The following is a 53563-nucleotide window of genomic DNA, read 5'->3' on the forward strand; positions in this document are numbered from 1 at the left end:
GTGTATAAGAGACAGGTGCCCGCCCGCACCGCGCCTCCCGTCCGTCGGGGGGTGTGCGTCAGCCGCTGACCACGGGCAGGTGCACGCCGACCGGGACGGTGCCGGCTGCGCCGGCCGTTCCCGAGCCGCCGGTCGTCCCCGAGCCGGCGGTCGAGCCGCCGGCGGCCGCGGTCACCGTGATGCCGAGCGGCGACACGAGCACCGAGGCGCCCGACGCGTCGACCAGGTCGAGCGTGTGCGATCCCGCTGCGGTCCCCGCGGGGATCGTCACGGAGCCGGTCGCGGTGCCGTCGGCGCCGACCGTGAGCGTGCCGACCGTCACCGGGTCGGAGTGCAGCACGACCTGCAGCGTGGCGCCGGCGGGCAGGCCGGTGCCGCGGAGGGCGATGGCGCTGCCGGCCTGGACGGTGGTGCCCTGCGGTGCGGTCAGCACGCCGGAGACGACGGTCGCCGTCCCACCGGTCGAGAGCACCTTCGCGCTGCCGTCGGCCTGGATCGCGACCGTGGCGCTCGTCGCCGCGGCGAGGTCGAGCCGCTCCCACGAGCCGTTCGCGGACCCCGTCTGGTCGAGCGGGTAGCCCGAGTCGATCTCGGTCTGCGCGAGCACCGCGGTGCGCTGCGCGTCGGTCAGGGTCGGGAACGCCGTGAGGAGCAGGTTCGACGCACCGGCCGGCACCGAGGGAGCCTGGCCTGCGACGCCCGTGCGGGCGAAGCCGTAGGTGAGGCGCTCGTGGTAGACCGACACGGCCGATGCACGGTCGGTGACGACCTGCGCGGTGCCACCGGGCATCGCCTGGCCGCCGTAGGGGTCGTCCGTGTAGGGCTTCTCGGCGGCGATGCAGGACGCGAGGGTCCCGCCGCACTGCGCCTCGAGGTACTGCACGAGCTCGGCACGGGCGGGCTCGAGGACCTGCGTGCGGTACTGCGTGTCCGACCAGCGGGTGGCGAGGGCGGCCTCGCCGTCGATGCGTCCGCCCATGATGTCGAGCGGGTAGTGCACGCCGAGGACGATGCGGTCGTTGCCGGCCTCCGAGGTGCGGGCGAGGATCTCCGGTGCGAGCTCGGGGACGAGCGTGGCGAGGGTGATGCCGGCCTGGTACGCCGTGGTGGTGTGCCCGGACGGGTACGAGCCGCCCGTGCAGATGCCCTTCTGGCCGTAGCCGGCGTCGAGCACGACGTCGTTCGGCGAGAACTCGTGCGTGGTGTCCGTCGTGGCGGGCACGCGCGTGATCGTGAGGTTGCCCTTCGCGTCCGCCCACGCCTTGCCGGTGCGGTTCGCGGCGAGCGACGACGCGTTCACGGTCGCCGGGTTGCAGTTCACCTGGTCGTCCCCGGCGGGCAGCGTCGCCGCGGGGTCGGACGGCAGGTAGGGCCGCGGGTAGCTGAAGTGCGCCTTGGCCGCTCCGGTGCCGACGTAGGCGCCGCTCGTGCCGTTCGAGGAGTTGATGAGGGCGTTCGTCAGCGGCAGCGAGCCGTCCAGGCGGCCCTTGACGAAGAGCTTGCCGAGCACGTCGCCGAGGCCCTGCGACACCGTGAACGACTGGTCGTACGCGGTGTTCGTCGCGTTGTTGTACTCGGCGTCCTGCAGCGCCGTGAACTGCTGCGCCTTCGTGGCGTGCTGGTTGATCCAGCTCGTCAGCTCGTCGTTCTTCGCGAGCGTCGCACCGTCGTCGACGGTGCCGTGCAGGTTGTTCGTCCCCGTCGAGGTCCAGTACTGGTCGTAGCCGTTGAGCAGGCTGATCAGGTTCGGCGGGGTGGAGTCGCTCGGGTACGTCGTCGCGGCCTGGGCGACGAGCGGTGACCCGATCACGAGGGCGGTCGCGACCGTCGCGACGGTCACCCCGCGGAGTGCGGTTCTGCGCATGTGTGGTGGTCGCCCGCGGGCGACGCCCCTTTCCTCGATGTACCGGTGTGGAAACACCGCGACGCTAAGGAGGGGTGGTTGCCGGTGGGGGAACGATCCCCCACCGGCGGGTGAACCGGACCGCAGGCTGTGGGCATTCGCAGCGCCGGGCGGCCGGCGCGCGGGCCGACCGGGCGGTCCGTCACGTGGCCCGTCGATCCGTCCGTCGGTGGATCAGACCCCGGCCTGGAGGCGCGGCTCGGCTCCCCACCCCGCGTCCACCCCGGCGGGTGGCACGTCCCGCCACCGGCGCCGCAGGCGGCGCGGCCGGTCGTCGCGCCACGCGACCAGCCCGCCGGCGACGAGCCCGAGGGCGAGCACGCCGAAGGACACGAGGCCGACGATCCCGACGGGCAGGAGTCGGCCGAGGTCCGTCGTGTCGACCGTGGCGGAGACCGCGATCGACCCGAAGTCCCAGAAGGCGTGGAGGAGCACGGGCAGGAGCAGGTTCCCCGTCAGCCGACGTGCCAGGTACAGCGTCGAGCCGAACGACGCCGCGAAGCCCACCTGCAGCAGGGTCGCGCCGACGGCTGCCCCGGCGAGGATGTTGAGCAGGTGCAGGAGCCCGAACAGCACGCACGAGGCGATCCACACACCGAACTCGGGCAGCCGGCGCCGGAGTCCGACGAGCAGGACCCCGCGGGTGAGCAGTTCCTCGAACACCCCGACGAACAGCACCCCGAGGGTGAGGAGCACGAAGTACCGGACCGGGAGCGCGGACCAGTCGACGAGCGGCAGCCGCGCGGCGCACACCACGGCGATCAGCACGATGGTCACCGAGGTCCACCGCAGCGGCGTCCGGTCGTGGTCGACAGCAGCGCCCGGCCACCAGCCGAGGGCGGTCACGTACACGCAGAGCACGAGCACCGCGATGCTCTCGGGCAGCACGAGGGCGTGCACGACGCTGTCGACCGTCTGGCCGAGCGTGGCGTAGTCGTCGCTCGGTCGGGACCGCCAGGCGCTGACCGCGGCGAACGCGACGAGCGGCAGCAGCCCGAGCAGGAGCGACGACGGGACCGGCCAGCGCGGACGGCGACGGCGCACGGGCTCGGTCGGGGTCACGTCCCGTTTGTACCATTGACGCATGCGGCTCCCCTCCCTCAGCACCATGGCCGAGGACTACGTGAAACTCGTGTGGAAGGCCGGGGAGCGCGGCGGGCAGGGGCTCGCGACCCGGGACATCGCCGCGTCGCTCGGGGTCTCGGCGTCCACGGTGTCGGGGAACCTCCGGAAGCTCGACCGCGACGGCCTGATCGAGCACACCCCGTACTACGGCGTCGTGCTCACGCCGCTCGGGCAGCAGGTCGCGGTGGCGATGGTCCGACGCCACCGGCTGATCGAGACGTTCCTGGTGCAGCGGCTCGGGTACTCGTGGGACGAGGTGCACACCGAGGCCGAGGCCCTGGAGCACGCGGTGTCGGAGACGTTCCTCGAGCGGGTCGACGCCGACCTCGGGCACCCGACGCACGACCCCCACGGCGACCCGATCCCCGCCGCGGACGGCACCGTCCCGGCGTCCCCGGGCACGCTGCTCGGGTCCGTGGAGCCCGGTTCGTGCGGGGTCGTCGACCGGGTGTCCGACGACGACCCGTCCCTGCTGCGGTACTTCGACGAGCTCGGGGTCGGGCTCGGGACGCACCTGCGCGTCGAGCGGGTCCGGGACTACGCGGGCGTGATCGCCGTCACCCGCCGGTCCCCCGACGGCGCGGAGTCCCTCGTCGACCTGCCGGCCGCCGCCGCGAGCGCCATCTGGCTGACGCCCGACCCGCACTGACCCGCGCGGGCGCCGCCCAGCCCCGCCGAGCGCCCCACATCTGTCACGCTCGGCGGCGCGACCCGACGGTTTTCGCACGCTCGACGGAACGCACGCGGCGTGTCCTGCCCGCTCGCGCGCCCGGGAAGCGCCGCACCCGCAGCCCCGAGCAACACCCGTCAGGCGCCGGCCGCAGCCCCCGCCCGCCGGAACGGCGCCGCGAGCGTCGGCAGGATCGACGACCGGTGCACCCAGAACACCACGACGGCCGCGACGAGGTGCACCACGCTCAACACCCACCGCCCGCTCGTGTCCGTGACGACGAACTGCACCGCGAACAGCGCCACGAGGGCGATCGCCGACCACCGGTGGAAGCGCAGCGCGATGATGATCGCGACCCCGAGCACGGTCTGCGACGCGGTGAGCATGAACTCCTCGACCTGCCGACCGTCGAGCGGCAGCCCACCCGTGGTCCCGCCGCCGAGCACGTGCGCGATCGGCAGCGACCCGACGAGCAGCGACCACTGGTTGACCTTCGACGCGATGAGCGTCCCGATCGCGGCGCCGCCCATGCCGCGCAGGGCGAAGAGCGCGGCGACGATGAACTCGGGCGCCTCGGTGGCGAGCGGCGCGAGCCACTGCACCAGGAAGTAGCTGTCGATGCCGAGCGCGCTGCCCGAGGCGACCAGGGCCTCGGCGAAGGGCTCCGCGGACGACAGGATGACCGCGGCGGCGACGACGAACAGCGCGACGATCGTCCAGCGACGGGCCCGCGTCGGCATCGAGGCGATGTTGCCGGCCATGCCGACCATCTCCTCGTCCTCGTCGTCCCCGTCGGACACCTTCGACGCGCGCCACAGGTAGGCGACGAACGCGGCGAGCAGCACGAACCCGAACCACATCGGGATGGAGCCCATCAGCGGGATGAGGAACGCGACGACCGCCAGGAGCGCCAGGAACCCGATGTCGAGCCGCGAGGACGTCTCGAGCTGCAGCACCTTCGTCGCCGAGGCGGGCAGCGACCCGGCCTTGACGTACCGACGGGCGACGAGCAGCGAGATGATCACGACGAGCGGCCAGCCGAACCCGAGCAGCAACCGGTTCGAGCCGGTCATGTTCGCGGCGGCGAACTGCTCGTAGGCGGGGTCGTACCCGGAGCGGAACGCGTAGTACAGGTCGACGGCGTACTCGGGCAGTACGGCGATGAGCGCCAGGATCGCGATGGCGAGCGCACCGGAGATGTCCTTCTGCGCGGCCTCGGCGGCCCAGGCGAGCAGGAACGAGGCGGCGACGACGGCCCCGCCGAAGACGAGCAGGTCGACGACGGCGTTCGGCGCGAAGCCGGTGATGCGGAAGACGACGGCGGGCAGGGCGAGCACGACGCAGATCGCGATGCGGCCCCAGGCGCTGCGGCCCATCCGGGGTGCATGCGTCCGCGCGGTGGCGGTGGGCGTGGAGGTGTCGATCACGGGGTGGTCCCTTGGTCGGGCCGCACCGGAGCACAGGGGTGGGAGCGCTTCGGCACGACAGAACGGCCGAAGGTCTCGCTCGCCCGCCGGGTGGGACCGGACGGGTGGTGCACCGGGCCGATCGTCGTGATGGCCAGTGTGTCGATGCACGCGCTGGGAGCTACTCCCCTTCGCCCATCACCCTGCACGCTCCGATCCGCACGTGCAAGCCGATCGGGCCTGTTCGGCGACCCGAATCCGGGAGTTCCCCGTCCCGCCCCGGAACCCCGGGAACGGCGGCGTCGGCAGGGAGTCACGACACGCGCGACCCGACACGGGGGACCCAGGGACGGACGGGAGGCCCGGGGCGGGCCCGCCACGTGCCTCCCGTCCGTCAGGTGGTCAGCCGGACGCGCGCTTGCCGCGTCCGAGCGCCATCTCGCGTCGTGCGCGCTCGACGGCGAGCGCCGACCCGGCGTCCGGGTCGGCGAGGAGGCGCTCGGTGTCCGCGACGTGCTCGCGGACGGCGTCACCGCGTCGCTCGGCGGCCTCGGTGAGGACGGGTCCGGCGACGTCCGCGCCGAGGGAGGCGAGCGCGCGGCTCAGCGCGAGCCGACGCTCGCGGTCGCCGGTGCCGAGCTCCCGGGCGAGCCGTCGCGCCAGGGCGGGGCGCTCGCGCTCCGGTGCGAGCAGGGCGGCAGCGCGCCAGGCGGTCCGGGCGACGCCGGGGTCCGGGTCGCCGAGGGCCTCGGCCACTGCGGGGTACACCGACGCGTCACGGATCTTCGACAGCGTGTGGATCGCCTGCGACCGGGCCTGCGCCTCGGGTCGGTGCAGCTGCTCGACGAGCCGCGGCACGGTCAGCTCGGCGGGCAGCCGGACGATCGACCACGTCAGCGCCTCGCGCACCTGCAGGTCCGGGTCGACCGCGCAGCGCTCGAGCAGCAGCTCGAGGTCGGCCGGGTCCGCCGCGGTCCCGAGGGCCATCACGGCGCGCAGGCGCACGGAGGAGCGGGGGTCGGTGAGGGCGTCGGCGGTGGTGGTCATCCCCTCATGGAACACCCTGCCACCGACGGAACAGCGCCCTGCCACCGACGGATCGGGAAGTCAGACGACGGGCATAGCGTGGGGCGGTCCGGGCACGCTCCGGACCCGTACGGGCGACCCGTACGACCGATCCGCACGACCAGGAAAGGACCTCCGCATGCCCCGCATCGGAACCAGCGACCTCCACGTGTTCCCCCTCGCCCTCGGCGGCAACGTCTTCGGCTGGACCGCCGACGAGCAGACCTCGCACCGGGTGCTCGACGCCTACACCGGTGCCGGCGGCGACTTCATCGACTCGGCGGACGTCTACTCCGCCTGGGGCGACGGCAACGAGGGCGGCGAGTCCGAGCGCGTCATCGGCTCGTGGCTCCGAGCCTCGGGCAAGCGCGACGACGTGGTGATCGCCACGAAGGTGTCGCAGCACCCGCAGTTCCCGGGGCTGTCGGCGTCGAACGTCGCCGCGGCCGCCCGCGCGAGCCTCGAGCGGCTCGGCACCGACCGGATCGACCTGTACTACGCGCACTTCGACGACCAGGACACCCCGCTCGAGGAGACCGTCCGCGCGTTCGACCAGCTCGTCCGCGAGGGCCTGGTGCGGTACACGGCGATCTCGAACTACTCCCGCGCACGTGCCGAGGAGTGGATCCGCATCGCGAAGGCCGAGGGCCTGGCGCTGCCGGTCGCGATCCAGCCGCACTACAACCTGGTCACCCGCGAGCCGTACGAGTCGGAGATCGCGCCGCTGGCCGCCGCCGAGGGCCTTGGAGTCGTGCCGTACTTCGCCCTGGCCGCCGGGTTCCTGACGGGCAAGTACCGGACGAAGGACGACTTCGCCGGGAAGGACCGCGAGGGGCAGGTGTCCGGGTACTTCTCGGACCAGGGACTCGCGGTCGTCGACGCCCTCGACACGATCGCGCAGGCGCACGGCGTCGAGATCGCCTCGGTGGCGCTCGCGTGGCTGCAGGGCCGCCCGGACGTCGTCGCGCCGATCGCCAGCGCCCGGAACACCGAGCAGCTGCCGGCGCTCCTGGCGTCCGCCGAGCTCGAGCTCACGGCGGACGAGGTCCGGACGCTCGACGACGCCTCGGCAGCGGTCCCGACCGAGGCCTGACCCGCGGACGCGGGCGCGCGGCGCTGAGCCGCGAGCGCTGGCGCCGGACTACTTCCCGTCCGGCGCCAGCGACCCGGTCAGCATCTGCCCCTGCGCACGGGTCGCGAAGCACGAGATGAACGTGTTGCCCTGGTCCCAGGTGGCCTGGTCAGGGGCGTAGGAGCCCTGCACCTGCACGTCGCCGACCTTCGCGGCCGCCGCGGTGTCGATCGCCTCGGAGCTCTGGCAGGTCTTCGCCGCCTGCTCCGCGAGGGCCTCGGGTCCGGGCCACTGGCTCGCGGACACCTGCACCCGGGCGGTGAGCTGCGCGGTGTGCGGCGAGGAGCAGTCGACCACCGTGTAGCTCTGGTCCCACGCGTTCGTGAACGGGGACAGGCACTCCCCGCCCGCCAGGTCCGTCCACGGGTGCACACCGGGGGCGGCCTGCGTCGTGGCGAACTGCAGGGTCGCGGCCGGCTGCTGCTGGGTGGACCCCTGCGCCGTGCCGGACTCGGGGGTGGCTTCGGGCGTCGCGGGGGCCGAGGCGGCCGCGGTCGAGCTCGGTGCCGGCGTGGACTCCTCGATCGACCCGCCGAGGATCCAGCGGGTCAGGGCGAACACGGCGACGAGCAGCACGACGATGAGCACGACGGCCCCGCCGATGAGCAGCTGCTTCCCGCGCTTGCCCTCGTTCTTCAGGCGCGAGACGCCCTCGTCGAGCAGGACCGCGGCGCGGTTCGGCTGCGCGGGTTCGGCCGTGGGGCGCGGTGCCCCTGCCCGGTCGGCCGAGGGGACCGCGGGCATCATCCGCGTGCCGGTCTCGTGCGGGTCGTACCCGGTGGCGCCGAGCTGCCCGACGGCGGCGGTGCCGAACAGGTCCTTGATGGCGCTCGTGTCGCTGGTCTCGCGGCCGTCCCACTCGGACTGGTCGATCTCGTCGGCGTCCGCGACCCCGGCGCCGGCGGCCGTGGGGGTCCCGGTCCGGCGGGGGCCCGGCTCGACGTCGTCGTCGTGGTCGGCTCCGTGGCCGACGTCCTGCCGGTCGTCGAGCGGGAACGGCAGTCGGGTCGTCGCGGCCTCGGACGCCGGACGCGGCGCCGGCTCGACCAGGGGCGGGACGGGTGCGGCGGCCGCGTCGGGTGCGGCCCACCACGGGGTGGCCCCGGTCGGCGGCTCGGAGGGCTCAGCAGCGGGCGCCGGCTCAGCCGCAGGCGCGGACGCCGGCGCAGGCACTGAGGAAGCGGGCACTGAGGAAGCGGGCGCAGCGGCGGGCGCCGGCGCGATCGGCAGTACCGTCGTCCCGTCCGCCGGGGTGTCGACCTCGCCCGAGACGACGTCGTCGTCCGCCTCGTCCGCGAGCGACCACGACCCGGCGCCGAACGCCGTCGTGTCGAACGAGTCGGTCGTCAGGGTCGTCGGGACCTCGCCGGTCTCGTCGTCCCGGATCGCCCAGTCGAACGGGCGCTCGGTCGCCCCGCGGTCGTCGTCCCCGACGCCCTGCAGCCGCAGGAGCTCGGTGAAGCTCGGCGGCTCCCCGGTCGAGGGCGCCGGCGTCGGCGGGAGCACCCCGTGCACGCCGAGCGGCTGCGCGACCGGGCCGGTGGGCGTCACCGGCGGCGGAGGCGTCTGCGCACCGGTCGCCCGACCGAGCCAGTCGACGTCGCTGCGCCCCTGGCCGAACGGGTCGGTGCGACGGCGTTCCTCGTCGACGGCACGGTTCTCGGCCGCGCGCTCGTCCCGGTGCGTGAGCGCCGTCGGAAGCGTGATGGAGGAGGGGTGCTGCGTCGTGCTCCTCGGCGGCACCGGGGCGGCCGGCGGGATGCGCTCCCCGAGCGTCTCCCGCTCGTGCTCGGCGCTCGCCTGCGGGTTGACCGAGGGTGCCTGCAGCTCGTCGTCCATCCGGATGGCCTGCGTGGCCCCGGCGTCCACCGGATCGGGCGCAGGCGTCACGGCCGGCGCAGCGGGCGTCACCGCCGGCGCAGCGGGCGTCACCGCCGGCGGCACCGGACGCTCGGCCAGCGGCGCGGGACGGCCGTCGACCGGCTCAGCCGACCCGGCAGGCTCGGCTGCCGAGGCAGGCGCGGTCGGCACGTCCGACGTGAACGGCTCCGGCAGCGGCGCACCCGTCTCCCGGGCGGCCCGCTCCGCCTCGCGGCGCTCGCGCCGCGAGGGCCACTCGTCCGCCGACCGTGGCGCACCGAAGATGTCCGCGGCGCTGCGGAGCCCGCGGAACGGAGCGTCCGAGGCGGACGCGCGCTGAGCCTCCAGGCCGTCGTCCCCGTCTGCCGGGCCGGCGGTGTCCTCGGGCTCGCGCGCGTCGTCCGGACGCTCCCCGCTCACGCGCTCAGCCCCAGGTCGGCCAGCCCGATCGCAGCGAAGTAGGGGTACCCGGCCGCCTCGATGCGCTCCTTCGCGCCGGTGTCGCGGTCGACGACGACGGCGACGGCCGCGACGATCGCGCCCTCGCGCTCGAGCGCCTCCGCTGCCTTGAGCGGCGACCCGCCGGTCGTGGAGGTGTCCTCGAGCACGACGACGCGCTTGCCGCGGACGTCGGGGCCCTCGACCTGCTTGCCGCGACCGTGGTCCTTCGGCTCCTTGCGCACGACGAACGCGTCGTAGGTCAGGCCGCGCGCGGCCGACTGGTGCAGCACGGCGCTCGCGATGGGGTCCGCACCCATGGTCAGGCCACCGACCGCGTCGACGTCCGGGACCTGCTGCAGCAGGTCCGTCATGACCTGTCCGATCAGGGGTGCGACGCGGTGGTCGAGACTCACCTTGCGCAGGTCGATGTAGTACGAGGCCTGCTTCCCGCTGGTCAGCGTGAAGTCGCCGTGGAACACGGCCTCGTCCGAGATGTGCTGGATCAGCTGTTCGCGCGCGTCGGTCACAGCGCACCAGGGTAGTCGGTCACCCCGGGATCGCACCCGTCGGCCGTTCCCCGCCACCCGCAGGCGGCGCTCCGGACGGCTCGGTACGCTCCGCCTCATGTCCCACGACGCACCGGAGCCGCGCGCCTCGGTCGCGTCCGGACCCGGTCCGGCGGCCCACCGCAGGTGGGTGGCGACGGTCGGCCGGGAGGCGCTGGGCGCGGTCGTCGCGCTGGCCCTGTCCGTCATCGCGTTGCGTCACGTCGTCGCGACCGAGCGGGTCGCCCTGCTCTGGTACGACGCGGACTCCGTGCTGCTGCCGCTCGTGGAGCGCTCGATCCGTTCCGGGCAGCCGTTCGAGTGGGCGATGTCCCCGGCGCTGTTCTTCTTCCCGGAGCTGCCGGTCTACCTGCTCTGCTCGCTCGTGACGGCGACGGCGCAGCAGGCCCTGGCGCTCAACGGGGTCCTGGTGCTGCTCGCCGTGTACGCCCTGGTGCGGGCGGCTGCGAACGAGCTCATGCCGTCCGCCCGGCGCTCGGCGCGGATCTCGACCGCGGCGGTGGCGCTCGGGTTCGTCACGCTGCTGGTGCTCACCGAGTCGTCGGCGACCGCCACGTCGCTCGAGCTCGCGTCGCTGCTCCTCACGACGACCTACTACTACGGCGCCCTGCTCGCGATGCTCGGCACCGCGGTGCTCGTGCTCCGCGCCGTCCGGACCGGTCGGGCGTCCGTGACCGTGCTCGTGGTCCTCGCGCTCGTCGCGGCGTGCACGACGGCGTCGAACCCGCTGTACGTGCCGTGGTCCGCGGCGCCGGTCGTGGTCACGCTCGTGCTGCTCGCCGCCGCACGACGGCTGCCGTGGCGCCCGGTCGCCCGGTTGTCCGGGGCGCTCGTCGCGGGGTCGGTGGTCGGGTACCTGCTGCGGATCCCGCTCCGGCCCTTCGTCTCCCTGGACCCGTCGACGTACGTGCACCCAGAGCACGCGGGCGAGACGCTGTCGTTCTTCGCCGCACTCACCGACGACCGAGCGGGGTCGGCCGCCGGGGACGCGGGTCTGTTGCTCCTGTTCGCGGGCGTCCTGCTCGCCGCCGGTGGGACGGTCTGGGCCTGGCGGGTCCGGACGTCGCGCACCGTGCTCGTCGCGACCGCGCTGCCGCTCGTCACGGTCGTGGCGGTGTCGGTCGGGGTCGTCGTCGCCGGGTCGGACACCCCGCGGTACCTCGAGCCGATCGTCACGGCCCCGCTCCTCGCGCTCGTGGCGGTCGCCGAGCTCACCCGCACCGCCGTCCGGACGACCCGCGTGCACCGGCCCCGCCGCGGGCTCCGGCTGACCCTGGCGGTCGCGGCCGCCGCGGTGCTCCTCGCCGGGGTCGCGACCGCGCCCGGCACCCTCTCGGCCGTCGCGCACGCCCGGTACGGCTCGGTCGCGTGCCTGGACCGGTGGGCGGACGGTCGGCAGGTCACCGGCGTCGGGCAGTTCTGGACCGTCCGACCGCTCGCCGCCTACGCCGCGTCCGACGTGCAGCTCCTGCAGGTGCGGGACACGTTCGACGCCTACCCGTGGCTCGTCGACCTCGGGGCTTACCGGGACGCCCGGCCGACGTTCGTCGTGATCGGGGCGAACGACGTCTGGACCACCGCGGTCGAGGACTCGCTCGGCTCCCCCGCGTCGATCACCCACTGCACCGGGTACGACGTGTACGACTACGCCGGGACCGCCGGCGCGGCGGTGCTGCGGCGGGACGTGGTGGGGAGCGCCGACGTGATCCGGCGCGAGCGGGGGTTCTGAGCCGTCTCTGCGTCAGGCGGCTGGCGTCCGTGCGTCGGCCGGCGTCGGGCGGCGCGTGCCGTGCGTCGTGTGACGGTCGTCCATCGGAGTTGTCCACAGCGGCGCGCCGTCGGACCGAGATGCCTGAACGGATGTATAGGCTCGACTCCGTGACTCGTCCCACCAACGGCCGCATCCCCCGCACGTCCTTCCGGTTCCGCCTCGCCGCGACCGGACTGGCGCTCGCCGGCCTGCTCGGGACGGTCCTGCTGGACGCGCCGAGTGCGAGCGCCGCGAAGTACCCCTCGTGGGACGACGTGATGGCCGCCCGCGGGCAGGAGTCCGCGAAGCAGGAGCAGATCACCGCGATCCGGAGCATCATCGACGGCCTCGCGACCCAGGTGAAGGAAGCCGAGGCCGAGGCACAGCGGCTCGGCGACGAGTTCTACGCCGCACAGAGCGACGCGCAGGACGCCGCCGAGAAGGAACAGAAGCTCCGCGCCGACGCCGAGGAGCACGCGAAGGTTGCCGAGCAGAGCGCCGCCCAGGCCGGGCAGCTCGCCGCGCAGATGGCCCGCCACGGTGGCGCCGACGTCACCGCCTCCGTACTGTCCGGCGGCGAGTCCGCGCGCGACCTCCTCTACGACCTCGGTGCGCTGAGCAAGCTCTCCGAGCAGTCCGAACGGGTCGAGGCCGCAGCGACCGCGGACGCCGCCGTCGCCCGCTCCCTCACCGCGCAGGCCGACCGGGCCTCGGCGGAGCTCGACCGGCTCGCCGCCGCCGCGCAGGAGCGGATGGACGCCGCCCAGGCCGCGGCCGACAAGGTCCAGTCGGCGTACACCGAGCAGCAGGACAACAAGGCCCGGCTCGACGCCCAGCTCGCGACGCTGACCTCGGGTCGCGTCCGGACCGAGGCCGAGTTCGCCAAGGGCGAGGCCGAGCGCAAGGCCGCGATCGAGAAGGCCGCGCGCGAGGCAGCAGCGGCCCGCGCGCGCGAAGCAGCGGCCGCGGCTGCTGCGGCGAACAGCGGCGGCGGCGGTGCGCCCGCGCCGGGCGGGGGCGGCGGCGGCAGTGTGGGCTCCGGCTCCGGCACCGGTTGGGTCCGTCCCGCCGGCGGCTACGTCATCAGCCCCTACGGCTACCGCGTGCACCCGATCACCGGACGGGTCACCAAGCACGACGGGCTCGACCTGACGAGCGGCTGCTCGACGGCGATCGTCGCGGCGTCGGCCGGCACCGTCGACTACGTCGGCTGGTACGGCGGCTACGGCAACTACGTCCGGATCGACCACGGCGGCGGCGTGAAGACCGCCTACGGGCACATCGTCAACGGCGGCTTCCGGGTCTCGCAGGGCCAGCAGGTGTCGGCCGGGCAGCTCATCGCCCTCGTCGGCTCGACCGGCAACTCGACCGGGTGCCACCTGCACTACGAGGTCCACATCAACGGCGCCACGACCGACCCCGCGCCGTTCATGGCCGCACGGGGCGTCGGCTTCTAGCCAGCGGTTCGCCGGCCTCGGGCACGCGGTCGATCGGCCCGCGCTCCGTCGGCACAGGTAGGTTCGATCCCATGCGCGTCGCGACCTGGAACGTCAACTCCGTCCGCACCCGAGTGGGGCGGATCGTCGACTGGCTGGTCCGCGAGGACGTCGACGTCCTCGGCATGCAGGAGATCAAGTGCAAGCCCGAGCAGTTCCCGGTGGAGGCGTTCGAGGCCGCCGGCTACCAGGTCGAGGCACACGGGCTGAACCAGTGGAACGGCGTCGCGTTCGCCAGCCGGCTGCCGATGGAGGACGTCACCCGTGACTTCCCCGGCCAGCCCGGGTTCCTGAAGGGTCACGAGGGCCCGGACCTGCCCGTCGAGGCCCGCGCGATGGGCGTCACGGTCGACGGCGTCCGCCTGTGGAGCCTCTACGTCCCGAACGGCCGCGAGCTCGGCGACCCGCACTACACGTACAAGCTCGACTGGCTCGCGCAGCTCGCCGACCGGACGTCCGAGTGGCTCGAGGCCGAGCCGGAGACGCCCCTCGCGCTCATGGGCGACTGGAACGTGGCGCCGCTCGACCGGGACGTCTGGGACGTGGCCGTGTTCGAGGGTGCGACGCACGTCAGCGAGCCGGAGCGTGCGGCGTTCCGCGCGTTCGAGTCCCGCGGCCTGCAGGACGTCGTCCGGCCGATCGTCCCCGAGGGCTACACCTACTGGGACTACAAGTCGCTCCGGTTCCCCCGCAACGAGGGCATGCGCATCGACTTCGTGCTCGGGTCCCAGGCCTTCGCGGACGTCACGGTCGGCGCGACCATCCACCGCGACGAGCGGAAGGGCGACGCCCCGAGCGACCACGTCCCCGTGTCGGTCGACCTGGACCTGGAGACCTCGCTCGACGACGACCGCCCGATGATCTTCTGACGCAGGTCCCTCCCACCCACCTGCTCCCACTGCGAGCGGGCAGGACACGCCGCCCGCGTCGCGCCCCGCGGGCGCAACACGCCGCCACGGGCCGCCGAGCGGCCCACATGTGGCCCACTCGCGACCCCGCGACCCCGCGGCCCCGCGACGGACGGGAGGCACGGTGCCAGCCCGCCCCGCGCCTCCAGTCCGACAGTCCCCACCCGCCACCGCGAGCGGGCAGGACACGCCGCCCGCGTCGCGCCCCGCGGGCGCAACACGCCGCCACGGGCCGCTGAGCGGCCACATGTGGCCCACTCGGCGCCGCCGCCCGGGCGCGCCCGCTACGGGTGCAGCACCGCCGCGACCACGACGAGCACCGGCACCGCACCGATCGTCGAGACGAGCACGACGTCCCGCGCGACCGGGACCGCCGCCTGGTACCGCTGCGCGTAGTTGAAGACGTTCTGCGCCGCCGGCAGGGCCCCGAGCGTCGTGAGCACGAACACGTCCTGCTCGTCGAGCCGGAACACGAACCGGGCGACCACGAACGCCACGAGCGGCATCACCACGAGCTTCAGCCCGGCGGCCACGAGCACGTCCGCCCGGATCGCGGGGTCCCGCAGCGGGGTCGCCCCGTGCAGGCTCATGCCGAAGGACAGGAGCACCACGGGCACCGCGGCGGCCCCGACGAGGGCGAACGGCTCGAGGACCGGCGTCGGGATCTCGATCCGGAGCGCGGAGCACACCAGACCGAGCAGCGACGCGATGATGATCGGGTTGCGGAAGGGTCCGGCGACCCGGCTCCGCCAGGTGCCCCCGGTGGCCGTCGCCGCGTCGAGGACGGTGAGCGCCAGGGGTGCGAGCACGACGAGCTGCAGCAGGATCACCGGGACGACCGCGGTGGCCTGGCCCAGGACGTAGACGGCGACCGGCAGCCCGATGTTGTTCGCGTTCACGTAGCCGGAGGCCAGCGCCCCCACCGTCGTGGTCGCGACCGAGCGCCGCAGCACCAGGCGGAAGACCAGCACGGCGACGAGCGCCACGGTGACGGCGCTGATCAGCGAGACCCAGAGCATCGGCGACACCAGCGTCTCGATGTGGGCCGTCGCGATGGTGTGGAAGAGCAGGCAGGGCATCAGGACGAAGAAGGCGAGCCGGCTCATCACGAACTGGGCGTGCGGGCCGAGCAGCCCGGCGCGGCCGACGACGTACCCGGCGGCGATGATCGCGCCGATGATCGCGAACCCGGTCAAGACGCCACCCATCGCCTCCATCCTGTCAGCCCGGTCCCGGACGGACGACCATGTGACTGCTCACAGACGCGCTCGGACGGGAAATGCGCGACGCATCGGTACCGTTGCACGCACCATGACCTCGACGCCCGACACGCTCACCCGTTCGACCGACTCCAGCCAGCCGCTCGTGCCGCTCCTCGAGGAGCGTTGGAGCCCCCGCTCCTACGACGAGACCGCCACCGTCACCGACGCGCAGCTCGACGCCCTGCTCGAGGCCGCCCGCTGGGCCCCGTCGGCGATGAACCACCAGCCGCGCCGCTTCGTTGCCGGCCGCCGTGGCACCGAGACGTTCCGGAAGATCAACGACAACCTGCTCGGCTTCAACGCCGCGTGGGCGTTCCGCGCGAGCGCCCTCGTCGTCGGTGTCCTCGAGACCGTGACCGAGGACGGCGACGAGCGTCCCTTCGCGCAGTACGACCTCGGCCAGTCGCTCGCCGCGCTCACGGTCCAGGCGCACGCCGAGGGCCTGCACGTGCACCAGATGGCCGGCATCGACGCCGAGGGCCTCCGCGCCGCGTTCGACCTGCCGGAGCGCTTCCTGCCGTACACCGTGACGGCGATCGGCACCGTGGCGGACCCCGCGCAGCTCGGCGACCAGGCCGCGGAGCGCGAGGTCGCGCCGCGCACGCGGCTCCCCCTCGACGAGGTCGTCCTCGTCAAGGAGTAGTCGACGAGCGTCGGACCAGTCCGCCCCCGTGGAGCGCTCCAGCGCCACGGGGGCGTACCATGTCCGGACATGGATCAGGACACGACACCGGACCCCACGCAGGACTCGACACCGGACCCCACGCAGGACTCGACACCGGACCCCACGCAGGACTCGACACCGGACCCCACGCAGGACTCGACACCGGACCCCACGCAGGACACGACACCGGACCCCGCGCAGGACACGACACCGGACCCTGGCCAGGACCCCGCCGAGCCGGCCCCGGAGATGAACTTCTACACCCGCAAGTGGGTCCGCCCCGAGGACCTCAACGCCAACGGCACCCTGTTCGGCGGCAGCCTGCTGCGCTGGATCGACGAAGAGGCCGCGGTGTACGCGATCATCCAGCTCGGCAACGGCAAGGTCGTCACGAAGTACATGTCGGAGATCGTCTTCGTGTCCTCGGCGAGGGAGGGCGACATCGTCGAGATCGGCCTCGTCGCGACCCGGTTCGGCCGCACCTCGCTCACGATGCGCGCCGAGGCCCGGAACCTCTTCACGCACCGAAGCATCTTGACCATCGACGAGGTCGTCTTCGTGAACCTCGGCGAGGACGGCAAGCCCGCCCCGCACGGGTACACCGACATCACCTACGCGCGCGACCGGGTGCCCGCGACGCACCGGGCCTGACGACCGCCCGCACCGGCGGAGCACGACGGATCTGGCAGGATCGAGGGCATGACCACGCCCCGCCTCGTCGCCTTCGACCTCGACGACACCCTCGCGCCGTCGAAGTCCCCGCTCGCCCCGCGCATGCTCGAGACCTTCGCGTCGCTGCTCGCCACGGTCCCGGTCGCGGTCATCTCCGGCGGCAACTTCCAGCAGTTCGAGCAGCAGCTCGTGACGCCCCTGAGCGCCCGCGACGGACTCGTCCTCGACGACCTGCACCTGCTCCCGACCTGCGGCACCGCCTACTACCGCTGGTCCGGGTCCGACTGGGCACTGCAGTACGCCGAGGACCTCACCGACGACGAGAAGTCCCGTGCCCTCGCCGCGGTCGAGACCCAGGCGAAGGCAGCCGGGCTCTGGGAGTCGGAGACCTGGGGTCCGATCCTCGAGGACCGCGGGTCGCAGATCACGTTCTCGGCCCTCGGCCAGTCGGCGCCGGTGGACGTGAAGAAGCGGTGGGACCCGACCGGCGAGAAGAAGGACCGCCTCCGCCGGCTCGTGCAGGCCGAGCTGCCCGACCTCGAGGTCCGCTCCGGCGGCTCGACGAGCGTGGACATCACCCGGAAGGGCATCGACAAGGCCTACGGCATGCGCCGCCTCGCCGAGCTCACCGGCATCGCCCTCGACGACGTGCTGTTCGTCGGGGACCGCCTCGACCCCGAGGGCAACGACTACCCGGTCAAGGCACTCGGCGTCCCCTGCCACGCGGTGGAGGGCTGGGAGGACACCGACGCGTTCGTGACGGAGCTGATCCCGACGCTGCGCTGAGCGTGCGCTGACGCGCACCGGACGGACGGGAGGCACGTGGCGGGCTCGCCACGTGCCTCCCGTCCGTCATCCGGTCACGTCCGCGACGCGACGTGATCAGGCCAGGCCCGACCCGGCCGGGTCGGCTCAGGGGATGCTGCGGACCGCCTCGACGAAGGAGCGGATCCGCGCGACGTCCTTGACACCGCGCTCCGACTCCACACCACTCGACACGTCCACGCCGTCGGGGTCCAGGGCCTCGACCGCGGCGACCACGTTCGCCGGGGTGAGCCCCCCGGCGAGGATCCACGCCTCGTCCACCTTCCCCGCGATCGTCGCGGGGTCGACGAGCCGCCCGCTGCCCGGCACGGCGGCGTCGAGCAGCAGCAGGTCGTGGTCGAAGGCCGCTCGCTGCTCGGGCGTCTCGCGCAGGAAGTCGTCGGCGGCGACGGCACGGATGGTGAAGAACCCGGCGTCCCGCGCACGCGCGAAGTCACTCGCCGACTCGCCCCCGTGCAGCTGGAGCGTGGTGAGCCCGACCTCGGACGCGATACCGACGATCTCGTCGATCTGCTGGTCACGGAACACCCCGACGGCGTCGATGCCCTCCGGCACCCGCTCGACGAGCTCCTTCGCGAGGTCCGCCGTCACGGTGCGGGGGCTGCCGGCGGCGAAGACGAACCCGACCGCGTCGGCACCCGCGTCCACGGCGGCGTCGACGGTCTCGGGCGTCGACAGACCGCAGATCTTGATCCAGCGCTGGTCGCTCATGGATCCATCCTGCCAGGGACCTGGCCCGTCGGAGGCCGGGTCAGTGCAGGGTGCCCGCGATGTACGCCGCGGTGCACGCGGCGAGCACCCCGAAGGCCGCGAACGACCCGACCAGGACGTTCCGGCGACGCCAGCGACGGACCGCCGCGAAGGTGCCGCGCCGTGCGTGCCGGTGGGCGGCGCGGTGCAGCTTGTGGTCGCGCTTGTGCTTCGTCCGCTCCGGGCCGAGGGGCACCGGGCCGGTGATCTGCGTCGACCCGCCACGGAGCGCGCTCGCGACGGCGACCGCGGTCGGTCGGCGGGCCGGGTCGCGGTGGGTCATCTTCGCGAGCAGGTCGTGCCAGTCCGGGCCGACCGAGTCCGGGACCTCGGGGTCGTGCCGCAGCCGGGCGAGGGCCGCCTCGATCAGGGTGCCCGAGTACTCCTGCTTGCCGGTCAGCGACTCGAGGAGCACCAGGCCGAGCGAGTACACGTCGGTCGCGAAGCCGATCGGCTCCCCGGCGACCTGCTCCGGGCTGAGGTACGCCGCGGTGCCGATGATCGTGCCGTCGTTCGTCAGGCGGGAGCCGTCGACGAAGTGCGCGACGCCGAAGTCGGTGAGCTTCACGGCGCGGGCGAAGCCGGAGGCGCCCTCGTCGTTGATGAGGATGTTCGCCGGCTTCACGTCGCGGTGCACGATGCCGCGCGAGTGCACGTACGCCAGGGCGTCGGCGAGCTGCGCCCCGAGGTCGGCGACCTCGTAGTTGTGCAGCGGGCCGCCCGCGAGCCGGCGGAGGAGCGTCGTGTCGGCGATGAGCTCCATCACGATGAAGCGGTGCGGGCCGTCCTCGAACTCGTGGGTGCCGGCGTCGTACAGCGGCACGAGGCCCGGGTGCGACAGCATGCTGAGCAGCCGGATCTCGCGCTCCTGGCGGACGCGGTCGGCCGTCGTCATCGAGTCCGGCGTCGCGAAGAGCTTCACCGCGACCGCACGGTACGTGTGCTCGTCGCGAGCTTCGTAGACCGACCCCATGCCGCCCGTGCCGATGAGCTTGACGAGCCGGTAGCGGCCCGCCAGGACCGTGTCGGCCCGTGCGCTGTCGACCAGGGTCATGGTGCACTTCGATCCATCGAGAGTCATCGGGTTCCGCGGCAGACGCCGGCAAGGTGACTCACCGTCAACGGTACGCGTCCCACCTCGGATCCGCGCGGGCGTTACGACATCGTGATGGGGGACAGATCCCCGTGGATCCGCGGAACTGCGGGGGTAGCGTCCGGGTTCCCGGAGAGCCCGGGACTACGCAAGGAGGACATCGTGGCGCTGTCGAAGGGCGACGAGGTGCACTGGAACACCTCGCAGGGCAAGACGACCGGCAAGCTGGTCGAGAAGAAGACGAAGGACTTCACGTTCGACGGGCAGGACTTCAAGCCGACGGACGACGACCCCTACTGGATCGTCGAGTCGGAGAAGTCCGGCAACAAGGCCGCGCACAAGGAGTCGGCCCTCACGAAGAAGTGACCGCTCAGTCGTTCGCGGGTGCCGCACGTCGGCGCCCGCGATCGGCGCGTTCCGCCCGGGCACGCCGGACCCGTCGCACCACGAACGTCACCACGACGACGGCGATCGCGACGTAGAGCACCCGGTCGATCCACTCGGTGTACTGCTCGACCTTGTCGTACTGGGTCCCGAACGCCGCTCCGAGCAGCACCAGGCCGCTGTTCCAGATGCCGCTCGCGATGATCGTGAACACCGAGAACGTGCCGAGGTGCATCCGGTCGGCGCCCGCCGGCAGCGAGATCAGGCTCCGCACGATCGGCACGAACCGGCCGAAGAACACCGCGCTCCTGCCGTGCCGGTGGAACCAGTCCGCGGCCTTGCGGAAGTCGTCCTCGTCGACGAGCGGCAGCTTCCCGAGCCAGCGCACGGTCCGCTCGAACCCGATCACCGCGCCGAGCCAGTAGAGCACGAGCGCGCCGAGGTACGACCCGAGCGTCGCGAGCAGCAGCACGAGCACGAGGTTCATCCGCCCGGCTCCCGCCAGGAACCCCGCGAGCGGCAGGATCACCTCGGACGGGATGGGCGGGAACACCGTCTCGACGAAGAGCATGATCGCGACGCCCCACTCGCCGAGCGCGTCGATGACCTGCAGCACGAAGCCGGACAGGCCACCGAGGTCCTCCGTGCCCGCCTCCTGACCCGCACTCCTGGTCGAGGCGGGCAGGGTCGGCGGCAGCGTGAGGGCGGTCGTCATGGGTCCACTGTGTCTGAGCGTCCTGCCAGGAGTCGGCACGCCACCTGTGCGCGAGCCGAGTGCGCGTGGTGCCGCCGCGCTCGGCGACGTGACGCCGAGGTGCCACGACTCGCCGCTGCGTGCGCGCCCGGGTGCGACGACAGCCGCTCCGGACCGCGAGATGCCGGAATTCCGGCACCTCGAGGCACAGGGCGGGCAGAGCGGGAACGGGGGTGCGGCAGACAGACGGGAGGCACGGTGCCGGCTGGCACCGTGCCTCCCGTCCGTCAGGGCGTTGCGTCAGACCGCGGCGGGTGCGCGCTGGCCGATCGTCTCGCCGGCCACCGCCGCCTGGTCGGCGGCCGCCGTCTCGGCGGCGGGTGCCTTGCGCACCCACTTCTTCAGGCCCACCAGGACCAGCGCGGACACGACCGTGCCGGCCACGATCGCGACGATGAACATCGCGACGTCCCCGATGGCGAAGAACACGAAGATGCCGCCGTGGGGTGCGCGGGAGGTCACCCCGGCCGCCATCGAGATCGCACCCGTGACCGCGGCACCGATCATCGACGCCGGGATGACGCGCAGCGGGTCGGCTGCGGCGAACGGGATCGCGCCCTCGGAGATGAACGACGCACCGAGCAGCCACGCGGCCTTGCCGTTCTCGCGCTCCGGCTTCGTGAAGCCCTTGCGGTACAGGACGGTCGACGCGAGCGCCAGGGCCAGCGGCGGGACCATGCCCGCGGCCATGACGGCGGCCATGATCTCGAACGGCACGACGTTCGTGGCGGTGCCGGCACCGAGCCCGGCGACGGCGAACGAGTACGCGACCTTGTTGACCGGGCCACCGAGGTCGAACGCCATCATCAGGCCGAGGATCACGCCGAGCAGGATCGCCGAGGCGCCGTTGAGCGAGTTGAGCCAGTTCGTCAGCTGCGTCATGAGCCAGGCGATCGGGCCGCCGAGCACGAGCAGCATCAGGCCGGAGGCGATGATCGACGCGAAGAGCGGGATGATCACGACGGGCATCAGGCCGCGGAGCCAGCGCCAGGTCGGGATGCGCCCGATCCAGTACGCGGCGGCACCGGCGATGAGACCACCCACGAGCCCGCCGAGGAAGCCGGCGTTCATGAAGACGGCGATCGACCCGGCGACGAAGCCCGGCGCGATGCCGGGGCGGTCGGCGATCGCGTAGGCGATGTACCCGGCGAGTGCGGCGACGAGGAACCCGAGGGACACCCCGCCGATCTGGAACGCGGCTGCGCCGAGGTAGTAGCCGAGGCCCTCCGGCGGCAGGTTGAGCAGCGTGTAGTTCGTCAGCGTGTACACCGCGTTGTTCTGCCCGGAGTTCCCGTGCGGCAGCGCGATGGCGTAGCCGGCGAGCAGGAAGCCGAGCGCGATGAGCAGACCGCCGCCCGCGACGAACGGGATCATGTAGCTGACGCCGGTGAGCAGCCAGCGCTTGAGCGCCTGCCCGAAGTGCTCGTCGGCCTTGTTCGACTCGGCGGTCGTCGCAGCCCCGCCCTGCACGCGTGCGGCATGCGGGTCGTCGGCGGCGCGGAGGGCCTCGGCGATCATCTTGTCCGGCTCGTCGACACCGCGCTTGACCGGTCCGGACACCAGCGGCTTGCCGGCGAAGCGGTTGCGGTCGCGGACGTCCACGTCGACCGCGAACACGACGGCGTCGGCGCGGGCGATCAGGGCTGGGTCGAGCGGCTCGACCTGCGAGGAGCCCTGCGTCTCGACGTGCATCTCGGCACCGGCGCGCTCGGCGGCGGCGACCAGGGCGTCGGCGGCCATGTACGTGTGCGCGATGCCGGTCGGGCAGGCGGTGACGCCGACGATGACCTTACGGGCACCCGAGCCGGTGGTGGTCGGGGCCGGGGCGGCGGCAGCGGGCGCCGGGGCGCCGACGCCGACCTCGGCGACCTCGCCGCCGACCTCGCGCTGCACCAGGTCCACGACGTCCTGCGGTGTCGCGGCCGCACGGAGCGCCGCGGTGAAGTCGTCGCGGATGAGCGCACGCGCCAGGGTCGACAGGACCGTCAGGTGGTCCTTGTCCGCACCCTCGGGCACCGCGATCATGAAGACGATGTCCGCGTCGCCGTCGGGCGCACCGAACGGCACCTTCCGCGCCAGGCGGGAGAACGCGAGCGTCGGGCTCGAGACCGAGGCGGACCGGGCGTGCGGGATCGCGATACCGCCGGGCACGCCGGTGCCGACGCTCGCCTCGCGCTTGATCGCGTCCTCGGCGAGGGCGTTGCCGTCGGCGGCACGGCCGGTGGCGGCGACGCGGTCGGCGAGCACGCGGATGACGTCGGAGGACGTTCCGCCGAGGTCCTCGTCGAGGCCGACGAGCTCCGCGCTGATGAGGCGCTGCGTCGTGTCTGCGGACATGGGGTTGCTCCTTTGCAGTGGCGCCGAGGCGCGGGCATTGCTGTTCGGGGGTGGTGCTGCCAAGTGGTGGTGCGGTGGGGGTCGATCAGGCGATCGGTGCCGGGACCTGCGCCGGGTGCAGGGTCCGGACGGTCACGCTGCCGGGGTCGGTGTGGTCGAGGGCGGGCACGTCGCTGCCGGGGAGCGCCGCGGCGGCCGCTCCGGTGGCGACGGCCTGGGCGAGCCGCTCAGCGGGGCTGGCACCGGCGACCTCGGCGAGCAGGTAGCCGGCGAGCGAGGAGTCCCCCGCGCCGACCGTCGAGCGCGCGACGATGCGCGGTGCGGCGGCGGCGAAGGCGCCCTCGTCCGAGACGAGCACGGCTCCGGCGCTGCCGAGTGTGAGCAGGACGGCGTCGACGTGCTTGTCGCGCAGGCGCTGGGCGGCCACCGCGGCGGCGTCCGGGTCCTGCTCGTACGCGTCCGGGTCCCCGCCGACGACCTCGGCGAGCTCCTCGGCGTTCGGCTTCACCAGGTCGATGCGCTCACCGGACTGCAGCAGCGCGGTGAACGGCAGACCGGACGAGTCGACGGCGATCCGGACGGTGTCCCCGTGGCGCTCGCGCACGGCGCGGACGAGCACGGCGAGCGCGTCGTCGGGCAGTCCGGGCGGCAGGGAGCCGGCGAACACGACCCAGCGGGCGGCGGGCCCGGTCGCGGTCGGCCCGGCGGCGTCGGCCACGAGCGCGGCGAGGTCGTCCAGGCGGCCGGCGAGCGAGGGGCCGGGCTCGTTGAGCTTCGTCGTCGTGCCGGTCGGCTCGGTCACGGTGACGTTCGAGCGGAGCGGGGCGCCGATCGGGAGCGCCGCGGTCGGGATGCCCCGCGTCGCGAGGCCGAGCAGGACGGGGTCGAGCTCGTCGCCGGGCAGGACCGCGAGGGTGTCCCCACCGCTGGCGACGACGACCCGCGAGACGTTGACGCCCTTGCCGCCGGGCTCGGCGGTCGTGTGCACGGCGCGTTGGACGGCCCCGCGCTGCAGCTCGCCGGCGAGCTCGATGGTCCGGTCGAGGGACGGGTTGGGCGTCACGGTGACGATGCGGGTGCTGGGGGTGCCGTTCATGCGACCACGACCTCCACGTCGGCGTCGGCGAGCGCACCGGCGAGGTCCGCCGGGGGCTCCTGGTCGGTGACGAGCGTGTCGATCTCGTCGAGGCGGGCGAAGCGCATGAGCGCCTCGACCCCGTGCTTGGCGGCGTCGGCGAGGACGACGCTCCGGCGGGCGGCGAGCACGTAGGCGCCCTTGACGCCGGCCTCGTACTCGTCGGGCGTGCTCAGACCGAAGCCGGCGGACAGGCCGTTCGTGCCGACGAAGGCGACGTCGGGGCGGAGGCCGGCGATCTGCTCGACGGTCGCGGTGCCGACGGCGGCGCTCGTGACCCCGCGGACCCGGCCGCCGAGCAGGTGCAGCTCGACGTGGGGGCTGTGCTGCAGGACGGCGGCGATCGGGACGGAGTTCGTGACGACCGTCAGCGTGGCACCGGGGGTCGCGGGCTCCCACCGGGCGAGCTCCGTGGCGACCGCGGCGCAGGTCGTGCCGGCGTCCAGGACGATCGACCCGGTGAAGGTCGGCGGGACCAGGCGCATCGCGGCCCGGGCGATCGCGGTCTTGGCCGTGCCGTGCTGGCCTTCGCGCTCGGCGACGGAGAGCTCGACCACGCTGGACCGGCCGACGGGGACGGCCCCGCCGTGGACGCGACGCAGCAGTCCGGCGGTCTCGAGGGCGTCGAGGTCGCGGCGGACGGTCTCGGTGGTGACGTCGAAGTGCTCGGCGAGGTCGGCGACGGACACCCGCCCGGCCGACTGCAGCGCGGCGGCGATGGCGTCCTGCCGCTCCGTTGCGTACATGCCCGAACTCCTTCGTTCCCGTTGGTTTCAGGAACTGTACGTCCGGAAGTCACACGATCGCAACTGTTTCATCCCAGAACCAACACGAACGAAGGTCCGGGGAGCGTGATCAGGCGTCGAAGGGCACCCGGTCGCTCGAGCCCACGCCGGCTCGCTGCCGGTAGGACAGGTGCCCACCGAGGTAGCCGCCGACACCGACGATCATCAGGCCGACGAACCCGAGTGCCTTGCCCGCCGCGGTGTTGCCCTTCCGGCGCTGCCACCACGACAGTCCGAAGAACGTGATGCCGACCCAGTTCACCGCCTGGTGCACCCAGCCGGTCCGCCGCTGCTCGAGCGACAGCTCCGCCCAGTCGACGTACCCGGCGACCGAGGCGCTGCTCGCCGACACGAGTCCGACCCCCGTGAGGGTCTGTGCGGCACGGGCGTTCCCCTTCCCGCCGATCGTGTCGAGCACCGCCGCGGAGATCCACGCCCCGAGCGGCACCTGCACCATGAGCGGGTGCAGGGGGTGCCCGATCGGCACGCCGTGCAGCAGCCGACGGAGCGCCGCCGGCTTCGCGACGGCGCGCACGGCGCGGGTGTCCAGGTCGACGGCCTCGTCGAGCACGCTCGCGCGCTCGATGGCGTCCGTGATGCGTCGCAGGATCGGCAGCTCAGGCATGCCCTGGACGCTAGGCCTGGAGGCCCGGTGCCGGTTCCAGGAACCGGCACCGGGCCTCCAGGCGGTCGCGTCCGGCGGACGAGGCGACCAGTCAGACGGCCGCGAGCGCGGACGTCGGCGGGATGCGCGCGGCGCGCGCCGCCGGGTAGAGCCCGGACACCCCGCCGATCAGGACGGTCGCGCCGAGGCCGCCGCCCACCGCCCAGAGCGGGATCGCCACCGGCCAGCCCTGCCCGACGGCGAAGGCCACGGTCACACCGACACCGATCACCACGCCGGCCACGCCACCGAGGAACGACAGCAGGAGCGACTCGACCAGGAACTGGTCCCGGATGTTCCGCCGCCGCGCCCCGAGCGCCCGACGGACGCCCACCTCGGCACGGCGCTCGAGCACCGTGATCACCATCGTGTTCGCGACGCCGATGCCACCGACGAGCAGCGCGACCCCGCCGATGCCCACCAGGAGCCCGGTGAACGAGTCGTCGGTGGCGTTCTTCGCGGCGAGCGCGTCGGACGGCCGGGTGACCCCGACGTCCTGCGGGGCGAGCGGGCTGATCGACCGCGCCACGACGTCCCGCACGGCGGCCACCTGCTCGGGGTCGGTCCGGAGGAACACCGACGTCGGGTGGCCGTCGAAGCCGAGCTGGCCCGCGAGCGACCGCGGCACGAACACCTGGCCGTCCAGGCTGTCCTCGAGCTCGACCGAGGCGAGGATCCCGACCACCTGGACCCACTGCCCGCCGATCCACACCCGGGTGTCCGGGCGGAGGTCGTCGATGCCGAGCGCCCGGGCCGCGTAGTCGCCGAGGACGACCTGGGGTGGGGCGTCGGCGGCGGTGTCGAGCCAGCGCCCCTGGGCGACCGAACCGCCGAGCGTCGCGGGCACGTCGCCCCACGCGGCGAGGACGCCGATGCCCTTCGACTCGTTCGCCGGGATGTACGGGTTGCGGTAGACCCGGCCCTCCGTCACCGTTCCGACACCGGCGACCTGCTCGACACCGTCCTGCCGGGCCACGGAGTCCACCGCGGTCTCCGGGAGCGGCGGGGTCTCGCTGAAGCCCTGGGCCTCCGTCGCCGTGAGGACGTTCGTGCCGAGCCGGTCGAGCACCTGGTCGAGCGCGGCCTTGCTCGAGGACGAGATCCCGACGACCGCGATCATCGCCGCGATGCCGATCGCGATTCCGAGCGCCGACAGGACCACCCGGGTCGGACGCGTGCGGAGGCCGAACACCCCGAGGCGCAGCAGGTCCCGGGGGCCGACGGCGTTCCGGGCGCTCATGCGACACCGCCCGGACCGCCGTGGATCGCGGCGGCGAGTTCCGCGGCGTCGGACGACGAGTCGGACTGCACGAGCCCGTCCCGCATCCGGATCTGCCGGGGCAGCGAGGCCGCGAGGTCGAGGTCGTGCGTGATGACGAGGACCGTCGTGCCGCCCGCGTTGAGCTCCCGCAGGAGTTCGAGGATCGCGGTGCCGGAGGCCGTGTCGAGCGCCCCGGTGGGTTCGTCCGCGAGCAGGATCGTGGGCTCGCCGACGATCGCCCGAGCGATGGCCACGCGCTGCTTCTCGCCGCCGGACAGCTGGTTCGGCCGGTGGTCGACCCGGTGCCCGAGCCCGACCCGCTCGAGCGCACCGACGGCCCGGGCCTGCCGCTCCGCGCGACAGGTCCCGGCGTACAGCAGCCCGTCGGCGACGTTCTCGGCCGCGGTGGCACCGGACTGCAGGTGGAAGTGCTGGAACACGAAGCCGACGTGGTCCGCGCGCAGCCGGGACAGGGCGTCGTCGGACATCGTGCCGACGTCGTTCCCGGCGATCGTCACCGTGCCCGACGTCGGCCGGTCGAGCGTGCCGACGATGTTGAGCATCGTCGACTTGCCCGAGCCCGATGGTCCGACCACGGCGACGAGCTCCCCCGCCGCGACGTCGACGGACACCCCGCCGAGGGCACGGACGTCCCCGTAGACCTTCGTGACGTCCTGCAGCCGGAGGACGCTGTCGGCCGCCGCTCCACCGCTCGACACACCGCGGTCCGGGGCGACTGGTCGGCGCCGGAGGCCGATCACGAGGGCACCACCACGCGGTCGCCCTCGCGGACGTCGCCCGTGATCGCGGCCCGCCCCTCGGCGACGAACCCGACCTCGACCGGCACGCGCTCCGTCGTGTCGCCGCGGACGACGTCGACGGCGAAGCCGGACCCGGATCCCGCCGCGAGCGCGGACACCGGCACGGACAGGACGCCCTGCTCGGTGCGGCCGGCGGCGATCACCTGCGCGGACCCGCTCTCCGGGACCGTCCGGTCGCCGGCGTCGAACGAGATCGTCGCGTCGACGACCTGCGAGCCGTCCTTCGACTCCCCCGGCGCGGCGTCGACGACCCTGCCGGGCAGGGCGTCCCCGGCGCCGTTGATGCGCACGGACACGTCGGTTCCGACCGTCAGGCGCTCAGCGTCGCGGGACGGCACGGTAACCGTGACGACCCGCTGCGTGCTCGTCACCTGCAGGACCGGACCGTTCGCGGGCTGCCCGAGCTGCCCGGCGACCGAGTCGACGCGCACGTCCCCGTCGACGAACGCGACCTGCTGTGCGTCGATCCGACCGGTGACCTCCAGCCCGCGGTCCTCCTGCCACTCCCGGACGGCGCGCTGGGTGCGCGGGCCGAACGTGTCGTCCTGCGCGACGTCGTAGCCGAGGGCCGCCAGGTTCTGGTTGAGCTGCGTGACGTCCTGCCCCTCGTCGCCGCGCTCGAGCGCGCGCCACAGCGGGACCGTGCCGTGCATCGACCGGACGGGCTGCTCGTCGACGGCGTACAGCGGCTGGTCCCGGCCGATCGTCGCACCGGGCTCGGGCAGCCAGGTGAGCGTGCCCTGCGCGGCACCGACGAGCGGCTTCGACGCGCCGTAGCCGAGTGAGCCGGAGAAGGTCTTCGAGTCGACGAGGTCGCCGTTCGTGACCGGTGCCGTGCTGCGGTCCGCCGGACGTTCCTCGGCCGCGGACGAGCGGTCGGGCGTCCCGACGAGCGCCCACGTCCCGGCACCCGCAGCGAGCACCGCGACGAGGACCCCCACCGTCACGAGCGTCCGGCGTCGGTGGCTCGTGCGCGATCGCCCGGTCATCGGTCGAGGGTCTGGGTGTCGGGGGCGAACTCGGCGAGGCACTTCGCACTGACCTCCTCGAACTCGGGTTCCGCTGCTCGGGGGTAGCCCTGGAAGTCCAGGACACCGGCCGGCTGTTCCGGCAGGTCGTCGAACCCGTTCTCGCGGATGCAGTCGGCCACCTGGACGTACTGCCGCTCCCACTCCTGCTTCTGGGAGGCGTCGGCGCGCTCGACACCGGCCTGCTCGCTGCAGGCGGCGGCACGCTCCCCGAACGCGTCGGCGTCCGCGTCGGCCGGCGCCTGGTAGGTCCCGCTCCGGAGCTCCGCGTCGGTCGGGTCCTCGACGGAGAAGCCGGCGTCGCGCATGCAGTCGCCCCACTGCGCGCCGAGGCCACCGGCAGCGCCGGTGCTCGTCGGGGCAGAGGATGCATCCGAGCAGGCGGTCAGGGCGAACGGGGCGCCGAGGACGAGGGCGAGCACCGCAGCGGCGCGGACTGAGCGAGGAGTGATCGTGCTGTTCATGCGACCAGCACATCGCACACCGTGTTTCGCCAGCGGATCGTCCCGGGTTACACCGACGAAACGCGGATGCGCACGCGCAGCCCGCCGCCCTCCCGCGCTGCCACGTCCAGTGTCCAGCCGTGCGCGTGGACCACCGCGGCCACGATCGACAGGCCGAGACCGCTGTGGCGCCGGCTCCCCTGCTCGCCACCGCGACGGAACGGTTCGAGCAGTCCCGTGACGGTTTCGGGATCGACCGGTGCGCCGGTGTTCTCCACGACGATGCCGTCGGCCGTCAGGCGCACCCACACCGTGCCGCCCGGGACGTTGTACTCGACGGCGTTGTCGACCAGGTTCAGCAGGAGCTGTCGCACGAGCGTGGGTTCGCCGACCACGGTCCCGACCGACACGGCGTCGACGGTGGGCCGCAGGGCGATGCCCGCCGTGTCCGCGGTCGCGCCGAGCTGGGTCGCGACGTCGTCGAGGAGTGCCGCGAGGTCGAGTGCCTCGACGCCGTCGAGCCCACGGTCGGCCTCCGCGAGCACGAGCAACGACTCGACCAGGTGCTCCGTCCGTCGGTTCTGCTCGAGCAGCTCGGCGCGGGCGGCGGCGACGTTCCGCGGACCGGCGTCGTCGGGCAGCCCGATCTGCAGCGCTGCACGCTGGACGGCAAGGGGCGTGCGGAGCTCGTGCGCTGCCTGCGCCACGAACCGGCGCTGCCCCTCGAAGGACGTCTCGAGCCGGTCGAGCAGCCGGTCGATCGTCCGGGACAGCCGTCGGAGTTCGTCGTCCGGGCCGCCGAGGGCGATCCGCTCGTGCAGGGTCGAAGCCGAGATCCGGTCGGCGGTCGCCCTCATGCGGTCGACCGGCCGGAGCATCCGACGACTCACCACCCACCCGACGGCACCGGCGAGCACACCGACCCCGACGACGGCGACCGCCGACCACTGCCACTGCTGCTGGGCGACCACCGAGACGATGCTCACCGAGCTCCCCGCGTCGGGCGTCGAGTCGGGATCCGGCTGGATCGAGGGGCGCGGAGCGGACGGCCACGGCGTCGACGTTGCGTCCGCGTCCAGCTGCACCTGGCCGCCGATCGACCACTGCGACGCGAGGTTCACGAACACGAGCGCCGCGACGGTCAGCGCCATCGCCGCCGCCGCGAACGCCAGGGCCGTCCGGGCGCCGATGCTCCAGACGCGCGTCACAGCGCGTAGCCCTGCCCCGGTACGGTCCGGATCGGGTCCGGTACGCCGAGCTTCTTGCGGAGCTTCGACATCGTCACCCGGACCGCTGCCGTGAACGGGTCGATGTTCATGTCCCAGACCTTCTCGAGCAGCTCCTCGGCCGGGACGACCCGACCGTCGGCACGCAGGAGCACCTCGAGGACGCCGAGCTCCTTGCTCGTCAGGTCGAGCGGCCGCCCGTCCCGGGTCGCCACGCGTCGGTTCGAGTCCACGACGAGCCCGGCCCGCTCGAGCACAGGCGCGACCGGGGCGACGGTTCGTCGTCCGAGCGCACGGACCCGGGCGACGAGCTCGGGGTACTCGAAGGGCTTCGCGAGGTAGTCGTCCGCGCCGAGCTCGAGTCCGTGCACGCGGTCGGACAGCGTCGTCGCCGCCGTCAGCATGAGGATCCGGGTGAGCGTGCCCCGCTCGGCGTGCCGACGGGCGACCTCGTCCCCGTGCATGCCCGGCAGGTCGCGGTCGAGCACCACGACGTCGTAGTCGTTCACCGCGAGCAGTTCGTCGGCGTCGTCGCCGCGGTGGGCGACGTCGACGGCCATGTCCTGTCGGGCGAGGCCCCGGGCGATCAGGTCGGCCAGGGAGGTCTCATCGTCCACCACGAGTACGCGCATGCCTGACATTTCACATGCGAGACCTCTGAAGACGCTGGGCTGGGGGTGACTCGACGGCGGTGTGGACGGTCCGTGGTTCCATGCACCCACCGTCGCGCCTCCGGCGTTTCGTCACCGTGACGGCCTGGAGGCGCGGTGCCGGTCCACGGGACCCGCTCCGCGCCTCCAGGCCGGCCACGCGCGCACCGCGCGCTACTCCTCGACGACCTCCGCCAGCTGGAAGGGCTCGACCACCAGCTCGTCGCCGCCCGCGGCGACGTCGACACGGACGGTGTCGCCGTCACGCACGTCACCGGACAGGATGGCGCGCGCCAGCCGGTCGTCGATCTGCCGCTGCATGAGGCGGCGGAGCGGCCGCGCACCGTAGACCGGGTCGTACCCGCGGTCGGCGAGCCAGCTGCGCGCTGCCGGGGTGACGGCGAGCTCGAGCCGGCGGTCGGACAGCCGCCGGGCGAGCCGGTCGACGTACAGCGACACGATCTGGCCGAGGTCATCGCTCGTGAGCGCCTGGAACACGACGATGTCGTCGAGCCGGTTCACGAACTCGGGGCGGAACGCCTGTTGCACGAGCTCGCGGACGGCCTCCTCGCGCTGCTCGTCCGACAGGGACAGGTCGGTCATGAACTGCGAACCGAGGTTGGACGTCAGGATGAGGATCGTGTTCCGGAAGTCGACCGTCCGGCCCTGCCCGTCGGTCAGCCGCCCGTCGTCGAGCACCTGGAGCAGGACGTCGAAGACCTCCGGGTGCGCCTTCTCGACCTCGTCGAGCAGCACGACCGAGTACGGCCGACGACGGACGGTCTCGGTGAGCTGTCCGCCGGCCTCGTAGCCGACGTACCCGGGCGGGGCGCCGATGAGCCGCGCGACCGAGTGCTTCTCGCCGTACTCGCTCATGTCGATCCGGACGAGGGCCTTCTCGTCGTCGAAGAGGAACTCGGCGAGCGCCTTCGCGAGCTCGGTCTTGCCGACACCGGTGGGGCCGAGGAACAGGAACGAGCCCGTCGGACGGTCCGGGTCGGAGATGCCCGCGCGGGTGCGCCGGACGGCCTCGGACACGGTGCCGACCGCGCTCCGCTGCCCGATGATCCGGCGGCCGAGCTCGGTCTCCAGGTGCAGCAGCTTCTCGGTCTCGCCCTGCAGCAGCCGTCCCATCGGGATGCCCGTCCACTGCGCGATGACGGCGGCGATGTCCTCGTCGGTGACGCTGTCGTTGACCATCCGCTCGGCACTCTCGGCCTGCTCGGCGGCGGCGAGCTCGGCCTCGATGCGCGGCTTCTCGCCGTACTCGAGCCGGGACACCGTCTCGTAGTCGGCCTCGCGCTGCGCCCGCTGGCTACGCATGTTCAGCTCGTCGAGCTGCTGCTTCAGCTCACCGATCCGGTTCAGGCTCGCCCGCTCGGACTGCCAGCGCTGCTCGAGCTCGTCGAGCAGCGTCTGCCGTCCGGCGAGCTCGGCGCGCAGCGTCTCGAGGCGCGCCTTCGAGGCGTCGTCCTTCTCCTGCTTCAGCGCGAACTCCTCGACGCGCAGTCGGTCGACGGTGCGCTTGAGCTCGTCGATCTCGACCGGGCTCGAGTCGATCTCCATGCGGAGTCGGCTCGCTGCCTCGTCGATCAGGTCGATGGCCTTGTCGGGCAGCTGTCGGCCGGAGATGTACCGGTTCGACAGGCTCGCCGCGGCCACGAGCGCGGAGTCGTTGATCGTCACCTTGTGGTGCGCCTCGTACCGCTCCTTGAGCCCGCGGAGGATCGCGACGGTGTCCTCGACCGTGGGCTCCCCCACGAAGACCTGCTGGAAGCGGCGCTCGAGCGCGGCGTCCTTCTCGATGTACTCGCGGTACTCGTCGAGCGTCGTCGCGCCGATGAGCCGGAGCTCACCGCGCGCGAGCATCGGCTTGAGCATGTTCGACGCCGCGACCGATCCCTCACCGCCGCCGGCGCCCATCAGGGTGTGCAGCTCGTCGATGAAGGTGATGACCTGCCCGTCGGACTCGTCGATCTCCTTGAGGACGGCCTTGAGCCGCTCCTCGAACTCACCCCGGTACTTGGCGCCGGCGATGAGCGCGGACATGTCGAGCGAGACGAGGCGCTTGTCCTTGAGCGAGTCGGCGACGTCACCGGCGACGATGCGCTGCGCGAGCCCCTCGACGACGGCGGTCTTGCCGACACCGGGCTCGCCGATGAGCACCGGGTTGTTCTTCGTGCGGCGGGTGAGCACCTGGGACACCCGGCGGATCTCGGCGTCCCGTCCGATGACCGGGTCGAGCTTGCCGCTGCGGGCGATCGCGGTGAGGTCGACGCCGTACTGCTCGAGGGCGGTCTTCTGCCGTTCCTGCGAGTCGGGAGCGCCCTGGAGGTTCGCCATGCGGTCCGTCCTTTCCGTGCCGTGGAGATGTACTTGAGCCTACTCGACTCAACTCAGGTGCGCGCGGGATCATTCCGGATCCCGATCGCGCTGACGACGGCGCCGGCGGCGAGCAGGCACGCCACCACGACCGCGGCGCGGTGGAAGCCGGCGGTGCTCATCCCACCGCCGAGGACGACCCCGGCGAGCGCCACCATCACCAGGCTGGCGATCCGCGCGAGGGCGTTGTTCACGGCCGACCCGACACCGGCCTCGGACTCCGGGACCGACCCGAGCACGGCGCTGGTCAGGGGCGTCACCATCGTGGCGATCCCGACCCCCACGAGCACCAGGCCCGGGAGTACCGACCACCAGTACGCCCGCGGGTCCTGACCGGCGGCGAGCATGACGAGCGCCCCGACGGCGGCGACCGCGGGCCCGGCCGCCATGAACCACCGCGGGCCGTAGCGTCCGGCCAGGGCTCCGACGGTGGAGGACAGCAGCAGGAGCAGCAGGGTCGGGGGCAGCGTGGCGAGGCCGGCGAGCCAGGCCGGGAAGCCCCAGACCTCCTGGACGAAGAGCGTCACGACGAAGCCGACCATGCCGAGTGCGCCGTAGACGGACAGCGTCGCGGCGTTGCCGACCGAGAAGTTCCGCGCGCGGAAGAGCTCGAGCGGCACGAGCGGCACCCGACCGGATCGGGTGACGTGACGCTCCCACGGGACGAAGGCCAGCAGGGACGCGGCGCCGACGACGAGCGCCACGACGACCACGGGGTCTGTCCAGCCGAGGCGCTCCTGCTCGATGAGCCCGAGCACCACCCCGCCGACGCCGAGCACCGCGAGCACCGCGCCGGTCACGTCGATCCGTGGCCGGTGGGCCGGGTGGACGTCGCCGGTGATCCGGGTCACGAGCACGATCGTGACGACGATCGGCACCGCGGTGAGCACGAAGATCCAGCGCCAGCCGATGCCGTCCACGATGAGCCCGCCGACCAGCGGACCGAGGATCATCGCCGCGCTCGACCAGCCCGTCCACGTCCCGATCGCCTTCGTCTGCGCCGGCCCCCGGAACGCCGCGACGATGAGTGCGAGCGAGCTCGGGGTGACGAGGGCACCGCCGACGCCCTGCAACGCGCGGGCGACGATGAGGACGGCGCCGGTCGGGGCGGCGGCGCAGACCACCGAGGCGACCCCGAACACGACGAGGCCCCACGTGACGATCCGGACCCGACCGAACACGTCGGAGAGCGATCCCGCGACGAGGATCAGCGACCCGAGCGTCACCAGGTAGGCGTCGACGACCCACTGCTGCACGACGAGGCCGCCGCCGAGGTCCTGGCGGATCGCGGGGAGCGCCACGTTCACGACGCTCGTGTCGAGACCCACCACGAACGAGGCGAGGATCGCGACGACGAGCACGGTGCGACGGTCGTCCCGCAGGGGTGCCGTGGCGGCCGGGGCGCTCATCGGCCCATCATCCTCCGCGGGCGGCGCGGGCGCCGGGAACGCCGAAGCCCCCACGACCGGTGGTCGCGAGGGCTGCCGACAGGACGGGGCTTGGGTCCTGGATCCGTGGGGGAACCGGCGGTGCGTTACTGCCGGCTGTCCGAGTTCGGCTGCACCGAGGGGCCGGGGTTGACGACCGGCTGCGCGGGAGCGGCCGACTGCGCCGTACCCGTGGTGGTGTCCGGCGCGACGGTGGTGACCGTCGTGTCGTCCTTGCCCTTCTTGTCGTCCCCCATCTCCTTCTTGAAGATGTTGATCGACTGACCGAGGCCCTTGGCGAGTGCCGGGAGCTTGGTCGCACCGAACAGCAGGATGATGATGCCGAGGATGATCAGCAGGTGCACCCCGCCGAGGCCTTGCAACATGGTGACTCCTTGGATCGAGTTCTGGTCGCCGCTGGTTCCGAGTCGCCGTCGACACGTCGGGCGGAAGTCCGTGGTGCCACCATGCTAACCCGCACACCTCCGGAAGCACAGGCGAGCGCCCGAACCGTCACCGTTCGCACAGGCAGGCCCCGCACGGCAGCACCCCCGGAGGCCGTTGCTCTCCGGGGGTGCGCACTTCCGATCGCGGGTCAAGGCACGACGGTGAAGTACAGAGTATCAGTGACCGAGATGGTCGTCGAGTGTGCTCAGGACGAAGGGCTCGCCGAGCCGCCGGACGTCGGCGTCCGTCAGCCCGCGGAGCCGGAAGTCCACCCGCTCCCCCGGCAGCAGCGTCATGAACCCGCGGTCGACGGTGCCGGTCGGGGCGAGCCGGTCGGGCTGGACGAGCAGGTCCCGCACGAGCGAGTCCGCCTCGACGACCAGGTCGTGGCCGTCCCCGTCCGCCGCGGGCGCCACCGTGGTCCGGTACCGCGCCGGCTCCCAGCGCACGTCCTTGTCCGGGGCGGCCGTCCAGACCGCGCGCCGCCAGTCCATGTCCGCCACGACGAGCTCGCGCGTCGGGTCGTCGAGGACACCCACCGACTCGGGCAGTGCGACGACCGCGACCCCGGCCTCGGACAGGCGGACCGGGAGCGTCACCTCGGCGAGGATCGTGCCCGCGACCGTCACCCGGCGGACACGCACGACGCTGTCCCGGCCGGCGCGTGCCGACCGCACGGCGACCTCGACGGGCGACTGCCCGAAGGCGCCTGGTGACACCCCGAGGGACAGCGTGTCGGACAGGGTGACCAACTCGGCCGTCCCGCCGGCGGAGGCCGACGGGACGTCGTGCGCCGCGCCTCCAGGCTGGTCGTCAGCAGCCGGGAGTGACGCATCCGCCGGAGCGGACCCGTCGTCCGGACCAGACCCGTCGACCGCACCGGACCCGTCAGCCGCTTCGGCACCAGCCGGACCCGACGCACGGGTCACCGGACGGATCGTCAGCAGGACGTCGTCGTACAGGCGGCGGAGCTCGTGCGCGAGCGGCTTCAGCCGCCCCGCCGAGTCGACCGCCGACCACGACGACACCGGCCACAGGTCGTTCAGCTGCCACAGCACGACACCCGTGTTGCGTGGCCAGTGGGTGCGCCAGTGCTCGACGCCCGTCGCGATCGCCCGCGCCTGCTGCAGTTGCGTCAGGTAGTGCCAGCGGTCGAACTCCGACGGGTCCACCGCGCCGAACCGCGGCGCGATCCCGCGGGCGAGCTTCGCCATCCCGTCGTCGGCCTTCTGGTGGTGCACGACGCCCGGCGCGTCGACGCGGAGCGGCTCGTCCGTGACGGCGTCCCGCAGGGTGCGCCACGCGGGCGGCGCCTGCCAGCCGAACTCCGACACGAAGCGCGGCACCGAGTCGCGGTAGTGCTCGTCGGACAGGCGGTTCCAGACGTCCCACGAGTGGTGCGTCTCGTGGTCGACGTCGTTCGCGAACAGGCTCTCGGAGCCGGACCACGGCGACGCGACCGTGTAGAAGCGCGAGGGGTCGACCGCGTCGACGATCGTCGGCAGCAGGTCGAGGTAGTAGTCGAGCCCCCAGCCGCGGTCGCCGAGGACCTCGCCCCAGCCGTCGACGTCGTGCAGCCAGATGTTCTCGTTGTTGCCGTTCCAGAGCACGAGCGAGGGGTGGCCCGAGAGCCGGGCGACGTTGTCCCGCGCCTCGGCGACGACCTCGCTGCGGATCGGCTCGATCTCCGGGTAGGCCGCGCAGGCGAACGCGAAGTCCTGCCACACGAGCAGCCCGAGCTCGTCGCACACGTCGTAGAACTCGTCGGACTCGTAGACCCCGCCGCCCCAGACGCGCACGAGGTTCACGCCGAGGTCAGCCGCGACCCGCAGCCGGTCGAGCACCCGGCCACGGTCGACCCGCGAGACGATGACGTCGTCCGGGATCCAGTTCACCCCGCGGACGTCGACGACGGCGCCGTTCACGACCACGTCGAAGGGCTTGCCGACGGCGTCGTCGGTGGTGTCGATCCGTGCCGAGCGGAAGCCGGTCTTCGCGGTCCGGCGGTCCAGGACCTCGCCGTCGACCGTCTGCAGCTCGACCGTGACGTCGTACCGAGGCTGGGCGCCGTACCCCCTCGGCCACCAGCGGAGCGCGTCCGGCACCCGGACGGTGACCACGGTCTCGTCGTCCTTCGGCGTGAGCTGCGCACGGGACCGCTGCCGGGTCGTGCCGCCGTCGACCGTCGGTCCGGCGACCGTGACGACGAGCACCAGGTCGTCGTCCTCGCCGTCCTGGTCGAGGTCGTTCATCCCGGAACGCTCGACCCGGATGTGGGCGTCGAGGACACCCTCGCCCGCCTCGACGTCGACGAGGGGTTGGACCTCGGCGAGCCGGGCCGTCGACCACCGCTCGATCGCGACCGGACGCCACGGGCCGCTCGTCACGGCGGTGAGTCCCCAGTCCCAGCCGAAGTTCGACGCCTGCTTGCGGACGTACGGGAACGGCTCGTCGTAGGGGCCGGGCATCGCGCCGGCGCGCGCGGCGACCCGACCGGCCTCGCGGTAGGGCGACTCGAACAGCAGCTCGAGCTCGCGCTGCCCCGCCGGACCGGGCACGTCGTTCAGGTCGAAGCGGTAGCGGCGGTGCATGTTCCGCGTGGTCCCGAGGACCACGCCGTCCAGGGCCAGCTCGGCGACGGTGTCCAGGCCGTCGCACACCAGGTCGACGCGCTCGAACCCGCGTGGGTCGACGTCGACGGGCCGCCGGTACGCCCAGTCCGCGCGGCCGACCCAGGCTGTCGCGTCCTCGTTGCGGTCGAACGTCGGGTCGGCGATCACGCCCTCGCGCTCGAGGTCGGTGTGCACCTGCCCGGGGACGGTCGCGGAGAGCGCGCGACCGACGAGGTCGGCGGGTGCCCCGCTCGGCACCTGGTCCCCCGCGATCGCCACGGTCCAGTCGTCACGGAGTTCCTCGCGCTCGAGGGTCATGCGGGTCCTTCGTCGGGTCGTCACGGGCGGCGGTCGGGCCGGGCGGTCGGCAGCGTCGAGGTCACCACCGGCGACGTGCACCGAGCACCGAGCACCGGCGACCGACGTGCAGCCCACGCCGTCGCTGATGGTAGTACGTCAGGCCGCCACGACATCGAGACAGGCCCCTCGTCGCGAGTCCCGCGCACTCGGGATGACTTCAGAAGAAATGCAATATGTTGCAGCCTCGCGACCGGCACCGTGCCGTTCGCTCGAACATGAGGAGTCCCATGCGCACCCGCACCCGCATCACCACCGCCCTCGGAGCCACCGCCGTGGCTGCGGCGCTGTCCCTCGGCGCCGCCCTCCCCGCGAACGCCGCGACCGCCGCCGCGGCCCCGGCAACCCCCGCTGCCGTGTCGTCGGCACAGTCGGTCGCCGCACCGGTCGTGCTCGGCGACGTCGAGGAGGGGCGCGACACCTTCCTGATCGGCTCCGGCGCGCCGGGCGCCCAGGTCACCGTGACCACGCTGCTCTACGGCACGGAGGAGCGGAGCTGGACGACGACGGTCGACCGCGACGGCTACTGGGAGCTGTCCATCGGTCGGTTCACCACGTACCTCCGCACCTTCGAGGTCCAGCAGCAGCTCGACGGCACCCTGTCGCCGATCACGACCTACCGCGGCTGACCCGCTCACGACGGCCGTCCTGCCCGCGAACGGCAGGACGGCCCGTCCGGCCCGCGGCGGACCGACCGGCCCACGGCGTGCCAGTCTGGTGCCGTGATCACCGTCGAGCTCGCTCGGTCCCTCCGCGACGCCGGACTCCGCTGGCACCCGGCCACCGGCGACCGCTTCGTCATCGACAAGCCCGGCGTCGACGACGACGTCTACACGGTGTCCGAGATGACCGTCGAACGGCACGACTACCCGAGCGGCACCGTGCTCGGCTTCAACGGCACGACCGAGTGGGCGCTCGACTCGGTCGAGGCGTCCGAGTCGCTCTGGCTACCGCGCGAGGACCAGCTGCGCGAGCTGCTCGGCCCGGCCTTCGTCTCGCTGACGGCGGGGTTCACGGTGACGGCGACGATCGACGGTACGGCTCGGGAGTTCCCCGCTCCCGACGCGGCACAGGCGTACGCCGACGCGCTCCTCGCCTACATCACGGCGTCACTCGCGTAGCGGGGTCGTCTCCGTCGCGGGGTCGCTCGGGGAGCCCCGGTCGGGGGACGCGCCCGGCTGGACGTTCCCGGGAAGCACGCTGGGGGCGGTTTGGTTGCATGACGTCATGACCGTTCCGAACATCACGCTCAACGACGGCAAGACCATCCCGCAGCTCGGCTTCGGGGTGTACCAGATCGAGCCGGAGAACACGAAGGAAGCCACCCTCACCGCCCTCGAGGTCGGCTACCGCCACATCGACACCGCCGAGATGTACGGCAACGAGAAGGAGGTCGGTGAGGCCATCACCGAGTCCGGCATCGACCGCTCGGAGATCTTCGTCACCTCGAAGCTCAACAACGGGTTCCACGACCCGGAGGCGGCGCTCGAGAACGGCAAGAAGTCGGCCGACCTGCTCGGCGGCTACACCGACCTGTTCCTCATCCACTGGCCGCTGCCGACCGTCTCGGACTTCGTGCCGACCTGGCAGGCCATGGAGGAGCTCTACCGCGGCGGCACCGCCCGCTCGATCGGTGTCTCGAACTTCCAGACCCACCACCTCAACCGACTCGCCTCCGAGACCACGATCACCCCGGCCGTGAACCAGATCGAGGTGCACCCGTACCTCGTGCAGGAGGAGCTCCGCGCCTACGGCCGCGAGCACGGCATCGCGACCGAGGCCTGGTCCCCGATCGCGCAGGGCCTCGTGCTCGACGACGAGACCATCACCCGGATCGCCGGCAACACCGGCAAGACCCCGGCACAGGTCGTCCTCCGCTGGCACATCCAGCGCGGTGACATCGTCTTCCCGAAGTCGGTCACCCGCTCGCGCGTCGAGGAGAACTTCGCGATCTTCGACTTCGAGCTGTCCGACGACGACATGACGGCGATCACCTCGCTCGACAAGGGACACCGCACCGGTCCCGACCCGGACACGTTCGACTACGTCCCGGCCTGACGGCCGCAGGTCGCCCGAGGCGACCCACACGACGACGGGGGGCCCGTGGCGCACGCAGCCACGGGCCTCCCGTCGTGCGTCAGGACCGCCGTGAGGCGGTGACCGTGAACTTGGCGGTCCGCACGACCTGCCGCGTCGGCCCGACCAGACGCTCCAGGAGCGGCCGGTAGCGCAGGTGCGAGTTCCAGACGCACCACAGTTCACCGCCGGACTGGAGGATCGTGGCCGCGTTCCGGAACATCGCCTCGGCCGCGTCGGTGCTCACCGTGGTGCCCTCGTGGAAGGGCGGGTTGCAGAGGACGAGCTGCGCCGAGCCCTCGTCGAGCTCGTCGCCCGCGTCCGACCGCACGACCGCGACCCGGTCGGCCACACCGTTCGCCGCCGCCGTGGCCCGCGTCGACGCGACCGCGATCGACGAGACGTCCGTCGCGACCACGCGGACCCGCGGCCGGCGCCGCGCCATCGCGGTCGCGATGACGCCGTTGCCGCAGCCCAGGTCGGCGACCGTCCGCGCCGTCGGGACCGCCTGGTCGGCGACGTCGAGCAGCACCCGGGTGCCCTGGTCGAGCGACGTGCCCGCGAAGACCCCGCCGTGTGCGACGAGCGTCATGCCGAGCTCGTCGACGTGCACCGCGCGCGGCCACGGGTTCGTCGCGTCCGCCCGCACCGCGGCGGCGCGCAGGGGGTCCTGCGCGACGAGGAGCCGCGACTTCCCCCGTCCGCGTGAGGCGGTGACCTCGCCGAAGTACCGGCGGAGCACGTCGTTCTGGGACAGCGTCATGTGCTTGGTGACCCCGCCGCACAGCAGCACCACGTCCGGGGCCGCCCACCGCGCGACGGCGCGGGCGAGTTCGTCCAGGCGGTCGTTCGACTTCGAGAGCCGGAGCAGCACGAGCCGGACGTCACGGAAGGCCTGTTCGGCGGTCTCGGCGTGCCGGAAGCCGCGAAGGCCGAAGGTGCCGGCGGCGGCCTGGAGCGCACGGACCCCGACGAGGGAGTCCTGCACCACCCGGACGTCCGAGGCGCCGTGCACCGTGATCAGCCCGAGCGTGAGCACCCCGGCCCGGTCGTCGACGACGGCGACCTCGCCGGGCTGCCGGAGCGCGTCACCGTGCACGTGCGGTGCCTCGTCGAGCAGGAACCGGTCGGTGCCGTCGATCGTCACCAGGTCCGGTCCCCCGTCGTCGGGGTCCCGCCGGAACTGGTCGGCGAAGTCAGACACGCGCATCCGGTCAGCGTACTGAGCGGTCCCTGCGCCCGGCGCTCCGACCCGTCCGTATATCAGATGTTCATCGGCGCCCGATGTCCCCTATCGTCGAGCCATCGCGGCGATCGGTCCGCGTCTGGTCACGGAACGGGAGGGGCGGGATGTTCGTCCAGGAACAGGCCTTCGGCGCCCGACCCCTGCTCCGGGACCTCGCCCGCGAGCGGCTGCGCGACGAGATCATGGCCGGCGTGCTCGCCCCGGGCACCCTGCTCGACGACGGCGACCTCGCCCGGCGCCTCCGCTGCTCGCGGACGCCCGTCCGCGAGGCGTTGTCGGACCTCGAACTCGCCGGTCTCGTCGAACGCCGGGCCAACCGGTACACCCGCGTCGCCCTGCCCCGCGCCGCCGACATCGTCCCGACGCTGCAGGCGCTCGGTCTGCTCTACGGCGGTCTGGTCCGCGTCTCGGTGCCGCGGCTCGAGGACACCGCACGGACCGCGCTCGGACGACGGATCGGGGCGCTGCTCGACACGGTCCGGCTCGGGGACTGGGACGCCGTGACGGACACGGCAGCGCCCGTCTACCGGAGCTTCATCGAGTCGTGCGACAACCCGGTGCTCTGCTCGGCGCTCCGCGGGTCGATCGACGCCCTGACCTTCCGTCTGCGGCACGAGGACCTGCCGACCGCACTGCCGTGGGACCGGATCGCGAACGGGGTCGTCGCGCTGCGGCTCGCGGTCGAGGGCAACGACGGTCGGCTGGCGGAGCGGGCGCTCTGGTCGATGCACCTGCTGCCGGATCCCGACCGGCCCGCCTGACCTGGGATCCCGGGTCCCAGCGCGCTCAGCGACGCGGCCGTTCTTCGTGGCACGACTGCGGCCGGGGCCGGACCACCACGTGTGTGGCAGCCCGGCCCCGGCCCCTGTCGAGGTGCGTCAGTGCGACGGCACGAGCGAGACCGTCGACCCCACCGGAGGAGACGTGTGATGTTCTGGATGCAGTGATGTGTCAGCCGCGCGGTGGTCGCCAGAGCACCACCTGCGTGTTCCGCTGCGGCCGCATCCCGGCACGCAGCGACACCGCCGCGCCCGTGGTCGTCGCGGCGAACACCCGCGCGCCCGGCCGGTTTATGAGCTGGTCCGCCAGCGCGGTCTCGAGCTCGCTCACCCGCGCGCGGAGCGCCCGGTTCTCGTTCTCCAGCTCGAGCACGCGACGGATGCCCTCGAGCGAGACCCCCTCGGACCCCAGGCGCGCGATCTCCCGCAGCTGCACGACGTCGCGCATCGAGTACCGACGCGAGCCCCCGCGGGTCCGCCCGGGGACGACCAGGCCGAGCCGGTCGTACTGCCGCAGGGTCTGCGGGTGCATCTCGGCGAGCTCCGCCGCCATGGCGATCGCGAAGACGGGCGAGTTCTCGTCCATGTCGGTCACGGCCTGTTCCCTTCCGTCGTCCGCGTGGTCTGGAAACCAGTCTGGAGGCCCGGTGACGGTTCCTGACGGAGCCGCACCGAGCCTCCAGTCCGGTTCGTTGCTGTGGTCGCGCAGCGTCAGCTGCGCGCCTTGGCGAGGAGGTCCTCGCGGGGATCCTCGTCCGGCAGTGCCGCGCGGAGGGCCTCGACGGCCTCGCGCTGCTTGTCCGACAGGTGTGACGGCACCGCGACCTGCACGGTCGCGAGCAGGTCACCGGTCCCACTCTTCGTCGCGACGCCGCGTCCCTTGACGCGCAGGACGCGACCGGAGGGCGTGCCCGGAGCGACCTTCAGCTTGACGGGGTCGCCGCCGAGCGTCGGGACCTGGATCGTCGCGCCGAGCGCCGCCTCGACGAACGTCACGGGGACGTCCACCCGCAGGTTGAGCCCGTCGCGCTCGAACACCGGGTGCTTCCGGACGGTGACGCTGACGACCAGGTCGCCTGCCTCGCCCCCGTCCGGACTCGGCTCGCCGCGGCCGCGCAGACGGATCTTCTGCCCGTCGGCGACACCCGCGGGGATGCGGACGTTCACCGGCCGGCCGTTGCCCTGCGAGAGCTTGACGGTGTCGCCGGCGATCGCGGTCGTGAAGTCGAGCGTCGTCGACGCGGTGACGTCACGGCCCTTGGTCGGACCACCGAAGCCGCGGAAACCGCCGGACGACTGCCCGAAGCCCCCGCCGCCACCGAACATCCCGCCGAGGATGTCCTCGAAGCCACCGCCGCCGCCCTGGCCGAAGCGGACGCGTTGCCCGCCGGCCTGCTGTCCGCCGAACATCCCGCCGAAGACGTCCTCGAACCCGCCCTGGGCGCCCGGGCCGCCCGCCGTGAAGCGGGCGCCCGAGCCCATGGCGCGGACCTGGTCGTACTCGGCGCGCTGCTCCTTGTCGGAGAGCACCGAGTAGGCCTCGCTGATCTCCTTGAAGCGGGACTCGGCCGCGGCGTCCCCCGGGTTGGAGTCCGGGTGGTACTGCCGGGCGAGCTTCCGGTAGGTCTTCTTCAGCTCAGCGTCGCTCGCCGTCTTGTCGACGCCGAGGACCTTGTAGAAGTCCTTGTCGAACCAGTCCTGACTGGCCATCGAGCCCTACCTTCCGTTCCTGGTCGTGACGAGCCGGCTCAGGCCGGGACCGCGACGGCGACCTTGGCCGCACGCAGGACACGGTCGCCGAGCTTGTAGCCCGGCTCCACGACGTCCGCGACGGTCTGGTCGGTCGCCCCCGGCGTGGGCAGCTGCACGATCGCCTCGTGCACGTTCGGGTCGAAGGTCTCGCCCTTCTCGCCGATCTGCACGAGCTTGAACTTCTCGAAACCGCCGCGGATCTTCTGCCCGATGACCTGCATCGGCCCGTCCGCCAGGTCCCCGTGCGCCTCGGCACGGGTCAGGTCGTCCAGGGCCGGGAGCAGGGCGCGGACGACCTCGGCGATGACGGCGTCGCGGTTCGCCTCGCGGTCACGCTCGACGCGCTTCCGGAAGTTCACCAGCTCGGCCTGCGCACGGAGCATGTCGGCGCGCATGTCGGCGACGAGGTCGCGGTCCTCCTGCGCCAGCTTGTCCTCTGCGATGCCGCGCGCGGCGTCGTCCAGGAGTGCCTGGTCCTCCGGGGAGAGGTCCGACTGGGGGCCGCCGGCGGCGGGGGCGTCCGTGGGAACTTCCACGTCCGGCCCCTCCGCCTCGATGAGGTCCTCGGGCTCCTGCGCGTTGGTGGCGTCGCCCTCGACCTGGGGCTCGGCGTCCTCGGGCACGTTGTCCTTGGGATCCGTCATCGTTACTTCTTGTCCTTGTCGTCCTCGTCGTCCACGACCTCGGCGTCGACGATGTCCTCGTCGTCCTGCTGCGCCTGGCCGTCGGCGGTCGGCTGCTCGCCACCGGCCGCGGCACCCGCGTCCTGCTGCGAGTAGATGGCCTGGCCGAGCTTGCCCTGCGACTCGTTGAGCTTGTCGTAGGCGGTCTTGACCGCGTCGTCGTCCTCACCCGCGAGGGCGGACTTCAGCGCGTCGACGTCGCCCTGCACCTCGGACTTGACGTCCGCGGGCAGCTTGTCGTCGTTCTCCTTGATGAGCTTCTCGATCGAGTAGACGAGCTGCTCGGCCTGGTTGCGGCGCTCGTTCGCCTCGCGACGGGCCTTGTCCTCGGCCGCGTGCTCCTCGGCCTCGCGGACCATGCGCTCGATGTCCTCCTTCGGCAGCGACGAGCCGCCGGAGATGACCATCGACTGCTCCTTGCCGGTGCCCTTGTCCTTCGCGGACACGTGCACGATGCCGTTGGCGTCGATGTCGAACGTGACCTCGACCTGCGGGACGCCACGGGGAGCCGGCGCGATGCCGGTGAGTTCGAACGTGCCGAGCGGCTTGTTGTCGCGGGTGAACTCGCGCTCGCCCTGGAAGACCTGGATCGCGACCGACGGCTGGTTGTCGTCGGCGGTCGTGAAGGTCTCGCTCCGCTTGGTCGGGATCGCGGTGTTGCGGTCGATGAGCTTCGTCATCAGGCCACCCTTGGTCTCGATGCCGAGCGACAGCGGCGTGACGTCGATGAGCAGGACGTCCTTGCGCTCACCCTTCAGGACACCGGCCTGCAGCGCGGCACCGACGGCCACGACCTCGTCCGGGTTGACGCCCTGGTTCGGGGACTTGCCGCCCGTGAGCGACTTGACGACCTCGGCCACGGCGGGCATGCGGGTCGAACCACCGACGAGCACCACGTGCGCGATGTCGTTGACGCTGACACCCGCCTCCTTGATGACGTCGTTGAAGGGCTTCTTCGTGCGATCGAGCAGGTCGGAGGTCATCTGCTCGAACTGCGCGCGCGAGATGGTCTCGTCGAGGTTGAGCGGGCCGTCGGCGGTCAGCGTCAGGTACGGCAGCTGGATGCTGGCGCTCAGCTGGCTCGACAGCTCCTTCTTCGCCTGCTCGGCGGCCTCCTTGAGACGCTGCTTCGCGATCTTGTCCGTGGACAGGTCGACGCCGTGCTCGTCCTTGAACTTCTTGACGAGGTGGTCGACGATCCGCTGGTCCCAGTCGTCGCCACCGAGGCGGTTGTCACCCGAGGTCGCGCGGACCTGGATCGTGGAGAAGTCGTCGTCCTTGCCCACCTCGAGCAGCGAGACGTCGAACGTGCCGCCACCGAGGTCGAAGACCAGGATGAGCTCGTCTTCCTTGCCCTTGTCGAGGCCGTAGGCGAGCGCAGCGGCGGTCGGCTCGTTGATGATGCGGAGGACGTTGAGTCCGGCGATCTCACCGGCGTCCTTCGTGGCCTGGCGCTCGGCGTCGTTGAAGTACGCCGGGACGGTGATGACCGCGTCGGTGACGTCCTCGCCGAGGTACTGCTCGGCGTCACGCTTGAGCTTGCCGAGGGTACGGGCCGAGATCTCCTGCGGCGTGTACTGCTTGCCGTCGATCTCGACCTTCCAGTCGGTACCGATGTGGCGCTTGACACTCGCGATGGTGCGGTCGACGTTCGTGACGGCCTGGCGCTTGGCGGTCTCGCCGACCAGGACCTCGCCGTCCTTGGTGAACGCGACGATCGACGGCGTGGTGCGGAGGCCCTCGGCGTTCGCGATGACGGTGGGCTCACCACCCTCGAGCACGCTGACGACCGAGTTGGTGGTTCCGAGGTCGATGCCTACTGCACGTCCCATGTTGTGGTGCTCCTTCTGTCGGGTGCGTGGTTGCGGAAGTCTGCGGACTTGCGTCCGATGGACTCAACCTTACTCCTGACTGGAGGCACGTCAACTGTGAACAACGAAAGTTGCGTCGACCCGGCGCAACTCACAGGAGATGGCGAGGTTCAGGTGCGCCTCGCGTGTGTGATATTTTGAATGGCACATCTGCCGTGCCGATCCATGGTGCGGCCCGACCGAAAGACCCCTCACACACATGAAGTCATTCCTTCGAGCTGCGGCCGCGACCGGCGTCGCCGCAGCCACCCTGGCCGCCGGCATCAGCTTCGGTCCGGCAGCGACGGCCGATCCGGCAGCAGTTGCCGCTGAAGCCTCCTCCGGCATGCCGGTACAGTTCGCATCCAACGAGCCGGGCTCCTACCTCGGCACGCCGTACTACGGCTACGTGGGCAGCTTCGGCACCGGTCTCAAAGCCTCGACTGCAGGAGATGCAATCAAGAACGCTGCGATCCTGCGGGCGGTGCCCACCGGGCAGACGACTGCGAACGGCTTCCCGACCTACTTCATCAAGGCTCCCAACGGCAACTGCGTCGCTCACGAGCACCGCGCTGACGACGGAGGCTCCTGGGACATCATCAAGGGGCTGAGCTGCGGGACCGTCAGGGAGAACGGTCGCTGGTTCCTCGAGCCGAGCAAGGGACTGCGACTGGAAGACGGGTACACCGTCTCGACGGGCTTCACCTCGCGCGGTTCCGGAGGGATGGCGGCGATCCGCGGGTACGCCACGAAAGCGCGCTGGGCGCTCTTCCCGGAGACGCTCGGAGTGTGGGCAAAGGCGGTCTCGGTCGACATCGAGGCCGGGACCGCGCAGCTGGCCGACGGTGTTGCGCCCCCGGCGGCCTCGTCGGTCGAGGTGTCCTACGAGGACAAGACGGGGAAGACCGTCCGGTTCGACGAGGACGTCATCGACGGCACGTGGTCGGCCTCCCTCCGGAACTTGAAGCTCGGCGTCACCACGGTGCACCTCACGGCGTTCGATGGCGCCGAGGTGGTCGCCGAGGCCGACGTCGAGGTCGACCTGCCGGTCACCCCGCTCACCGCCGAGGCCACGTTCGGCGATGAGCTCGACGAGGTCGCGACGATCTCCGGTACCGCGACCGCGGAGACCGAGGTCAAGCTCTTCCACGGCGAGAAGCAGATCGCGTCGACGACATCGCTGAAGGACGGCAGCTACTCGATCCCGGTCAACGCACCGAACATGGCGGGGGCGTTCGATCTGACCGTCACGCAGACGATCCGAGGGGAGGACGCGACGCCGAAGGAGCTGTCGATCGACTACGGCGCCGGCGTGTCGATCACCTCGCCGGCCCAGGGCGTCGAGCTCCAGCCGGGCGACCAGCTCGCCATCACGGGCGCGGCGCAGAAGTCGTCGAAGATCCGAGTCTACGAGAAGGGCAAGCCGGAAGCCATCCTCGCCGAGACCACCGCAGGCAAGACGACGGACACCTACCGCGTCGTCCTGCGCGACCTGGAGGACCGCGAGTACCAGCTCGTCGTCGACTCCCTGTCGAAGGGCTACAACCACACCACCGCGGAACTCTCGGTGAACCCGGGCAAGAGCGTCGAACTGGACCCGGCGACCGTGACCACCGAGTCCTTCACCCCCGGCAAGACGAACACGTTCGAAGGCACCGCGACGAAGGACGCGACGCTGCGGGTCGTGAACCGTTGGGGCACCGACCTGCTCGGCAAGGACGTCACGGTCAAGACAGACGGCACGTGGTCCTTCGACCGGGCCGTGTCCGCCTCGTCGACCAAGTTCGAGTTCAGGCTCGTGCAGACCAAGGGCAACCTCAGCACCACCAGCGAAGTCTTCACGATCGCCGCCGACACGGCGAACTCCCTGGTCGACCCGACGGTGACCGCACCCACCGCCGTCGTCCTCGGTGAGAACAACACCTTCACCGGCACCGCCACGGCGGACGCGAGCCTGAAGATCGTCAACGCCTCCGGCACCGACCTGCTCGGCCACCCCGTCACCGTCACTGGCTCCGGCGACTGGACCTTCGACCGCGTCGTGTCCCGCTCCGCGAAGAACTTCACGTTCTACATCGAGCAGACCAAGAACGGCACCTCCAAGAAGACCGGCCCCTACGTCATCAACCCCGCCGATCCGGCAGCCAGCCTGGTCGACCCGACGGTGACCGCACCCACCGCCGTCGCTCTCGGCGTGAACAACACCTTCACCGGCACCGCCACCGAGGACGCCAGCCTGAAGATCGTCAACGCCTCCGGCACCGACCTGCTCGGCCACCCCGTCACCGTCACCGGCTCCGGCGACTGGACCTTCGACCGCGTCGTGTCGTGGAACGCGAAGAACTTCACGTTCTACATCGAGCAGACCAAGAACGGCACCACCAAGAAGACCGGCCCCTACGTCATCAACCCCGTGACCAACTGACACCCGGATCGCACACGAGAGTGCCCCTTCCATTCGGAAGGGGCACTCTCGTTGTATATCACCGTTGGAACACCACATGTCGGTCATTAGCGTAGGTGGCACCTATCAGAACGGAGTCCCCCATGCGATCCGCCCTCTCGGTCGTTGCGATCATCGCAGCGGCCACCCTGAGCGTGGGCACGGTGCCCGCGCACGCCGATCCCGCACCACACGCCGTCGATCTCGACCTCGGCCCCGCTGTGCTCCAACGAGGGGAGACCGGCGCGGTCGACATCGGGTTCACCGAACTCGGCGGGCGACCCGGCAGCGTCGAAGGTGAGGTCACGGTCACCGTTCCCACCGGGACGACGATCCCTGCGACGGGCAACGACGCCGTCGGGCAGTACCGCAACAACGGATGGCCCACATGGCTCACGACGAACTCGGTGCGTCTGACCGACGCGCGCCTCGATGCTTCCCGGACGCACGCGACGTACCGCTTGCAGGCACCGGCCGCCTTCGACACGAACGTCCAGCTGCGGTTCGCGATCCCGGTCGAGGTCGCGCGGACTGCGCCACCCAGCGGACGTCTCTCGTACACGGCGGTCGGGACACGTGCAGGGGGCCCCACCGGCTCGTGGAGCGTGGACGGATCGACCTCGACCACCATTGCCGCAGGGCTGACGGGAGCGGACGGTCCGGCGACGGCCCTCACGCGCGGCTCGTCCACTCCCGTCCCGGTCACGGCGACCACCACGACGCCGTTCGGTGCCGTGGACGGGACCGTCGAGGTCGCCGCGCCCGCCGGCACCGTCTTCGCCCCGGGCCAGTCCACCGTCTCCGGGTGGTACGAAGAAGCAGGGAGACTCCGTCACGAGGACGGCGTGCAGCTGACCGGGGGCGTGATGCTCGAGGGTGGCAAGCGGTACCGCTGGACGTGGCACAGCGGAAGTGCCTGGTCGGTCGGCCGCGACACCCGGCTCGGGTGGGACATCGCCGTGCAGACTCCTCCCGACGCTCCGGCCGGAGCGGGACGGCTCACGGCGACGATCAGCGGCTCCGCGGCGCAAGGCCCCTTCTCGACCGAAGCGCGCACTCCGACGACCATCCCCGTCAACGATCAGGTCCTGGTCGGAGCCGACGCTCCCCCGGTCACCCTCGAAGTCGGCGCATCGACACCGGTCGAGAGCCGCCTGAGGACCACCGTCGCCACCTCGAGCCCGCTGGCCGGATCGATCGTCCGGTTCGCCGCTCCGGCCGGCACCACCCTCGCGGACGACACCGCGATCCGCGGCGGGTACCGGCTGCCGGGCGCCGGAGCGTGGACCGCGTTCGACCGCGATCAATTCGTCGACGGGGAACTGACCGACGACCGGAAGACCCTCACCTACCGGTGGGCCAGCACGGGATGGACCCTCCCGGCAGGGACACTCCTGCGGTTCACTGTCCCCGTCCGGACGCCTGAGGGCGCTGCGCCCGGTGACGGTGCACTCACGATGTCGGCCGTCGGCAGCACACCGGCCGGCTCCTTCGCAGCGTCAGCGACCACGTCGGTGACGTTCCCGGCGGCACCCGTGCTCGCTCCGGTCCACGTGCAGAACGAGCGCGTCGTCACCGGTTGGGACAACGTGCTGCGTGGTGATGCCGAGCCGGAAGCGACCCTGCGCATCACCGACCGGTTCGGTGCGGAGCTCGCCTCGGCCAGAGTCGATCCGAACGGCTCCTGGTCCGCGGTGGTTCCGGTCGCCGTGAACGCTTCCGAACTCCGCCTCGGGTTCGAGCAGACCCTCGGGAGCACCACCGAGCCTGGCGGAGCGGTCACACTGCCGGTGGTTGCTCCGCCGAGCGTGTCCTCGACGACCACGAGAATGGTGCCCGGCCTGCTCAATCACTTCGAAGGGACGGGTCCGGCACGCGCTCGGTACCGCGTGGTGAATCGATGGGGTACCGACCTCGTGCCGGGCGAATCGGACATCGCGGCGACCGGGTCGTGGCAGTTCGACCGGACGGTCTCGAACGGGGCGACCTCGTTCGCCTTCCGCCTCCAGGTGGCGATCGACGGCTGGGAGGCTCGCACGCCGGAGTTCACGGCTGCCGCCGCCGCTCTGGTACCCGCGACCGTCAGCACGACGACGGTCGTCCCGGGCACGGAGAACCGCTTCGAGGGGACCGGCACCGCGGGTGCCACGTACCGGGTGGTGAACGACTGGGGGACGGAACTCGTGCCGGGCGAGCGGGAGATCGGCACTGACCGCCGGTGGGAGTTCCGCCGCGTGGTCGACCACCGGGCACGCGATTTTCGGTTCCGCATCGAGCAACGGCGCGGTGGCCAGGTCCTGCTCTCCGACCGCTTCGTGATCCCCGCGGCGGATCGGCAGCGCACGGACGGGTGAACGTGCGACGACGGGTGCGGCCCCGACTTCGAGGCCGCACCCGTCGACGCATCGATGCACGAACGTCGTGGCTACGCCGGTGGCCCGCCGCCGGCACCGCGGTCGAACCAGCGCCAGCCGTGCCGGGGCATCACTGCGATCAGGAGGGTCGCCACGAGGAGCCCGTGCGACAGCATGGAGGTCAGGATCGACGTGTTCGACAAGGTGACGGCGCTCATCACGACGAGCACGCCGACGACCGGCACCGGGATCCCCACGCTCCATCGGTCGAGACACCGGAGCCACACGGCCAGCACTGCCGCGATGACGAAGAGCCCGACGGCGCCGAGGTTCGCGTAGCCGTCAGCGAACAGGTTCGCGTTGGCGTTCACCTGCGACCCGGGGAGCATGTACTGCCCGATCGTCTTCGTCGGTGTGGTGTCGTACGGCGACGTCACCCACAGGCGGGTGAAGGACGTCGCCCAGAGCGCCACCGGGTGGTCCGAGAAGTAGTCCGCGTAGACCGAGGTCAGCAGCCCGGGGGTCACGATGAACCGCCTCGAGAACAAGGACGTCCACGTGATGCCGCCGTGCAGCAGGTCGGCGCCGGCGCTGAGGAGCATGAGGAGCACCGGGCCCAGCAGGAGCGGTGTCCCGGACCGTGGTCGCCGACGACGGAGCACCAGTGCGATCGCGACCATCGCGGGGATCGAGAAGAGCACGGTCTTGAACCCGGTCGTGGAGTAGATGACGAACTGCCCGAGCGCGGCCAGGACGACGAGCGGCCAGACGCGGCGAGAGAACGCACGGATCATGACGTACACGTTGACGACGTAGGCCTGCCCGCTCAGCAGGTAGCCGAGCGGGCCGCCGGCGGAGAGGTCGTCCGCGTACGCCGCTCGGACGTCGTACACGTCGTCGAGGGACACGAAGTGGAAGCTGAAGCCGGTGGTCGTCGCCATGACACCGTAGGTCGCCGCCGAGTACACCGCGCAGAGCACCCACGCGAGCGCGTTCCGGTCGACGACCCGGGAGCCGATCCGGACGGTGTCGGGCGCGGTCCGTCGATCGGCTGCGGACAGGTCACCACGGGCGCTCGCGGCGCAGGCGCGGTCCCTACCCCACCGGACCGCCACGACGGCCGCCGCGAACGCGGTCGCGAGCAGGAACGAGAAGCGTGCCGCTGCTGCCGGCGTGAGGTACCCGGTGTAGCCGGCCATCAGGATCGCCGGAGCGAGGCAGACACCGAAGAGCATCCACAGCACGACGTCGGAGGCGCGGGTGATCCGCGCCGGGAGCACCAGTGCGACCCCCACCGCGATGAGCGTGGCGAGCACCCGGTCCTGCCATGGCTGCAACACCACCGTGTACCCGGCGTAGGCGAAGGGGCCGGAGATCAGCCCCGCGTAGACCGCGTGCAGGCTCGCCGCGTAGACGACGACGACAGCGGCGAGGATCGTCGGTCGCCCGAGGACCCGGGCCGACCGGAGCCCGGGCAGGTGCGTGGCGGTGCCCGTGCCGGCGCTCAGGACCGTCATCGGACCGGGTCTCCGATGAGCGTCCGGTACATCTCCACCAGGGCTCGTTCTTCGCGGTCCCACCGGAACGTCTCCCGCGCCGCCGCAGCTGCGGCGGCTCCGTGGCGGGCGAGCAGTCCGGGGTCTCCGGCGTAGTCGGCGATCGCACGCGCGACCGCTGCCGGATCGGTGGGGTCCACGAAGGTGACGCAGTCGTACCCGCGCAGCATGCGCCTCCAGAGCGGGAAGTCCGACGCCACGATGGCCAGCCCGGCCGCCATGTTCTCGAACAGCTTGGTCGGGAGGCAGTCGAGGTGGGCGGGCGTCGGCAAGAGCGTGACGACACCGATGCTCGACGCCGCGAGGAGATCGCGCGCCGCTCCGGGGGAAACCTGACCGTGGAGTTCGACCCGACCGCGCTCGACCCCCTGGTCGAAGCCGTCGACGAGAGCTGCCGGACGGATCGGTCCGGCCAGACGGAGTCGCCACCCCTCCGGGAAGGACGAGTGCAGGACGGCATCCGCGAGGACCTCCGCGCCGCGCGCGACGTCGAGTGCGCCGACGAAGGCGACGGCGGGCTCGC

At 72.3% G+C, this 53563-nt stretch carries 46 protein-coding genes; 15 read left to right on the plus strand and 31 right to left on the minus strand.

Features of this window, described 5'->3' with window-relative positions:
- Positions 1 to 58 precede the first annotated feature (58 nt).
- Together HUN59_RS16310 and HUN59_RS16315 are read right to left on the minus strand one after the other, a co-directional pair.
- A complete protein-coding gene (locus tag HUN59_RS16310) occupies positions 59 to 1864 on the minus strand; it encodes a phosphatase PAP2 family protein (protein ID WP_174778958.1) in 1806 nt (601 codons plus the stop codon).
- Between the two features lie 213 nt (positions 1865 to 2077).
- On the minus strand, positions 2078 to 2965 hold the full coding sequence (locus tag HUN59_RS16315) for a CPBP family intramembrane glutamic endopeptidase (RefSeq protein ID WP_174778959.1): 888 nt from the start codon (positions 2963 to 2965) through the stop codon (positions 2078 to 2080).
- Between the two features lie 22 nt (positions 2966 to 2987).
- On the opposite strand from HUN59_RS16315, the gene HUN59_RS16320 reads away from it, so the two are divergent.
- Positions 2988 to 3677 (plus strand): metal-dependent transcriptional regulator, encoded by a 690-nt coding sequence (locus HUN59_RS16320; protein WP_174778960.1) that lies wholly within the window; start codon positions 2988 to 2990, stop codon positions 3675 to 3677.
- Positions 3678 to 3835: 158 nt separating this feature from the next.
- Here the strand turns inward: HUN59_RS16320 and HUN59_RS16325 are convergent, their stop codons facing one another.
- Both HUN59_RS16325 and HUN59_RS16330 read right to left on the minus strand, forming a co-directional pair.
- On the minus strand, positions 3836 to 5125 hold the full coding sequence (locus HUN59_RS16325; RefSeq protein ID WP_217483573.1) for a sodium:proton exchanger: 1290 nt from the start codon (positions 5123 to 5125) through the stop codon (positions 3836 to 3838).
- Between the two features lie 381 nt (positions 5126 to 5506).
- Entirely contained in the window at positions 5507 to 6151 is a 645-nt protein-coding gene (locus HUN59_RS16330; protein WP_174778961.1) for a HEAT repeat domain-containing protein, read from the minus strand.
- A gap of 157 nt (positions 6152 to 6308) precedes the next feature.
- Between HUN59_RS16330 and HUN59_RS16335 the strand changes: the two genes are divergently transcribed.
- Positions 6309 to 7262 carry an aldo/keto reductase gene (locus HUN59_RS16335; protein WP_174778962.1) on the plus strand — a complete coding sequence of 318 codons (954 nt, stop codon included), beginning with the start codon at positions 6309 to 6311 and terminating at the stop codon, positions 7260 to 7262.
- A gap of 48 nt (positions 7263 to 7310) precedes the next feature.
- Here HUN59_RS16335 and HUN59_RS16340 read toward each other — a convergent pair whose 3' ends face one another.
- The gene (locus tag HUN59_RS16340) at positions 7311 to 9581 is read right to left on the minus strand and encodes a hypothetical protein (protein WP_174778963.1); all 2271 of its coding nucleotides are present in this window, start codon (positions 9579 to 9581) and stop codon (positions 7311 to 7313) included.
- Complete coding sequence (gene pyrE, locus HUN59_RS16345) at positions 9578 to 10129, minus strand: orotate phosphoribosyltransferase (protein WP_141860204.1); 552 nt, start codon at positions 10127 to 10129, stop codon at positions 9578 to 9580. Before pyrE ends, HUN59_RS16340 begins: the two co-directional genes overlap by 4 nt.
- A 97-nt stretch (positions 10130 to 10226) precedes the next feature.
- On the opposite strand from pyrE, the gene HUN59_RS16350 reads away from it, so the two are divergent.
- The 3 genes from HUN59_RS16350 (at position 10227) to HUN59_RS16360 (ending at position 14283) form a co-directional block, all read left to right on the plus strand.
- Positions 10227 to 11897 (plus strand): hypothetical protein, encoded by a 1671-nt coding sequence (locus HUN59_RS16350; RefSeq protein ID WP_174778964.1) that lies wholly within the window; start codon positions 10227 to 10229, stop codon positions 11895 to 11897.
- Between the two features lie 149 nt (positions 11898 to 12046).
- Entirely contained in the window at positions 12047 to 13375 is a 1329-nt protein-coding gene (locus tag HUN59_RS19985) for a peptidoglycan DD-metalloendopeptidase family protein (RefSeq protein ID WP_174778965.1), read from the plus strand.
- A 71-nt stretch (positions 13376 to 13446) separates the two neighbouring features.
- Positions 13447 to 14283 carry an exodeoxyribonuclease III gene (locus tag HUN59_RS16360; protein ID WP_058742355.1) on the plus strand — a complete coding sequence of 279 codons (837 nt, stop codon included), beginning with the start codon at positions 13447 to 13449 and terminating at the stop codon, positions 14281 to 14283.
- Between the two features lie 323 nt (positions 14284 to 14606).
- Here the strand turns inward: HUN59_RS16360 and HUN59_RS16365 are convergent, their stop codons facing one another.
- Positions 14607 to 15530 carry an AEC family transporter gene (locus tag HUN59_RS16365; protein ID WP_174778966.1) on the minus strand — a complete coding sequence of 308 codons (924 nt, stop codon included), beginning with the start codon at positions 15528 to 15530 and terminating at the stop codon, positions 14607 to 14609.
- 103 nt (positions 15531 to 15633) lie between these two features.
- Between HUN59_RS16365 and HUN59_RS16370 the strand changes: the two genes are divergently transcribed.
- The 3 genes from HUN59_RS16370 to HUN59_RS16380 all read left to right on the plus strand — a co-directional run bounded on the left by HUN59_RS16370 (position 15634) and on the right by HUN59_RS16380 (position 17706).
- Positions 15634 to 16227 (plus strand): nitroreductase family protein, encoded by a 594-nt coding sequence (locus HUN59_RS16370; RefSeq protein WP_058741766.1) that lies wholly within the window; start codon positions 15634 to 15636, stop codon positions 16225 to 16227.
- A gap of 270 nt (positions 16228 to 16497) precedes the next feature.
- Complete coding sequence (locus HUN59_RS16375) at positions 16498 to 16899, plus strand: acyl-CoA thioesterase (RefSeq protein WP_175325143.1); 402 nt, start codon at positions 16498 to 16500, stop codon at positions 16897 to 16899.
- Positions 16900 to 16947: 48 nt separating this feature from the next.
- Complete coding sequence (locus HUN59_RS16380) at positions 16948 to 17706, plus strand: HAD-IIB family hydrolase (protein ID WP_174778968.1); 759 nt, start codon at positions 16948 to 16950, stop codon at positions 17704 to 17706.
- A 126-nt stretch (positions 17707 to 17832) separates the two neighbouring features.
- On the opposite strand, the gene HUN59_RS16385 is transcribed toward HUN59_RS16380, so the two are convergent.
- Entirely contained in the window at positions 17833 to 18456 is a 624-nt protein-coding gene (locus tag HUN59_RS16385; protein ID WP_058741764.1) for a phosphoribosylanthranilate isomerase, read from the minus strand.
- A 40-nt stretch (positions 18457 to 18496) separates the two neighbouring features.
- Positions 18497 to 19549 (minus strand): serine/threonine-protein kinase, encoded by a 1053-nt coding sequence (locus tag HUN59_RS16390; protein ID WP_058741763.1) that lies wholly within the window; start codon positions 19547 to 19549, stop codon positions 18497 to 18499.
- A 201-nt stretch (positions 19550 to 19750) separates the two neighbouring features.
- On the opposite strand from HUN59_RS16390, the gene HUN59_RS16395 reads away from it, so the two are divergent.
- Positions 19751 to 19954, plus strand: a complete 204-nt coding sequence (locus tag HUN59_RS16395; RefSeq protein ID WP_058741762.1) for a DUF2945 domain-containing protein — start codon at positions 19751 to 19753, stop codon at positions 19952 to 19954.
- Positions 19955 to 19958: 4 nt separating this feature from the next.
- Here HUN59_RS16395 and HUN59_RS16400 read toward each other — a convergent pair whose 3' ends face one another.
- From HUN59_RS16400 to HUN59_RS16470, 15 genes are all read right to left on the minus strand, one after another.
- Positions 19959 to 20687 (minus strand): DedA family protein, encoded by a 729-nt coding sequence (locus HUN59_RS16400; protein ID WP_231050024.1) that lies wholly within the window; start codon positions 20685 to 20687, stop codon positions 19959 to 19961.
- 279 nt (positions 20688 to 20966) lie between these two features.
- On the minus strand, positions 20967 to 23063 hold the full coding sequence (locus HUN59_RS16405; protein WP_174778969.1) for a PTS fructose transporter subunit IIABC: 2097 nt from the start codon (positions 23061 to 23063) through the stop codon (positions 20967 to 20969).
- An 85-nt stretch (positions 23064 to 23148) separates the two neighbouring features.
- A complete protein-coding gene (locus HUN59_RS16410) occupies positions 23149 to 24159 on the minus strand; it encodes a 1-phosphofructokinase family hexose kinase (protein WP_174778970.1) in 1011 nt (336 codons plus the stop codon).
- Positions 24156 to 24944, minus strand: a complete 789-nt coding sequence (locus HUN59_RS16415; protein ID WP_174778971.1) for a DeoR/GlpR family DNA-binding transcription regulator — start codon at positions 24942 to 24944, stop codon at positions 24156 to 24158. The genes HUN59_RS16410 and HUN59_RS16415 overlap by 4 nt, the downstream gene beginning before the upstream one ends.
- A 109-nt stretch (positions 24945 to 25053) precedes the next feature.
- Positions 25054 to 25608 carry a DUF2231 domain-containing protein gene (locus HUN59_RS16420; protein WP_174778972.1) on the minus strand — a complete coding sequence of 185 codons (555 nt, stop codon included), beginning with the start codon at positions 25606 to 25608 and terminating at the stop codon, positions 25054 to 25056.
- 91 nt (positions 25609 to 25699) lie between these two features.
- A complete protein-coding gene (locus HUN59_RS16425; RefSeq protein WP_174778973.1) occupies positions 25700 to 26887 on the minus strand; it encodes an ABC transporter permease in 1188 nt (395 codons plus the stop codon).
- The gene (locus tag HUN59_RS16430) at positions 26884 to 27627 is read right to left on the minus strand and encodes an ABC transporter ATP-binding protein (protein WP_174778974.1); all 744 of its coding nucleotides are present in this window, start codon (positions 27625 to 27627) and stop codon (positions 26884 to 26886) included. The genes HUN59_RS16425 and HUN59_RS16430 overlap by 4 nt, the downstream gene beginning before the upstream one ends.
- 38 nt (positions 27628 to 27665) lie before the next feature.
- Entirely contained in the window at positions 27666 to 28718 is a 1053-nt protein-coding gene (locus HUN59_RS16435) for a peptidoglycan-binding protein (RefSeq protein ID WP_174778975.1), read from the minus strand.
- Positions 28715 to 29221 (minus strand): hypothetical protein, encoded by a 507-nt coding sequence (locus HUN59_RS16440; protein ID WP_174778976.1) that lies wholly within the window; start codon positions 29219 to 29221, stop codon positions 28715 to 28717. Before HUN59_RS16440 ends, HUN59_RS16435 begins: the two co-directional genes overlap by 4 nt.
- A gap of 47 nt (positions 29222 to 29268) precedes the next feature.
- Positions 29269 to 30408 (minus strand): sensor histidine kinase, encoded by a 1140-nt coding sequence (locus HUN59_RS16445; RefSeq protein WP_174778977.1) that lies wholly within the window; start codon positions 30406 to 30408, stop codon positions 29269 to 29271.
- Positions 30405 to 31058 carry a response regulator transcription factor gene (locus HUN59_RS16450; RefSeq protein ID WP_174778978.1) on the minus strand — a complete coding sequence of 218 codons (654 nt, stop codon included), beginning with the start codon at positions 31056 to 31058 and terminating at the stop codon, positions 30405 to 30407. Before HUN59_RS16450 ends, HUN59_RS16445 begins: the two co-directional genes overlap by 4 nt.
- Before the next feature lie 192 nt (positions 31059 to 31250).
- Positions 31251 to 33419: an ATP-dependent Clp protease ATP-binding subunit gene (locus tag HUN59_RS16455; RefSeq protein ID WP_174778979.1), complete on the minus strand. Its 2169-nt coding sequence runs from the start codon at positions 33417 to 33419 to the stop codon at positions 31251 to 31253.
- A gap of 53 nt (positions 33420 to 33472) precedes the next feature.
- Positions 33473 to 34867 carry an MFS transporter gene (locus HUN59_RS16460; protein ID WP_174778980.1) on the minus strand — a complete coding sequence of 465 codons (1395 nt, stop codon included), beginning with the start codon at positions 34865 to 34867 and terminating at the stop codon, positions 33473 to 33475.
- Between the two features lie 125 nt (positions 34868 to 34992).
- Positions 34993 to 35271, minus strand: a complete 279-nt coding sequence (gene tatA, locus HUN59_RS16465; protein ID WP_058740778.1) for a twin-arginine translocase TatA/TatE family subunit — start codon at positions 35269 to 35271, stop codon at positions 34993 to 34995.
- 237 nt (positions 35272 to 35508) lie between these two features.
- Positions 35509 to 38262: a glycoside hydrolase family 2 protein gene (locus HUN59_RS16470; RefSeq protein ID WP_174778981.1), complete on the minus strand. Its 2754-nt coding sequence runs from the start codon at positions 38260 to 38262 to the stop codon at positions 35509 to 35511.
- A gap of 269 nt (positions 38263 to 38531) precedes the next feature.
- Between HUN59_RS16470 and HUN59_RS16475 the strand changes: the two genes are divergently transcribed.
- From HUN59_RS16475 to HUN59_RS16485, 3 genes are all read left to right on the plus strand, one after another.
- Positions 38532 to 38930: a hypothetical protein gene (locus HUN59_RS16475; protein ID WP_174778982.1), complete on the plus strand. Its 399-nt coding sequence runs from the start codon at positions 38532 to 38534 to the stop codon at positions 38928 to 38930.
- Between the two features lie 93 nt (positions 38931 to 39023).
- Positions 39024 to 39422, plus strand: coding sequence for a hypothetical protein (locus tag HUN59_RS16480; RefSeq protein ID WP_058740781.1), 399 nt, complete (start codon positions 39024 to 39026; stop codon positions 39420 to 39422).
- A 106-nt stretch (positions 39423 to 39528) separates the two neighbouring features.
- On the plus strand, positions 39529 to 40359 hold the full coding sequence (locus HUN59_RS16485; protein WP_144803088.1) for an aldo/keto reductase: 831 nt from the start codon (positions 39529 to 39531) through the stop codon (positions 40357 to 40359).
- Between the two features lie 79 nt (positions 40360 to 40438).
- Here the strand turns inward: HUN59_RS16485 and HUN59_RS16490 are convergent, their stop codons facing one another.
- Entirely contained in the window at positions 40439 to 41587 is a 1149-nt protein-coding gene (locus HUN59_RS16490; protein WP_174778983.1) for a class I SAM-dependent methyltransferase, read from the minus strand.
- 140 nt (positions 41588 to 41727) lie between these two features.
- Between HUN59_RS16490 and HUN59_RS16495 the strand changes: the two genes are divergently transcribed.
- Positions 41728 to 42384: a GntR family transcriptional regulator gene (locus HUN59_RS16495; protein WP_174778984.1), complete on the plus strand. Its 657-nt coding sequence runs from the start codon at positions 41728 to 41730 to the stop codon at positions 42382 to 42384.
- 190 nt (positions 42385 to 42574) lie between these two features.
- Here the strand turns inward: HUN59_RS16495 and HUN59_RS16500 are convergent, their stop codons facing one another.
- The 4 genes from HUN59_RS16500 to dnaK form a co-directional block, all read right to left on the minus strand.
- Positions 42575 to 42988 (minus strand): heat shock protein transcriptional repressor HspR, encoded by a 414-nt coding sequence (locus tag HUN59_RS16500; protein WP_174779534.1) that lies wholly within the window; start codon positions 42986 to 42988, stop codon positions 42575 to 42577.
- A 125-nt stretch (positions 42989 to 43113) separates the two neighbouring features.
- Positions 43114 to 44112 carry a DnaJ C-terminal domain-containing protein gene (locus HUN59_RS16505; protein WP_058740786.1) on the minus strand — a complete coding sequence of 333 codons (999 nt, stop codon included), beginning with the start codon at positions 44110 to 44112 and terminating at the stop codon, positions 43114 to 43116.
- Between the two features lie 38 nt (positions 44113 to 44150).
- Positions 44151 to 44798 (minus strand): nucleotide exchange factor GrpE, encoded by a 648-nt coding sequence (locus HUN59_RS16510; protein ID WP_174778985.1) that lies wholly within the window; start codon positions 44796 to 44798, stop codon positions 44151 to 44153.
- Positions 44799 to 44800: 2 nt separating this feature from the next.
- Positions 44801 to 46669 (minus strand): molecular chaperone DnaK, encoded by a 1869-nt coding sequence (dnaK, locus tag HUN59_RS16515; RefSeq protein WP_058740787.1) that lies wholly within the window; start codon positions 46667 to 46669, stop codon positions 44801 to 44803.
- 238 nt (positions 46670 to 46907) lie between these two features.
- Here dnaK and HUN59_RS16520 point away from each other — a divergent pair, with 238 nt between their 5' ends.
- Together HUN59_RS16520 and HUN59_RS16525 are read left to right on the plus strand one after the other, a co-directional pair.
- Entirely contained in the window at positions 46908 to 49112 is a 2205-nt protein-coding gene (locus tag HUN59_RS16520; RefSeq protein ID WP_174778986.1) for a hypothetical protein, read from the plus strand.
- A 122-nt stretch (positions 49113 to 49234) separates the two neighbouring features.
- A complete protein-coding gene (locus tag HUN59_RS16525) occupies positions 49235 to 51484 on the plus strand; it encodes a hypothetical protein (protein WP_174778987.1) in 2250 nt (749 codons plus the stop codon).
- Positions 51485 to 51555: 71 nt separating this feature from the next.
- On the opposite strand, the gene HUN59_RS16530 is transcribed toward HUN59_RS16525, so the two are convergent.
- Positions 51556 to 53001, minus strand: a complete 1446-nt coding sequence (locus HUN59_RS16530; RefSeq protein ID WP_174778988.1) for a hypothetical protein — start codon at positions 52999 to 53001, stop codon at positions 51556 to 51558.
- Positions 52998 to 53563: glycosyltransferase (locus HUN59_RS16535; RefSeq protein WP_174779535.1), on the minus strand; the 566-nt coding region annotated here is incomplete at its 5' end. The genes HUN59_RS16535 and HUN59_RS16530, both read right to left, overlap by 4 nt.

This window comes from Curtobacterium sp. Csp2 (assembly GCF_013347165.1).

Coding starts and splice junctions, on each gene's coding strand:
- HUN59_RS16405 (WP_174778969.1), bottom strand. CDS start 23,063: ATGTCCGCAGACACGACGCAGCGCCTCATCAGCGCGGAGCTCGTCGGC.
- HUN59_RS16425 (WP_174778973.1), bottom strand. CDS start 26,887: ATGAGCGCCCGGAACGCCGTCGGCCCCCGGGACCTGCTGCGCCTCGGG.
- HUN59_RS16380 (WP_174778968.1), top strand. CDS start 16,948: ATGACCACGCCCCGCCTCGTCGCCTTCGACCTCGACGACACCCTCGCG.
- HUN59_RS16310 (WP_174778958.1), bottom strand. CDS start 1,864: ATGCGCAGAACCGCACTCCGCGGGGTGACCGTCGCGACGGTCGCGACC.
- HUN59_RS16375 (WP_175325143.1), top strand. CDS start 16,498: ATGAACTTCTACACCCGCAAGTGGGTCCGCCCCGAGGACCTCAACGCC.
- HUN59_RS16495 (WP_174778984.1), top strand. CDS start 41,728: ATGTTCGTCCAGGAACAGGCCTTCGGCGCCCGACCCCTGCTCCGGGAC.
- HUN59_RS16390 (WP_058741763.1), bottom strand. CDS start 19,549: ATGACCCTGGTCGACAGCGCACGGGCCGACACGGTCCTGGCGGGCCGC.
- HUN59_RS16485 (WP_144803088.1), top strand. CDS start 39,529: ATGACCGTTCCGAACATCACGCTCAACGACGGCAAGACCATCCCGCAG.
- HUN59_RS16530 (WP_174778988.1), bottom strand. CDS start 53,001: ATGACGGTCCTGAGCGCCGGCACGGGCACCGCCACGCACCTGCCCGGG.
- HUN59_RS16505 (WP_058740786.1), bottom strand. CDS start 44,112: ATGGCCAGTCAGGACTGGTTCGACAAGGACTTCTACAAGGTCCTCGGC.
- HUN59_RS16410 (WP_174778970.1), bottom strand. CDS start 24,159: ATGAACGGCACCCCCAGCACCCGCATCGTCACCGTGACGCCCAACCCG.
- HUN59_RS16320 (WP_174778960.1), top strand. CDS start 2,988: ATGCGGCTCCCCTCCCTCAGCACCATGGCCGAGGACTACGTGAAACTC.
- HUN59_RS16360 (WP_058742355.1), top strand. CDS start 13,447: ATGCGCGTCGCGACCTGGAACGTCAACTCCGTCCGCACCCGAGTGGGG.
- HUN59_RS16470 (WP_174778981.1), bottom strand. CDS start 38,262: ATGACCCTCGAGCGCGAGGAACTCCGTGACGACTGGACCGTGGCGATC.
- HUN59_RS16385 (WP_058741764.1), bottom strand. CDS start 18,456: ATGAGCGACCAGCGCTGGATCAAGATCTGCGGTCTGTCGACGCCCGAG.
- HUN59_RS16450 (WP_174778978.1), bottom strand. CDS start 31,058: ATGCGCGTACTCGTGGTGGACGATGAGACCTCCCTGGCCGACCTGATC.
- HUN59_RS16440 (WP_174778976.1), bottom strand. CDS start 29,221: ATGAACAGCACGATCACTCCTCGCTCAGTCCGCGCCGCTGCGGTGCTC.
- HUN59_RS16475 (WP_174778982.1), top strand. CDS start 38,532: ATGCGCACCCGCACCCGCATCACCACCGCCCTCGGAGCCACCGCCGTG.
- HUN59_RS16510 (WP_174778985.1), bottom strand. CDS start 44,798: ATGACGGATCCCAAGGACAACGTGCCCGAGGACGCCGAGCCCCAGGTC.
- HUN59_RS16365 (WP_174778966.1), bottom strand. CDS start 15,530: ATGGGTGGCGTCTTGACCGGGTTCGCGATCATCGGCGCGATCATCGCC.
- HUN59_RS16330 (WP_174778961.1), bottom strand. CDS start 6,151: ATGACCACCACCGCCGACGCCCTCACCGACCCCCGCTCCTCCGTGCGC.
- HUN59_RS16335 (WP_174778962.1), top strand. CDS start 6,309: ATGCCCCGCATCGGAACCAGCGACCTCCACGTGTTCCCCCTCGCCCTC.
- HUN59_RS16370 (WP_058741766.1), top strand. CDS start 15,634: ATGACCTCGACGCCCGACACGCTCACCCGTTCGACCGACTCCAGCCAG.
- HUN59_RS16500 (WP_174779534.1), bottom strand. CDS start 42,988: ATGGACGAGAACTCGCCCGTCTTCGCGATCGCCATGGCGGCGGAGCTC.
- HUN59_RS16400 (WP_231050024.1), bottom strand. CDS start 20,687: ATGACGACCGCCCTCACGCTGCCGCCGACCCTGCCCGCCTCGACCAGG.
- HUN59_RS16455 (WP_174778979.1), bottom strand. CDS start 33,419: ATGGCGAACCTCCAGGGCGCTCCCGACTCGCAGGAACGGCAGAAGACC.
- HUN59_RS16460 (WP_174778980.1), bottom strand. CDS start 34,867: ATGAGCGCCCCGGCCGCCACGGCACCCCTGCGGGACGACCGTCGCACC.
- dnaK (WP_058740787.1), bottom strand. CDS start 46,669: ATGGGACGTGCAGTAGGCATCGACCTCGGAACCACCAACTCGGTCGTC.
- HUN59_RS16420 (WP_174778972.1), bottom strand. CDS start 25,608: ATGCCTGAGCTGCCGATCCTGCGACGCATCACGGACGCCATCGAGCGC.
- HUN59_RS16415 (WP_174778971.1), bottom strand. CDS start 24,944: ATGTACGCAACGGAGCGGCAGGACGCCATCGCCGCCGCGCTGCAGTCG.
- tatA (WP_058740778.1), bottom strand. CDS start 35,271: ATGTTGCAAGGCCTCGGCGGGGTGCACCTGCTGATCATCCTCGGCATC.
- HUN59_RS16525 (WP_174778987.1), top strand. CDS start 49,235: ATGCGATCCGCCCTCTCGGTCGTTGCGATCATCGCAGCGGCCACCCTG.
- HUN59_RS16350 (WP_174778964.1), top strand. CDS start 10,227: ATGTCCCACGACGCACCGGAGCCGCGCGCCTCGGTCGCGTCCGGACCC.
- HUN59_RS16435 (WP_174778975.1), bottom strand. CDS start 28,718: ATGACCGGGCGATCGCGCACGAGCCACCGACGCCGGACGCTCGTGACG.
- HUN59_RS16490 (WP_174778983.1), bottom strand. CDS start 41,587: ATGCGCGTGTCTGACTTCGCCGACCAGTTCCGGCGGGACCCCGACGAC.
- HUN59_RS16520 (WP_174778986.1), top strand. CDS start 46,908: ATGAAGTCATTCCTTCGAGCTGCGGCCGCGACCGGCGTCGCCGCAGCC.